General features: G+C 33.1%; 57 protein-coding genes (2 of these 57 running past the window's edge). 36 read left to right on the top strand and 21 right to left on the bottom strand.

Annotation, left to right across the window (positions count from 1 at the left end; genetic code table 11):
- From ACJBCC_RS10110 to ACJBCC_RS09995, 24 genes are all read left to right on the top strand, one after another.
- Nucleotides 1-165, top strand: partial view of a PadR family transcriptional regulator gene (locus tag ACJBCC_RS10110; RefSeq protein ID WP_157364119.1) — the 3' portion only. Its footprint begins 168 nt before the window's first position; only the last 165 of its 333 coding nucleotides appear in the window; its start codon lies beyond the left edge, outside the window; its stop codon occupies nt 163-165.
- 55 nt (nt 166-220) lie between these two features.
- A complete protein-coding gene (locus tag ACJBCC_RS10105; RefSeq protein WP_299098130.1) occupies nt 221-940 on the top strand; it encodes a hypothetical protein in 720 nt (239 codons plus the stop codon).
- Nucleotides 937-1,626, top strand: a complete 690-nt coding sequence (locus ACJBCC_RS10100) for a hypothetical protein (RefSeq protein ID WP_299098128.1) — start codon at nt 937-939, stop codon at nt 1,624-1,626. The genes ACJBCC_RS10105 and ACJBCC_RS10100 overlap by 4 nt, the downstream gene beginning before the upstream one ends.
- Nucleotides 1,627-1,677: 51 nt before the next feature.
- Nucleotides 1,678-3,156, top strand: coding sequence for a DUF5687 family protein (locus ACJBCC_RS10095; RefSeq protein WP_407557104.1), 1,479 nt, complete (start codon nt 1,678-1,680; stop codon nt 3,154-3,156).
- A gap of 12 nt (nt 3,157-3,168) precedes the next feature.
- Entirely contained in the window at nt 3,169-3,891 is a 723-nt protein-coding gene (locus ACJBCC_RS10090) for an ABC transporter ATP-binding protein (RefSeq protein ID WP_299098124.1), read from the top strand.
- A 337-nt stretch (nt 3,892-4,228) separates the two neighbouring features.
- A complete protein-coding gene (locus tag ACJBCC_RS10085; RefSeq protein WP_407557103.1) occupies nt 4,229-6,847 on the top strand; it encodes a tetratricopeptide repeat protein in 2,619 nt (872 codons plus the stop codon).
- A gap of 17 nt (nt 6,848-6,864) precedes the next feature.
- Nucleotides 6,865-7,293, top strand: a complete 429-nt coding sequence (locus ACJBCC_RS10080; protein WP_299098120.1) for a polymer-forming cytoskeletal protein — start codon at nt 6,865-6,867, stop codon at nt 7,291-7,293.
- Nucleotides 7,277-7,495 carry an AtpZ/AtpI family protein gene (locus tag ACJBCC_RS10075; protein WP_299098118.1) on the top strand — a complete coding sequence of 73 codons (219 nt, stop codon included), beginning with the start codon at nt 7,277-7,279 and terminating at the stop codon, nt 7,493-7,495. Before ACJBCC_RS10080 ends, ACJBCC_RS10075 begins: the two co-directional genes overlap by 17 nt.
- On the top strand, nt 7,488-7,880 hold the full coding sequence (locus tag ACJBCC_RS10070; RefSeq protein ID WP_367179551.1) for a DUF6168 family protein: 393 nt from the start codon (nt 7,488-7,490) through the stop codon (nt 7,878-7,880). Before ACJBCC_RS10075 ends, ACJBCC_RS10070 begins: the two co-directional genes overlap by 8 nt.
- Nucleotides 7,881-7,968: 88 nt before the next feature.
- Nucleotides 7,969-9,147 carry a F0F1 ATP synthase subunit A gene (gene atpB, locus ACJBCC_RS10065; RefSeq protein ID WP_299098116.1) on the top strand — a complete coding sequence of 393 codons (1,179 nt, stop codon included), beginning with the start codon at nt 7,969-7,971 and terminating at the stop codon, nt 9,145-9,147.
- A 37-nt stretch (nt 9,148-9,184) separates the two neighbouring features.
- A complete protein-coding gene (gene atpE, locus ACJBCC_RS10060; RefSeq protein WP_013993139.1) occupies nt 9,185-9,373 on the top strand; it encodes an ATP synthase F0 subunit C in 189 nt (62 codons plus the stop codon).
- Nucleotides 9,374-9,472: 99 nt separating this feature from the next.
- Nucleotides 9,473-9,973, top strand: a complete 501-nt coding sequence (locus ACJBCC_RS10055) for a F0F1 ATP synthase subunit B (RefSeq protein ID WP_299098114.1) — start codon at nt 9,473-9,475, stop codon at nt 9,971-9,973.
- Between the two features lie 6 nt (nt 9,974-9,979).
- Nucleotides 9,980-10,516 carry an ATP synthase F1 subunit delta gene (gene atpH, locus ACJBCC_RS10050; RefSeq protein WP_299098112.1) on the top strand — a complete coding sequence of 179 codons (537 nt, stop codon included), beginning with the start codon at nt 9,980-9,982 and terminating at the stop codon, nt 10,514-10,516.
- A gap of 55 nt (nt 10,517-10,571) precedes the next feature.
- The gene (atpA, locus tag ACJBCC_RS10045) at nt 10,572-12,152 is read left to right on the top strand and encodes a F0F1 ATP synthase subunit alpha (protein WP_299098110.1); all 1,581 of its coding nucleotides are present in this window, start codon (nt 10,572-10,574) and stop codon (nt 12,150-12,152) included.
- A gap of 85 nt (nt 12,153-12,237) precedes the next feature.
- Nucleotides 12,238-13,098: an ATP synthase F1 subunit gamma gene (gene atpG / locus ACJBCC_RS10040; RefSeq protein WP_299098108.1), complete on the top strand. Its 861-nt coding sequence runs from the start codon at nt 12,238-12,240 to the stop codon at nt 13,096-13,098.
- 107 nt (nt 13,099-13,205) lie between these two features.
- The gene (locus tag ACJBCC_RS10035; protein WP_407557102.1) at nt 13,206-13,664 is read left to right on the top strand and encodes a hypothetical protein; all 459 of its coding nucleotides are present in this window, start codon (nt 13,206-13,208) and stop codon (nt 13,662-13,664) included.
- A gap of 106 nt (nt 13,665-13,770) precedes the next feature.
- Nucleotides 13,771-14,907 (top strand): hypothetical protein, encoded by a 1,137-nt coding sequence (locus tag ACJBCC_RS10030; RefSeq protein ID WP_407557101.1) that lies wholly within the window; start codon nt 13,771-13,773, stop codon nt 14,905-14,907.
- Between the two features lie 82 nt (nt 14,908-14,989).
- Nucleotides 14,990-16,453, top strand: coding sequence for an oligosaccharide flippase family protein (locus ACJBCC_RS10025; protein WP_299098103.1), 1,464 nt, complete (start codon nt 14,990-14,992; stop codon nt 16,451-16,453).
- 2 nt (nt 16,454-16,455) lie between these two features.
- On the top strand, nt 16,456-16,890 hold the full coding sequence (gene dut / locus ACJBCC_RS10020) for a dUTP diphosphatase (RefSeq protein WP_299098101.1): 435 nt from the start codon (nt 16,456-16,458) through the stop codon (nt 16,888-16,890).
- A gap of 166 nt (nt 16,891-17,056) precedes the next feature.
- Nucleotides 17,057-18,076: a sugar phosphate nucleotidyltransferase gene (locus ACJBCC_RS10015; protein WP_299098099.1), complete on the top strand. Its 1,020-nt coding sequence runs from the start codon at nt 17,057-17,059 to the stop codon at nt 18,074-18,076.
- Nucleotides 18,077-18,165: 89 nt separating this feature from the next.
- Nucleotides 18,166-18,483, top strand: a complete 318-nt coding sequence (locus ACJBCC_RS10010) for an antibiotic biosynthesis monooxygenase (RefSeq protein WP_299098097.1) — start codon at nt 18,166-18,168, stop codon at nt 18,481-18,483.
- Entirely contained in the window at nt 18,476-19,840 is a 1,365-nt protein-coding gene (locus ACJBCC_RS10005; RefSeq protein ID WP_299098095.1) for a lipopolysaccharide assembly protein LapB, read from the top strand. The genes ACJBCC_RS10010 and ACJBCC_RS10005 overlap by 8 nt, the downstream gene beginning before the upstream one ends.
- Nucleotides 19,841-19,848: 8 nt before the next feature.
- Nucleotides 19,849-20,643, top strand: coding sequence for a DUF4292 domain-containing protein (locus ACJBCC_RS10000; protein ID WP_299098093.1), 795 nt, complete (start codon nt 19,849-19,851; stop codon nt 20,641-20,643).
- Between the two features lie 60 nt (nt 20,644-20,703).
- Nucleotides 20,704-21,924 carry a murein hydrolase activator EnvC gene (locus tag ACJBCC_RS09995; protein WP_299098092.1) on the top strand — a complete coding sequence of 407 codons (1,221 nt, stop codon included), beginning with the start codon at nt 20,704-20,706 and terminating at the stop codon, nt 21,922-21,924.
- Here ACJBCC_RS09995 and ACJBCC_RS09990 read toward each other — a convergent pair.
- The 3 genes from ACJBCC_RS09990 to ACJBCC_RS09980 form a co-directional block, all read right to left on the bottom strand.
- Nucleotides 21,921-22,430: an acyl-CoA thioesterase gene (locus ACJBCC_RS09990; protein WP_299098091.1), complete on the bottom strand. Its 510-nt coding sequence runs from the start codon at nt 22,428-22,430 to the stop codon at nt 21,921-21,923. The two genes, ACJBCC_RS09995 and ACJBCC_RS09990, sit on opposite strands and share 4 nt — an antisense overlap.
- A gap of 85 nt (nt 22,431-22,515) precedes the next feature.
- Nucleotides 22,516-23,457 (bottom strand): SPOR domain-containing protein, encoded by a 942-nt coding sequence (locus ACJBCC_RS09985; protein ID WP_299098089.1) that lies wholly within the window; start codon nt 23,455-23,457, stop codon nt 22,516-22,518.
- A 139-nt stretch (nt 23,458-23,596) separates the two neighbouring features.
- Nucleotides 23,597-23,989 (bottom strand): hypothetical protein, encoded by a 393-nt coding sequence (locus ACJBCC_RS09980; protein ID WP_407557100.1) that lies wholly within the window; start codon nt 23,987-23,989, stop codon nt 23,597-23,599.
- A gap of 89 nt (nt 23,990-24,078) precedes the next feature.
- On the opposite strand from ACJBCC_RS09980, the gene dprA reads away from it, so the two are divergent.
- Nucleotides 24,079-25,182: a DNA-processing protein DprA gene (gene dprA / locus ACJBCC_RS09975; RefSeq protein ID WP_299098084.1), complete on the top strand. Its 1,104-nt coding sequence runs from the start codon at nt 24,079-24,081 to the stop codon at nt 25,180-25,182.
- Nucleotides 25,183-25,346: 164 nt separating this feature from the next.
- Here dprA and trpS read toward each other — a convergent pair whose 3' ends face one another.
- Nucleotides 25,347-26,315 carry a tryptophan--tRNA ligase gene (gene trpS / locus ACJBCC_RS09970; RefSeq protein ID WP_299098082.1) on the bottom strand — a complete coding sequence of 323 codons (969 nt, stop codon included), beginning with the start codon at nt 26,313-26,315 and terminating at the stop codon, nt 25,347-25,349.
- 166 nt (nt 26,316-26,481) lie between these two features.
- Here trpS and ACJBCC_RS09965 point away from each other — a divergent pair, with 166 nt between their 5' ends.
- Nucleotides 26,482-27,240 (top strand): lysophospholipid acyltransferase family protein, encoded by a 759-nt coding sequence (locus ACJBCC_RS09965; RefSeq protein ID WP_407557099.1) that lies wholly within the window; start codon nt 26,482-26,484, stop codon nt 27,238-27,240.
- A 64-nt stretch (nt 27,241-27,304) separates the two neighbouring features.
- Here ACJBCC_RS09965 and ACJBCC_RS09960 read toward each other — a convergent pair whose 3' ends face one another.
- The 4 genes from ACJBCC_RS09960 to recA all read right to left on the bottom strand — a co-directional run bounded on the left by ACJBCC_RS09960 (nt 27,305) and on the right by recA (nt 31,020).
- Nucleotides 27,305-28,876, bottom strand: a complete 1,572-nt coding sequence (locus tag ACJBCC_RS09960; protein ID WP_407557098.1) for a hypothetical protein — start codon at nt 28,874-28,876, stop codon at nt 27,305-27,307.
- A gap of 2 nt (nt 28,877-28,878) precedes the next feature.
- Nucleotides 28,879-29,427, bottom strand: a complete 549-nt coding sequence (locus tag ACJBCC_RS09955) for an RNA polymerase sigma factor (protein WP_407557097.1) — start codon at nt 29,425-29,427, stop codon at nt 28,879-28,881.
- 42 nt (nt 29,428-29,469) lie between these two features.
- Complete coding sequence (locus ACJBCC_RS09950; protein ID WP_299098074.1) at nt 29,470-29,913, bottom strand: hypothetical protein; 444 nt, start codon at nt 29,911-29,913, stop codon at nt 29,470-29,472.
- Nucleotides 29,914-30,015: 102 nt separating this feature from the next.
- Nucleotides 30,016-31,020: a recombinase RecA gene (recA, locus tag ACJBCC_RS09945; RefSeq protein WP_299098072.1), complete on the bottom strand. Its 1,005-nt coding sequence runs from the start codon at nt 31,018-31,020 to the stop codon at nt 30,016-30,018.
- Between the two features lie 500 nt (nt 31,021-31,520).
- On the opposite strand from recA, the gene ACJBCC_RS09940 reads away from it, so the two are divergent.
- From ACJBCC_RS09940 to ACJBCC_RS09910, 7 genes are all read left to right on the top strand, one after another.
- On the top strand, nt 31,521-32,594 hold the full coding sequence (locus tag ACJBCC_RS09940) for a rhodanese-related sulfurtransferase (protein ID WP_407557096.1): 1,074 nt from the start codon (nt 31,521-31,523) through the stop codon (nt 32,592-32,594).
- Between the two features lie 159 nt (nt 32,595-32,753).
- Nucleotides 32,754-34,016, top strand: a complete 1,263-nt coding sequence (locus ACJBCC_RS09935; protein WP_407557095.1) for a stage 0 sporulation family protein — start codon at nt 32,754-32,756, stop codon at nt 34,014-34,016.
- Nucleotides 33,994-34,503, top strand: coding sequence for a gliding motility lipoprotein GldH (locus ACJBCC_RS09930; protein WP_407557094.1), 510 nt, complete (start codon nt 33,994-33,996; stop codon nt 34,501-34,503). Before ACJBCC_RS09935 ends, ACJBCC_RS09930 begins: the two co-directional genes overlap by 23 nt.
- A 5-nt stretch (nt 34,504-34,508) precedes the next feature.
- Nucleotides 34,509-36,866: a penicillin-binding protein 1A gene (locus ACJBCC_RS09925; RefSeq protein WP_407557093.1), complete on the top strand. Its 2,358-nt coding sequence runs from the start codon at nt 34,509-34,511 to the stop codon at nt 36,864-36,866.
- A gap of 93 nt (nt 36,867-36,959) precedes the next feature.
- Nucleotides 36,960-37,661: a CoA transferase subunit A gene (locus ACJBCC_RS09920; RefSeq protein ID WP_407557092.1), complete on the top strand. Its 702-nt coding sequence runs from the start codon at nt 36,960-36,962 to the stop codon at nt 37,659-37,661.
- Between the two features lie 2 nt (nt 37,662-37,663).
- A complete protein-coding gene (locus ACJBCC_RS09915) occupies nt 37,664-38,317 on the top strand; it encodes a CoA transferase subunit B (protein ID WP_299098061.1) in 654 nt (217 codons plus the stop codon).
- A 239-nt stretch (nt 38,318-38,556) separates the two neighbouring features.
- Complete coding sequence (locus ACJBCC_RS09910; RefSeq protein ID WP_299098059.1) at nt 38,557-38,682, top strand: hypothetical protein; 126 nt, start codon at nt 38,557-38,559, stop codon at nt 38,680-38,682.
- On the opposite strand, the gene ACJBCC_RS09905 is transcribed toward ACJBCC_RS09910, so the two are convergent.
- A complete protein-coding gene (locus tag ACJBCC_RS09905; protein WP_407557091.1) occupies nt 38,677-40,368 on the bottom strand; it encodes an ABC transporter ATP-binding protein in 1,692 nt (563 codons plus the stop codon). The two genes, ACJBCC_RS09910 and ACJBCC_RS09905, sit on opposite strands and share 6 nt — an antisense overlap.
- 156 nt (nt 40,369-40,524) lie before the next feature.
- Here ACJBCC_RS09905 and ACJBCC_RS09900 point away from each other — a divergent pair, with 156 nt between their 5' ends.
- The gene (locus ACJBCC_RS09900; protein ID WP_299098055.1) at nt 40,525-44,523 is read left to right on the top strand and encodes an immunoglobulin-like domain-containing protein; all 3,999 of its coding nucleotides are present in this window, start codon (nt 40,525-40,527) and stop codon (nt 44,521-44,523) included.
- Between the two features lie 62 nt (nt 44,524-44,585).
- Here the strand turns inward: ACJBCC_RS09900 and ACJBCC_RS09895 are convergent, their stop codons facing one another.
- Genes ACJBCC_RS09895 through ACJBCC_RS09870 form a run of 6 tightly spaced genes read right to left on the bottom strand, consistent with a single transcriptional unit; the run spans nt 44,586 to nt 49,057 of the window.
- Nucleotides 44,586-45,299, bottom strand: coding sequence for a 3'-5' exonuclease (locus ACJBCC_RS09895; RefSeq protein ID WP_299098053.1), 714 nt, complete (start codon nt 45,297-45,299; stop codon nt 44,586-44,588).
- The gene (locus tag ACJBCC_RS09890; protein WP_407557090.1) at nt 45,292-45,768 is read right to left on the bottom strand and encodes a hypothetical protein; all 477 of its coding nucleotides are present in this window, start codon (nt 45,766-45,768) and stop codon (nt 45,292-45,294) included. Before ACJBCC_RS09890 ends, ACJBCC_RS09895 begins: the two co-directional genes overlap by 8 nt.
- An 8-nt stretch (nt 45,769-45,776) precedes the next feature.
- Nucleotides 45,777-46,931 carry a serine hydrolase gene (locus ACJBCC_RS09885; RefSeq protein ID WP_299098049.1) on the bottom strand — a complete coding sequence of 385 codons (1,155 nt, stop codon included), beginning with the start codon at nt 46,929-46,931 and terminating at the stop codon, nt 45,777-45,779.
- Nucleotides 46,932-46,944: 13 nt separating this feature from the next.
- Nucleotides 46,945-47,466, bottom strand: a complete 522-nt coding sequence (locus tag ACJBCC_RS09880) for a PaaI family thioesterase (protein ID WP_299098047.1) — start codon at nt 47,464-47,466, stop codon at nt 46,945-46,947.
- Nucleotides 47,466-47,939 carry a methylated-DNA--[protein]-cysteine S-methyltransferase gene (locus ACJBCC_RS09875; protein ID WP_299098045.1) on the bottom strand — a complete coding sequence of 158 codons (474 nt, stop codon included), beginning with the start codon at nt 47,937-47,939 and terminating at the stop codon, nt 47,466-47,468. The genes ACJBCC_RS09880 and ACJBCC_RS09875 overlap by 1 nt, the downstream gene beginning before the upstream one ends.
- The gene (locus ACJBCC_RS09870) at nt 47,939-49,057 is read right to left on the bottom strand and encodes a CNNM domain-containing protein (protein WP_299098043.1); all 1,119 of its coding nucleotides are present in this window, start codon (nt 49,055-49,057) and stop codon (nt 47,939-47,941) included. Before ACJBCC_RS09870 ends, ACJBCC_RS09875 begins: the two co-directional genes overlap by 1 nt.
- Before the next feature lie 132 nt (nt 49,058-49,189).
- Here ACJBCC_RS09870 and ACJBCC_RS09865 point away from each other — a divergent pair, with 132 nt between their 5' ends.
- Nucleotides 49,190-49,918, top strand: a complete 729-nt coding sequence (locus ACJBCC_RS09865; protein ID WP_299098041.1) for a GLPGLI family protein — start codon at nt 49,190-49,192, stop codon at nt 49,916-49,918.
- Between the two features lie 15 nt (nt 49,919-49,933).
- On the opposite strand, the gene hemB is transcribed toward ACJBCC_RS09865, so the two are convergent.
- Entirely contained in the window at nt 49,934-50,923 is a 990-nt protein-coding gene (gene hemB, locus ACJBCC_RS09860) for a porphobilinogen synthase (RefSeq protein ID WP_299098040.1), read from the bottom strand.
- 108 nt (nt 50,924-51,031) lie between these two features.
- Here hemB and ACJBCC_RS09855 point away from each other — a divergent pair, with 108 nt between their 5' ends.
- The gene (locus tag ACJBCC_RS09855; protein ID WP_299098038.1) at nt 51,032-53,668 is read left to right on the top strand and encodes a DEAD/DEAH box helicase family protein; all 2,637 of its coding nucleotides are present in this window, start codon (nt 51,032-51,034) and stop codon (nt 53,666-53,668) included.
- A gap of 57 nt (nt 53,669-53,725) precedes the next feature.
- Here ACJBCC_RS09855 and ACJBCC_RS09850 read toward each other — a convergent pair whose 3' ends face one another.
- From ACJBCC_RS09850 to ACJBCC_RS09830, 5 genes are all read right to left on the bottom strand, one after another.
- Entirely contained in the window at nt 53,726-54,499 is a 774-nt protein-coding gene (locus ACJBCC_RS09850; protein WP_299098036.1) for a hypothetical protein, read from the bottom strand.
- 11 nt (nt 54,500-54,510) lie between these two features.
- Nucleotides 54,511-54,897, bottom strand: a complete 387-nt coding sequence (locus ACJBCC_RS09845; RefSeq protein WP_299098034.1) for a YchJ family protein — start codon at nt 54,895-54,897, stop codon at nt 54,511-54,513.
- A 57-nt stretch (nt 54,898-54,954) separates the two neighbouring features.
- Nucleotides 54,955-55,875, bottom strand: a complete 921-nt coding sequence (gene hemF, locus ACJBCC_RS09840; RefSeq protein ID WP_407557121.1) for an oxygen-dependent coproporphyrinogen oxidase — start codon at nt 55,873-55,875, stop codon at nt 54,955-54,957.
- A gap of 585 nt (nt 55,876-56,460) precedes the next feature.
- A complete protein-coding gene (locus ACJBCC_RS09835) occupies nt 56,461-57,018 on the bottom strand; it encodes a GNAT family N-acetyltransferase (protein WP_299098032.1) in 558 nt (185 codons plus the stop codon).
- Nucleotides 57,018-57,671, bottom strand: the 3' portion of a protein-coding gene (locus tag ACJBCC_RS09830) for an EI24 domain-containing protein (protein ID WP_299098030.1). 114 nt of this gene lie beyond the right edge of the window; 654 of the gene's 768 nt are visible here — the last part of the coding sequence; its start codon lies off the right edge, out of view; it ends in the stop codon at nt 57,018-57,020. Before ACJBCC_RS09830 ends, ACJBCC_RS09835 begins: the two co-directional genes overlap by 1 nt.

The following is a 57,671-nucleotide window of genomic DNA, read 5'->3' as shown; positions in this document are numbered from 1 at the left end:
GAAGCCGAAGGTTTACTAGATGTTGAAGTCGCAAAAGTAGATAATCGTTTGCGTAAATATTACAAGTTAACGGAAACAGGAACTAAAGAAACCGTGACTAAGCTTGAAGAATTAGCTGAGTATATTAAAACAATGCAAGCCTTGGTAAATCCCAAACTGGCATAATTAAGGTTGACCTCGCGGGTTTTAAAAACCTAGCAGGTCTAAAAGTAAATTAACAGTGAAACTAACAAAACAAGAAATACAATTCATAGACAACTACCTCATTAAAAATGAGGTTAAGTTTTGGGATGTGCGTATAGAATTACTAGACCACATTGTTTCTGCGGTTGAAGATAAAATGACTAACGAAGGTATTTCGTTTAATGAAGCTTTACTAGATGTTCATAGAAGTTTTGGCAACCAATTTATTGAATTTGGAGTTTCAAAAGATAAGATTTTTGAAAAAGGACTTTATCAGAGCAATGCTGGATTTAAGAAGTTTATTAGAAATAAGCAAAAAGAAATAGGAAGAAAAAACAGAAAACGGTATTGGGTTATATTTAGAGAAACGTTCTTTTTACAAAAATTTATATTAGAATATATTGTGTTCATACTTGCTATATTTATCACATATCAGTATAAACCTAAGGCAGCTTTTATGATAGCATTATTAGCTTTAGTAGTGCCAGAATTATTAAAGTTTAAGTACGTATTTAAAAAAGGAGTACGTCATTCCTTAAATGCTAACATGGTAGGTTTACTTAATACTTCATTTTTATGTTTTCAAGGAATGTTTTTAGATTTCTATAAAGATGAGTTTACATATAATGGCATAATTGATTATCGCTATATTATTTGTTTTTATGTTTTAGTTTATCCTTTAGTGAGAGTAAGTTTTAATCTATATAAAGAAGTGCTGAATACTACAAAAGAACGTTACAAGCTTTTAATATCATGAAACTAACCGAATCCCAAATACAAGACCTCTACTCATTTACAAGGCAACATTTTGTAGAACATTACGATTTACAAACCGAACTCGTAGATCATTTAGCCAATGATATTGAAACGCAGTGGCAAGAGCAACCAAAACTCAGTTTTGAAGATGCCAAAAACAAAGCCTTTAAAAAGTTTGGCATTTTTGGTTTTATGGATGCTATCGAGCAGAAAGGTAAGGCTATGAATAAACGCTATAGAGGATATTTGTGGAACGAGTTAAAAAAATGGTTCGAGATTCCGCAGGCATTTGCAACGTTAGGTTTGTTTCTTCTATTTTATTTTTCTTTTACATCATCTTTAGCTGTTGAATTAGCCATTACCTATTATGTTTTAGTAATTATTTGGTCTATAACAAAAAGTATCTTGCTGAATAGACAGTTTAAGCGTAGAAAAAAAGCATCAAATAAAAAATGGCTATTAGAGGAAATGATTTTTAAACAGGCAGGAGGTACGTCGTTAGTTTTTTTGTCTCAGATTTATAACATTCATATAGTGACTGGCGATTTCTTATCTAATCCTTATGTAATTGTATTATTAGCAATGGTATTTACTATTATCGCTTTAGTTTATTACATAAGCTTTGAACTGATTCCAAACAAAGCCGAAAAACTACTAAATGAAACCTATCCAGAATTTAGTTTGTAACAAATTCTTCGTTTTTAATACTTACTACATAAACCAACCCATCATTACATTATGATAAAACACTTTCTCAATCTAGAATGGAAACAATATTTCCGTTCATCTTATTGGCAAAAAAATATGGCCATCAATATCTTAATGGTGTTTTTTGCGCTCTATTTTATTGTAATGTTTTTAGGCTTAGGCTTCGGGCTTCTCCTTATTTTAAAGAAAACGTTTCCTGACCAAGACCCATTTGTAATAGCTAATGGCTATGTGTTTTTCTGGATAATTGGCGACTTAATGATGCGCTTTTTTTTACAAAAGTTGCCTGTAATGAGCGTAAAGCCTTTATTAACGCTTCCTATTAAACGGTCAACGGTTGTTAATTATGTTTTAGGAAAATCGGTAGCTTCCTTTTTTAATTTGTTGCCTCTGTTTGCTATAATTCCATTTAGTATTATGCTCATTATGGATGGTTATGCTACTTCAATGATATTAACATGGCTATTTACCATGATAATTTTGGTGCTGATTTCAAATTTCTTAAACTTTATTATCGAGGCATTTTCTTCAGAAAAAGAATTATCATTTTTACCAATTATTACAGTGGTTGGTGTTTTATTTGGCTTAAATTATTTTGGTGTGCTGCCAATGACTACGCTAATAGGAGACGCACTTTTAGGGATAGCGAATAATCCTATTCTAATATTGGTTCCAATAGCGATTTTAGCTGCTTGCTATGCTTATAACTTTAAAATTTTAAAAAGTAAACTCTTTTTAGATAGTTCTTTAAAATCTAAAGTTGCTGAAGTTAATGCAGCAGATTTATCTTGGACAGAACGTTTTGGAGACGTTGCACCATTTATGAAGCTAGATTTAAAACTCATTTGGAGAAATAAGCGTACCAAATCCATGGCGTTTTTACTATTAATTGGTGTTTTGTACGGTTTGTTCTTTTATCCGCAACCTATATACAGAGAAATGACTTTTATGTTTGCTTTTATCGGAATTTTTTCAACAGGATTTTTCCTTATTAATTTCGGACAATTCATTCCGGCTTGGGATAGTGGTTATTACAAACTGCTAATGAGTCAGAATATTAAATACGAGCAATATTTACGTTCAAAATTCATTTTAATGGTCATTAGTGTAGTGTTACTTTTTGTACTCGGCATTCCTTATGTGTATTTTGGTTATAAAATTTTAATTGCGCATTTCGCTGCAGCTATTTATAATATTGGTGTGAATACTCACGTGATACTTTGGGGAGGATCCTTCAATCGAAAAAAAATAGAATTAGATAAAAAAGCCGCTTTTAATTACCAAGGTACAGGTGCTGTACAATGGCTTATTGGTATTCCGTTAATGTTGGTGCCAATGGCAATGTTTGGCCTAGTAAATTGGTTAGTAGGTTTTGCAGCTGCAGTAGCTTTACTTATCGTTTTAGGATTGGTAGGCATCGTTTTTCATAAAAAACTAATGAAAGCCATTACACATAAATATCTAGATTCAAAATACAAAATGATTAACGCGTTTAGTCAAGACAATTAATACAACACAACCATGATACATACAAAAGACCTTTCAAAAACATATAACGGAACAACCGTTCTTAACATTGAAGAATTAACTATTCCTAAAGGCCAAAGTTTTGGTTTAGTTGGAAATAATGGTGCGGGAAAAACAACCTATTTCAGTCTATTACTAGATTTAATAAAACCTACCACAGGAAACATTACAAGTAATGATGTTGTTGTAGACCAAAGCGAAGACTGGAAACCTTTTACATCATCGTTTATAGATGAAAGTTTTTTAATCGGTTACCTTACACCAGAAGAATACTTCTATTTTATTGGAGAATTAAGAGGGCAAAACAAAGCCGATGTTGATAGCTTAACATCAAAATTTGAAGATTTCTTTAACGGAGAAATTATAGGAAAGAAAAAGTATCTTAGAGATTTAAGCAAAGGAAACCAGAAGAAAGCCGGAATTGTAGCTGCGCTTATTGGTAATCCTGAAGTTATTATCTTAGATGAACCTTTTGCAAACTTGGATCCAACAACTCAAATAAGACTAAAACAAATTATAAAAGATTTAGCCGAAAAACAAGGTGTCACTGTTTTAGTCTCTAGCCACGATTTAATGCATGTTACAGACGTATGCGAAAGAATCGTTGTACTAGAAAAAGGGAATGTCGTAAAAGATTTAGAAACCAATCCTGCAACCTTAAAAGAGTTAGAAGCGCATTTTGCTAATGGAGCAGTGGTTTCTCAGGAGGAGGAGTAAAAGCCCCTTTAATTCCCCAAAGGGGAAAACTGATATATGCACAACTTGCGAGTATTGTACGTTGTGCTTTTTCATAATTACAATTCTATTTTTTAAGTAACAGTGAGCCTCTACGTCCCTCTGCCTTCGCGTGAATTTTATGTTTTCAATAAAATCCCTTAGCAACAAAGCATTCTAATATCTTCTAAAATTCAGCCGCAAATTCAAAAAGATGCTTATTTTTACCACCTAACACACTAAACAGTGCGTTTTTCAGTTATCTATAATACCAATTTAATATTGAATTATGTGCAATAATTTAATGTTAAATGGGTATCAAATTAAATAGAACCAACGTTTGAAAACCTATTACAAATTTATATTACTCCTATCATGTGTAGCTTTGATTGCTCAAAGTTGTTCGCGAAAAAAAGATAAATTCATAAATAAGAAGTTTCATGCTCTTGCAACTAAATATAATGTGCTTTATAATGGTAACATAGCTTTAGAACGCGGAATTGAAGGTGTAAATAATGAATTCACTGAAAACTTTTGGGAGCTTTTGCCTATTGAAAGAATGGCTGTTGCAGAAGATATTTTCCTTCCTGGCCAGATTAAAAATGCAGATTTTGAACGTGCGGAGGAAAAAGCGATCAAAGCGATCCAAGTACATGGAATGAATATTGGAGGTAAAGAAAAAAATCCTCAAATAGATGAAGCCTATTTACTTTTAGGTCAAGCACGTTATTTTGATCAGCGTTTTGTGCCAGCTATGGCAGCTTTTAATAATATTTTAAATAAATATCCTACTAGCGATAAAATTAATCAGGTAAAAATTTGGCGCGAAAAAACAAGCATGCGTTTAGATAATGATGCTGGTGCTATAGAAAAATTAAAACGTTTACTTGAAGAGGAAAAAGGTGTTATCGAAGGTCAAGATTTGGCAGATGCTTCAGCAGCATTAGCTCAGGCTTATCTTAACACAAAATCTAAAGATAGCGCTATTGCTCAATTGGCTATAGCTGCAGAACACACAAAAATTAAAAGAGAAAAAGCACGCTACCATTTTATTAGAGGACAATTGTATAACCAGTTTGGTAAAAAAGATAGTGCTAATATAGAATTTGATGCTATTATAGATATGCATCGCCAAGTACCAAGATCATTTTATATTAATGCTCATTTAGAAAAGTCTTATAATGCAGATGCGTCAAATGTAGATGATGTTGAGTTTCAAGAATATCTTACAGATTTAGAAGAAAATAGAGAGAATAGGCCCTTTTTAGATAAGATATATTATCGTATTGCAGAGTATCATCGTCATAAGATGTCAGATAGCCTTGCTGAGGTTTATTATAATAAATCGCTTAGAAAAACAAAATCAGATAAATATCTTAGATCCCTCAGTTACGAAACTTTAGGTAACATGTATTTTGATAAAAATGTTTACAAAACTGCAGGAGCTTATTATGATTCTACATTGACGGCTATGGTGTTAAATTCTAAACCATATAGAATTATAAAAAAGAAGCGTGAAAATCTTGATGATGTTATATATTATGAAAGCATAGCACAAACTAATGATAGCATCTTAAGGGTTGTAGCTTTACCTAAATCAGAGCAATTAGCAATTTATACACAGCATGCAGAGAACCAAAGGTTAAAAGCATTAGAAGAAAAAAAGGAACGAGAAGAAGCTATAAAAAAACAAAATAATCAACCAACGCCTAGTAATAACAATAGCCAAAGAGCTGAACGTAGCCCTAGAGCGGCAGGAAGTCCTCCAGGAATGATTACTGATACGCAACGAAGATCAGGAAGTAGTAGCTTTTACTTTTATAATACAACAACGGTTTCTTATGGTAAAAGTGAGTTTTTAAAAATTTGGGGAGATCGTAAACTTCAAGATAATTGGAGGCACTCTAGTGAGCGAGCTAGTATAGCAAATTCAACTAAATCAGACAGTTCATCTGTAGATGAGGTTGTAGATGTTCGCTTTAATCCAGAAACGTATTTAGCATCGTTACCAACTAAAAAAGTAGAATTAGACAGTATTGCTAAAGAGCGTAATTTCGCATATTATCAATTAGGAATAATCTATAAGGAAAAATTTAAGGAACTTATTTTAGCAAAAGATAAGCTTGAAAAGCTCCTAGAGAATAATCCTGAAGACCGATTAATTTTACCTTCAAAGTATAATTTATTCCGTATATATACTGAACTTGGATTAAACAGAAGAGCAGAAGAAATGAAACTAGCAATAATTACCGATTATCCAGAGTCGCGTTATGCAGAAATTCTTTTAAATCCACAGTCAGAATTATCTAAGGACGAAAATAGTCCGGAAGCAATATACACAAGGCTTTACAAACAGTTTAATGATGAAGAATACGAGGCTGTTATTGCGGAAGCAGAAGCGCAGATTAAGCGATTAGAAGGCGATGATTTTGTGCCTAAGTTCGAAATTTTAAAAGCATCTGCCAATGGAAGACTTTTTGGTTTTGAAGCTTATAAAAAAGGAATTAATTATATTGCTTTAACCTATGGCAATACAGAAGAAGGGAAAAAGGCGTTAGATATTATAGAAAACGCATTTCCTATATTAGAGAAAAAGGAATTTGTAGTAGATGATACTGCAGATAAATTCAATGTTATTTTTCAGTTCGAAAATAATTCGGGTGAAGATATTGAAGCGTTTATTAAGATTTTAGATGAAGAAGTAGCTAAAATAAAGTACTTTGATCTAACTACATCAAAGGATGTTTATGATGAAAACACTACCTTTGTTGTTGTTCATGGATTAAAAAGTATTGGCGGAGCAAATGGATTTGCTGAATTACTTAAGTCAGAAGAAAAAGACAAGAGAGGTCGACCTATTAAACCTAAAATAACTAGGCCATACTTTGCAATTTCATCACCGAATTACGCCATAATTCAGAGACACAAAAACTTAAATGCGTACTTAAAATTACAGTAATTTAAAACCAAATCAACATGTTTTCACCAGACAAAAAAAAACAAAAACACTCAAGTATGGAAGCAACTACACAACAAAATATCATAGCACAAGGCACTAAAATTGTAGGCGATATTGCAAGTCAAGGACCATTTAGAATAGACGGAACTGTAGAAGGTAACGTAAAAACATCTGGTAAAGTGGTTGTAGGTAAGTCTGGTTACATAAAAGGAACTTTACAAGGCGAAAATGCAGATTTTGAAGGTAAATTTTCTGGTAAACTTATATTATCTGGAACATTATCTCTTAAATCTACAGCTCATATTGAAGGCGAAGTACATATTACAAAATTAGCTGTAGAACCTGGAGCAACATTTAATGCTACTTGTAGTATGAAAGGAACAGTTAAATCATTATCTAACGAAGCTAGTAAGCCACAACTTTCACAAAGTGCCCAAACCAGGTAATAGACCAAGTAAGTATTTAAGATTTACGTCAGTTGCGTTTCAAATGGGAGGCACTATTTTTCTTGGTAATTATTTAGGTCAATGGCTAGACGCCAAGTATGATAGAGATTTTTGGGAAACTACACTAACACTTTTATCTGTTTTTGCTTCAATGTATTTAGTAATTTCTCAGGTCATTAAAGTTTCTAAGGAAGATGATTAAGGCAGTAGCGACTTACATTATTTCTTTTAGCATATTGTTTGCGCTTATTTATGTTTCGCAGAATTATATTCTTAACGCATCAGGTAAAGTTATAAGATTTAGTCTTTGGGATACAAATATGTTTTTTGCTTTATCGTCATTTATAATCTGTATACATTTTCAATTCTTTTCAGGTATAAAAAGCATTCAACCTCAATTAGGATTTATCTATTTGCCGACGTTATTTATAAAAGGTATTTTGTTTTTTCTCATGTTTAAAACTTCAATCTTTGAATTGGAAGCCTTATTAACAGCAGAAAAATTAAATCTTTTAATTCCATTGTTCTTGTTTCTAGGACTAGAGGTGTTTTTTGTCGTTAAAATCATTACTAAAAACGAGACCTAAATATTAAGCATAAAAACGCATTGTTATTTTAATAAATTACGTACTTTTGCACCGAATTTGAAGAGAGTAGATTTTTGATTTTATAACAATGAATATATTTCAACAAAGTTTTAAATTTTTAGCACTAGCATTATTAGTGTTTCTGCCTACATCAATTTTTGCAAATAGCGAAGGAGGAGATGGTGGTCAAGTAGACACAAAGAAAGAAGTTGAAGATTACATTCTTCACCACATTCAAGATTCTCACGATTTTTCTTTGTTTTCTTATACAAGCGATGAAGGAGAAAGAAAACATTTTGGTTTTCCATTACCAGTAATTTTATGGTCTTCTGATGGCTTAAAGACTTTTATGTCTTCTGAGTTTCATCACAATGATGACGGAACTGTTATTGTGGAAAAAGATGGTGTAAAATTCGCAAAGATACATTCCAAAATATATGAATTAGATGCTGGAGCATCTTCAGTTAATTTTGATGCAGATCATCACGCAACAAACGGTCATAAAGTTTTGGATTTTTCAATTACCAAAAGTGTATTTGGTGTATTGGTTATTGGTTTACTAATGTTGTTTTGGTTTTCTAGTTTAGCAAGGCAATACAAGAAAAAGCAAATCCCAACAGGTTTTGGTCGTGTATTAGAGCCATTAGTACTTTACGTTAGAGATGAAATCGCAAGGCCAAACATTGGTGATAAGCATTACAGAAGATTTACAGGTTATTTGTTGACGGTGTTTTTCTTTATCTGGTTTTTAAATTTAGCAGGTCTTACACCTTTAGGTTTTAACGTTACAGGTCAATTAGCTGTTACGGCTTGTTTAGCAATTTTTACACTTGTTATATATACAGTTAGTGGTAACAAAGATTATTGGATGCACATTTTATGGATGCCAGGAGTACCAGTTTTAATTCGTCCGGTTTTAGCGATTATTGAATTAGCAGGAGCTTTAGTTATTAAGCCATTCTCATTATTAGTACGTTTATTCGCAAACATTTCTGCTGGTCACATTGTTGTTATGAGCTTAATTGCTATTATGTTCACCTTAAAGGAAGCTTTAACAGTTCCTGGAGCAATGGGTTTATCATTTGTATTATCATTTTTTATATTACTAATTGAAGTATTAGTTGCGTTTTTACAAGCGTACATATTTACAATGCTTTCAGCTCTATTTATTGGTATGGCTGTTGCAGAACACGATCACGAGCATGAGCACGATGATCATGGACATGAAATTCCTGATGCGCAAGACGTAAGAGGTGATTTCATTTAATAAGAGTTTTTTTAATTTAACTATAAATATTTTTACTATGTACAATTTAATTGGAGCAGGATTAATCGTAATCGGAGCAGGTATTGGACTTGGTCAAATCGGTGGAAAAGCAATGGAAGGTATTGCTCGTCAGCCAGAAGCGACAGGTAAGATTCAAACAGCGATGATTATCATTGCGGCACTTTTAGAAGGTTTAGCATTTGGTGCTTTATTCTTAGGAAAATAAGAACCGAATTAAACTTACAAAAACACTATCCTGTAACGGTTGGTTACAGGACGTGTTTTTAAATTAAAAAAAAGACAAAACACTTAATTACTTAATAATATGGATAAGTTATTAAACGATTTTTCACCAGGATTATTTGTAGTATCAACAATATTATTGTTGGCACTGATCGCTTTAATGGTAAAATTTGCATGGAAACCAATTCTTAACTCATTAAATGAAAGAGAAGAAGGAATCCAAGGTGCTTTAGATGCTGCTGAAAAGGCTAAGCGTGAAATGGCAAATCTGCAGGCAGATAACCAAAAATTATTGCAAGAAGCGCGTTTAGAAAGAGAAACAATGCTAAAGGAAGCTCGCGAACTTAAAAGCAAAATGATTGCAGATGCAGAAGAGGAAGCTAAAACACAGGCTAACAAAATGATCGCTCAGGCACAAGATGCAATTGCTAGCGAAAAGAAGGCTGCTATGGCAGAAATTAAAAGCCATGTAGCAGGTTTATCTTTAGAGATAGCAGAAAAAGTAGTGCGTAACGAATTATCTAATAAAGACAAGCAACTAGAGTTAGTAGAGTCTATGTTAGGTGAAGCAACTTTAAACTAGTAAGACATGTCAGGATCAAGAGCAGCAATTAGATACGCTAAAGCGGTTTTAAGTATAGCAACAGATCAGAAATCTGCAGATGCAGTAAATAGTGATATGAAAACTATCGCTAATGTTATTGCTGAAAATAAAGATTTAAACCAGATGCTTCAAAGTCCTGTTGTAAGATCTTCAGATAAAAAAGCAGTATTAACATCTGTTTTTAAAGATGCAAATACTTCAACTACTAATTTAATAGATACGTTAATAGCTAACAAAAGATTACCTTTATTGAGTGATGTTGCTGTTAGTTATACGCAATTATTTGATCAGCTAAGAGGTAGCCAAGTAGCATCTGTTACAACTGCTGTGCCTTTAACGGATGATTTAAAAACGAAAGTATTAGCAAAGGTTAAAGAACTAACTGGTAAAGAAGCAGAAGTAGAAAATATAGTTGATGAAAGCATTTTAGGTGGTTTCATACTTAGAGTTGGAGATATACAGTATAATGCTAGTATTTCAAACAAACTCGATAAATTAAAAAGAGAATTTACACTAAATTAATATAGTTTTAGATAAGCCCAAAAGGCTAACAGCTAAAAGCTAAAGACTAAAAAAGATGGCAGAAGTAAAACCAGCTGAAATATCAGCAATCTTAAAACAACAACTTTCAGGTTTTGAAGCAAGTGCTTCATTAGACGAAGTAGGAACAGTATTAACTGTAGGTGATGGTATTGTACGTGCTTACGGATTGGCTAACGCGCAATATGGCGAATTAGTAGAATTCGAAGGTGGTGCAGAAGGAATTGTACTAAACCTTGAGGAAGATAACGTAGGTATTGTACTTTTAGGTACTTCAGTAGGCGTAAAAGAAGGGTCTACCGTAAAACGTACTGAACGTATCGCATCTGTAAAAGTAGGTGAAGGTATTGTTGGTCGTGTGGTAGATACTTTAGGTAACCCAATTGATGGTAAAGGACCAATAGCAGGTGATACTTATGAAATGCCTTTAGAGCGTAAAGCACCAGGTGTTATCTATAGAGAACCAGTAACTGAGCCATTACAAACTGGTATTAAGGCAATTGATGCTATGATTCCTGTAGGTAGAGGTCAACGTGAGTTGGTTATTGGTGACCGTCAAACAGGTAAAACAGCTGTTTGTATTGATGCTATCTTAAATCAAAAAGAATTTTACGATGCAGGCGAGCCTGTTTATTGTATATATGTTGCTGTAGGTCAAAAGGCTTCAACAGTAGCTTTAATTGCTAAGACGTTAGAAGAAAAAGGTGCTTTAGCTTATACAACAATAGTAGCTGCAAATGCATCAGATCCTGCTGCAATGCAAGTTTACGCTCCTTTTACAGGTGCTTCTATTGGAGAATATTTTAGAGATACTGGTAGACCAGCGTTAATTGTTTTTGATGATTTATCAAAACAAGCCGTTGCTTACCGTGAGGTATCTTTATTATTAAGACGTCCTCCAGGACGTGAGGCATATCCTGGTGATGTATTTTATTTACACTCAAGATTATTAGAGCGTTCTGCAAAAGTAATTAACGATGATTCTATCGCTAAAGAAATGAACGATTTACCAGAGGTTTTAAAGCCTTTAGTAAAAGGTGGTGGTTCATTAACAGCTTTACCAATTATTGAAACGCAAGCAGGTGACGTTTCTGCATATATCCCAACTAACGTAATTTCTATTACGGATGGTCAGATCTTCTTAGATGGTGATTTATTTAACTCTGGTGTACGTCCAGCAATTAACGTAGGTATTTCTGTATCTCGTGTTGGTGGTAACGCTCAGATTAAATCAATGAAGAAGGTATCTGGTACATTAAAATTAGATCAAGCTCAGTTCCGTGAATTAGAAGCATTTGCTAAGTTTGGTTCGGATTTAGATGCTGTAACTTTAAATGTAATTAATAAAGGTAAACGTAACGTTGAAATCTTAAAGCAAGCGCAAAATGATCCTTTTAAAGTAGAAGATCAAGTTGCAATTATATATGCTGGTTCTAAGAATTTATTAAAGGATGTTCCTGTAGATAAAGTAAAAGAATTTGAACGTGATTATTTAGAGTTCTTAAGAGCGAAGCATAGCGACGTACTTAGTACTTTAAAAGCAGGTAAATTAACTGATGAGGTTATTGATACACTTACAACTGTAGCAAAAGACCTTTCAGGAAAGTATAAAGGATAATAGATCTTGTCATCCTGAACTTGTTTCAGGATCTCAATAGTAATAAAAAGATTCTGATATAAATTCAGAATGACAAAAAGAGATTATGGCGAATTTAAAGGAAATTAGAAACAGAATATCATCGGTATCTTCAACGATGCAGATTACTAGTGCCATGAAAATGGTATCTGCTGCAAAGTTAAAGAAAGCTCAAGATGCTATTACAGCAATGCGACCTTACTCTAATAAGTTAACAGAATTACTTCAGAGTTTAAGTGCAACGTTAGATGCTGATTCTGGAAGTAAATATTCTGAGCAACGTGACGTAAATAAAGTACTTATTGTTGCGGTAACTTCTAATAGAGGTTTAGCTGGTGCATTTAATTCTAATATTATTAAGCAAGTAACAAAACTTGCTAATGAAACTTATGCTAACAAAGACGTATCTTACTTAGCAATAGGAAAGAAAGCTAATGATGCATTCAAAAAAACGAATAAAGTTATTGCAAATAAAAGTGATTTGTTTGATGACTTAACGTTTGACAATGTTGCTGAAATTGCAGAAATGTTAATGGATAAGTTTGTTTCTGGAGAGTTTGATAAGATAGAGGTTGTGTACAATCACTTTAAAAACGCTGCAACTCAAGTTATAATGACAGAGCAATTTTTACCAATTGTACCTGTTGAAAGTGATGACAATGTAAATTTAGATTACGTATTTGAACCTTCAAAGTTAGAAATTGTTGAAGAGTTAATTCCAAAGTCGTTAAAGACACAATTATATAAAGGCATAAGAGATTCTTTTGCTTCTGAGCATGGTGCACGTATGACAGCAATGCATAAAGCAACAGATAACGCTACAGAATTGAGAGATCAACTTAAGTTAACATATAACAAAGCACGTCAAGCTGCGATTACTAATGAGATCTTAGAAATTGTTGGTGGAGCAGAGGCTTTAAACAACTAAAACAGGAGGAGTTTACATAACTTACTTTTTTATAAAATCAAAAACCTAACTTGTTTCGAGTTAGGTTTTTTTTATGCCTTTAATTTTATAAACTATATATTTAAAGAATGAAATCACCTCGATTAGTCATAATAATGCTCTTAGCGTTATTATTATTGGTAACATGCACATCTGTGCCAAAATTTTCAAACGAAGTCTCTAGTGATATCAAATCTACTTATTATCAACATTGGAATAGTGGATTACAAAATGGTAAAAGTGGAACGGATTTATATATCCAATTAATTGAAAATTCAGTCATTTTAGATAGTGTGTTATTTAAAGGGCAAATATCAAAACTAAATCAGACCTCTTATGATAGTTTATCATATGTGGCTCATCTCGGTTTTAAACTTCAGAGCGATAAGGATTTAATTAAATCTTCTTTCGGAAAATTTCAAATTAATGAAGATGAATGTGTAATTAGTTACCATGTTGTGAGTAACAAAAAACGTCGATTTTCTAAAATTTCTAACCTTGAAGAACAGAAAAGTGTTAATTATCCGAGTTCTCCCGTTCAAAATTAACATTATTTACATGTATTCCTACAAATAAATACTGTTTGTCGTATTTATATTGCTTTTTATAGATTTGTTTGTATTTTGCACATCCAAATCTTTAAGCTATTGCAAAATGAAACAACTTAAGAAGGTATTATTTACCATATTGGTGTTCAGTGTTTTATCTACAACCTTTCAGTGTTCAAGTTCAAGGCTAAATACTAAGTCGCAACAAAAAAGCGTGTCATTTAAAGTAAAACCTATTTTTTACCAGGAATGGTACACACATATAGATGAAGAAAATACAGGTATTAATGTTTTTGTTCCAATAGAAAATAAGCCAGAAAATGTAATTATAGACAGTATTTACTTTAATAATTTAAAAGGACAACTCGTCAGAAATTATGGCAGATATACTGCTGTTTTAAAAGATAATTCGCCTGACCATACATTTAATAATCAGGAGAATTCTAATGAATATCCATTTACTTTATCAGAAAACGAATGTGCAATTAGATATATCGAAAATGATAAAATTAAATATCTAAAGGTAGCTAATGTATTAGAAAAGGAACGAGTTCAATATGAAGACGGTCCTCCTTTAGCGTATCAAAGGCGACGCGAAGCTATGATTGTTTCTGGTCACGACACAGATATAAAACCTACACCATCTTTTCAGGCATCTACTACTTTCAAAGTTAAAACAATATCATTTCAAGAATGGTATGCTGGCATAAAGGTAGGAGGCACAGGAATGAATGTTTTTGTGCCAATTGTAAATAAACAAGAGCATATAAAAATTGACAGTGTTTATTTTAGAAATCTTAAAGCAAAACTTGTTGAAAATTATGGAAGATACACAGCAGTTTTAAAAAACAAATCGCCTTATTATACCTTTAAGAAAGCAGAGAAGGATAAAGATTTTCCATTTACTTTAGAAGACAATGAATGTGCTATTAGTTATGTTGAAAATGGTATAGTGAAATATGTAAAGGTGTCTGATTTAGATGAAAAAAGAGGTGTTTATTACGAAAACGGACCTCCTGAAATCTATAAAAGAGAAGCACGAGCAGCGACAGAAGGCATGATTACTATAAAAAATGTTAATGAATTAGAAAACATTTTCAATGAATTAGCAATAACTGAGGTAGCTTTAAGTTATACCAACAATACTATAATTACTTACAATAAAAAGGAGCTCAAACGTTTTAATGAGCCCATAACATCAATTAGAAATAGTAATTATATAGCCGGTTTTAATTTAGAATAGTACCTCAGGTAGTTTCATAACTTCAATTAACTGTACTTTTAAGATAATTTCAATACTTTTGATGCAATTCAAGAGCAATACGTTGAGCGGACTCAAATCACTTTTTAAACAAACATTTATTTACGGTTTAGCGACCGTTTTACCTCGAATGTTAGGTTTTATTTTGGTACCACTTTATACCAATCCAGAGGTGTTGTCTGTTGAAGAATATGGTCGTGTATCTTTCATTTTTGCCTACTTTGTATTGTTTAATGTGGTGTTAGCTTACGGAATGGAAACCGCATTCTTTAGGTTTTTTAACAAAGAGGATGACAAAGAAAAGGTAATAAGCACCTCTGCAATATCATTGATTATTAGCTCTTTTTCCTTAATAGGCATTGCTTTTCTATTAAGACACCAAATTTCTTCATTCATAAATATAGAGCTTAAATATCTCAATTTAGTCTTTGTTATTTTGCTCTTAGATGCTTTGGTTATTATTCCATTTTCCTGGTTAAGAGCTACAGCAAGACCAATGCGTTATGCCGTAATTAAAATATTTAATGTTGCTGTAAATTTAGGTTTGAATATTTTCTTGTTATTGTATTTACAAGGTTTAGCTAAAGGCAATTCATTTTTCAATAGTATTTATATTCCCGAGTTTCAAATTAGTTACATTTTCATTTCTAATGTAATAGCTAGTGGATTAACCTTATTAGTTTTATTGCCTTTCTACACCAAAATAAAATTCTCATTTGATACTGAACTTTGGAAAAAAATGATGCGTTATGCACTGCCAGTACTAATTGCAGGTATTGCATATTCCGTCAATGAAACCTTTGATCGTATTTTATTAGAGTATCTATTACCAGATGACATTGCAGACCAACAAATTGGGATGTATTCAGCCTGTTATAAGCTCGCTTTGTTCATGACTTTGTTTGCAACAGCTTTTCGTTTAGGTATAGAACCCTATTTTTTTAGCCATTCTAATACTAAAAACCCGCAAAAAAATTATGCTAAGATCTTAGAATATTTTGTAGCCTTTGGTTCTGTAATTCTTTTAGTAGTTGTTGTATTTGCGGATCTTTTAAAGCCATACATTATTCTAAGCGAAGCTTATTACGAAGCCATGTGGATTGTACCTTTTATTCTGTTGGCTAACTTTTGTTTAGGTATTTATCACAATCTATCGGTTTGGTATAAAATTACAGATCGCACTAAGTTTGGTGCTTATATTTCAATCTTAGGAGCCTTAGTAACCTTAGTATTAAATTTTATTTTAATTCCTAGAATTGGATTTAAAGGTTCTGCCATTGCAACTGTTTCTGCGTATGCTGTTATGATGTTATTATCATTTTATTTTGGACGAAAATATTATCCAATCCCATATAATCTCAAGAAAATAAGTTTATACCTCGTAATATCTATCGTATTCTCATTTACGTTTTTTTATAACTATCGCGAAAATTATTTGGTAGGAATTGCAATGTTAATTGTATTTTTGGGCTTAGTTATTATGCTTGAAAAGAAAGAGTTAAAACAAGTATTGAACAGACAAAAGTGAACATGAAAATTAAAATAATAAACAAATCTATACACGATTTACCACATTACGAAACTATCGCTTCTGCAGGTATGGATTTACGTGCAAGTATTACCGAAGCTAGAATATTAAAACCTTTAGAGCGTACTATCGTTGGTACAGGTTTATTCATAGAATTGCCAGTTGGTATTGAAGCACAAGTAAGACCAAGAAGTGGACTTGCAGCGAAAAAAGGCATTACAGTTTTAAATGCACCAGGAACGATTGATGCAGATTATAGAGGCGAAATCGGAGTGATATTAGTCAATCTTTCTAATGACGATTTTTTAATTCAAAATGGTGAGCGTATAGCACAATTAGTCATAGCAAAATATGAACGTGCAGAATGGGAACAGGTAGAAATACTTTCTAATACAGATCGCGGAGAAGGCGGTTTTGGGAGTACAGGTACCAAATAATTAAGTCGTACTCAGACAAGAGTCTCAGAATAAAAATGAAGCCTAATTGTTATGATTTAAGAACTAATTAGAATTTAAATAATAATAAAATTAGTAATAATAGAGTTTCCTACTTTAATAGGAAAATAGTTTAATTTAAAAGATACCTGCTTACGCAGGCATAGTTATGAAAATAATAGTACCAATGGCAGGCAGAGGATCTCGCCTAAGACCACATAGTTTAACAGTACCTAAACCATTAATACCAGTTGCAGGTCAACCCATAGTGCATCGTTTAGTAAAAGATATTGCTAAAGTTTTAAAGCAACCTATTGAAGAAATTGCATTTGTTTTGGGCGATCCAGCTTTTTTTGGAGATGACGTTGTCAGCAGCTTACAAGAATTAGCAGAAGGTTTAGGTGCAAAAGCTTCCATCTATAGACAAGACCAACCTTTGGGTACAGGTCATGCTATTATGAGTGCAAAGCCATCGCTCTCTGGACCAGCAGTAATCGCCTATGCAGATACGTTAATTAGAGCTGAATTTGATTTAGATCCTTCAGCAGATAGTGTGATTTGGACCAAATGTGTTGCCAACCCAGAAGCTTATGGCGTTGTAAAATTAAATGACGATCAAAATATTGTAGAGCTTGTAGAAAAGCCAGAATCTTTTGTTAGTGATCAAGCCGTTATAGGCATCTATTACTTTAAAGATGTCGCTGTCTTAAAAGAAAAATTACAAGAAATTTTAGATGAAAACATCATGAATGGTGGCGAATACCAAATCAATGATGGTATTAAACGTATGATGGCAGATGGTAGAGTTTTTAAAACTGGAACCGTTGACGAATGGATGGATTGTGGAAACAAAGCCGTTACCTTAGAAACTAACGCCAAAATGTTAGGCTTTTTAACAGCAGACAACGAAGAACAATTAATTGATGATTCTGTCGTTTTAGAAAACTCAAAAGTAATTGAACCTTGTTATATTGGTAAAGGAACAGTGTTAAAGAATACAACGGTAGGACCTCATGTTTCAATAGGTAAAGATTGTGTTATTGAGAATTCAACCGTTAAAAATAGCTTAATACAAAACCAGAGTACTATCAAAAACGCTAATTTAGATGAAGCAATGATTGGTAATCATGTTAAGTACAATGGTGAGTTTACTAAGATTAGTATAGGAGATTACACAATTATGGAGTAACAAATTTTTGCGAAAGCAGAAATCTCTTTTTTTGGTTGAGTTATCTTTGGAACAACTTTTGAAAGACACCTTATAACTATGATTAAGCAATGATGTATATCGTTTTGTACACTATTAGAATTAAACCCAACCAAGAAGAAAAATTCATTGAAGCTTGGACAGGTTTAACAAAATTGATTTACAAACATGAAGGAAGTTTAGGCTCTCGATTACATAAAAAAGATAACCTAAACTTCTTTGCATATGCACAATGGCCAAATAAATCTACATTTGATAATGCTGGAGGAAATTTACCAGAAGAAGCCAATCATTTTAGAAAAAAAATGAAAGCATCTTGTGAAACGTTTGAAGTCTTAGAAAAATTTGAAATGGTTGAAGACTTGCTAAAACAACAACAAAGTGAATAAGCAATTTATTTTGATATTGGTTTTTATTTTCGGAATGTTAAGCGTTCCGCAGGCAAGCTATGCTCAAGTGGATTTTAATAAAAGACCAGATGATGATCTAGGAAATTATGAAGACGAATTTCAAGAACATTTCTTTGAAGCTTTGAAACAAAAAGGGATTGAAAATTATGATAAAGCAGTAGATGCGCTTCATAAATGTTTAAATCTCGATAGTAAAAAACCAGTTATTTATTTTGAACTTGGTAAAAACTACAACAAACTTAAAAATTTTGGAGCAGCAGAAGATAATCTAAAAAAGGCGATAGAAATGCAGCCAGACAATGTTTGGTTTCTAGATGAGCTTTACGATGTATATTTTCAGCAAGAGGATGTGAAAAATGCTTTAAAAACAATAAAGCAACTCGTAAAATATCATCCAGATTATAAAGAAGATTTAGCATCGCTATATGTTAGAGAAGAGAAATACAAGCAAGCATTAGATATTTTAGATGAGTTAGATGCAGAATTTGGTTTGAGTGAATCTAGAGATGCAATGAGAAATCATATCTACAGCATCACAGGTAATGCAGATGATAGAATTGAAAACTTAGAACAGCGTATAGCCAACAACCCTAACAATGAAGACAACCACTTAAAACTTATTTATAGATATAGCCAGACAGGCGATCGTAAAAATGCTTATAAAGCCGCTCAAAACTTGTTAAAAACAAAACCAGATTCAAAATTTGTGCATTTGGCATTGTATAAGTTCTATCTTCAAGATGGCAAAGTAGAGGACGCAATTGGCTCTGTAAAAACGGTTTTAACAAGTCCTGAGATTAATGCAGACGCTAAAGCTAAAGTGCTTAAGGATTTTGTATCGTTTGTTGGTAGAAATCCTGAATACGAATCTGATTTAATAGACGTGACCTCATTAATAGATGAAAATAAAGATGCGCAAACACATAGTGATTTAGGGTATTATTATTTAAAAGCTGGTGATAAGTTAAAAGCACTCTCTAATTTTAAAGAAGCCTTAAAACAGACGCCAGACGACTTTAAACTAATAAAAGACGCCTTACTACTTCAGTTAGATATTGAAGACTATAAAGCCGTTGCAAATGATGGAGAAGCAGCCTTAGAATTATATCCGGCACAACCTATTTTATATTTGGTGGTTGGCGTGGCACAAAACAAACTTGGCACACCTAAAAAAGCAATTGAAAACTTAGAAATGGGATTAGATTTTTTAATTGATAACCCAAATATGGAAGCCGATTTTTATTCAGAATTAAGTATTGCTTATAAAACGTTAAATAATATTAGTAAATCAGATACGTTTGCTAAAAAAGCAAAAGCCCTAAAATTGCAACAATAAAAATATACATGAAATTTTCTCAGTTCGTTACAAACATAAAATTTACAATTAGTGCTTTATTTATAGTGGTAGCATTCAGTTGTAACTCGGCAAAAAATGTCATTGCTTCAGGTGAGGCTAGTGATAAGCTCTCTGTAAAGCAAGTGATAAAACAGCACGAAAAAAATAGTACAACGTATAAAACCTTAAAAGCAAGAGTTAAAATAGATATAACTCAGAATGATAAAACTCAAGGTGCAGGTTTTACTCTGCGTATGGAGAAAGATAGGGTAATTTGGTTAAGTGAGTCTCTTTTTGGAGTGGCTCGTATGATGATTACACCTGATAAAGTGAAGTTTTATAATAAGATAGATAATGAGTATTTTGATGGCGATTACAAACTATTAAGTGATGTTGTTGGTATTGAATTAGATTTTATGAAAGTGCAGAATATCTTATTAGGTCAGGCGATTTATGACCTAAAAGCAGAACCACATCAGGTTGCTGTAAATGGTAATTCTTATGCAGTGAGTCCTAAAGATCAAAGTGCACTTATGGAATTATTCTATTTAATAAATCCTTCGCATTTTAAGATGGACAGTTTGCAATTGCAACAACAATTAAAAAGACGAATGCTTCAAGTGGATTACGCTTCATATCAAGAAGTGGATGAAGAAATCATTCCTAAAAACATTAGAATTGTTGCCGTTGATGATAGTGATGAGGTGGCAGTTGCTATGGAGTTTAAATCCGTATCTTTGAATGATGAAGTGCGTTTTCCTTTTAAAATTCCTTCTGGTTATAAAGAAATAGTTATAAAATAATGGTTTGTCATCGGGACAGATAGAAGCATGAACAACGAGAAATCTCATATTAATATTTCAATGAAAAAACTAACATATATTGTATTTCTGTTAGGTTTTATATTCTCAACAACGACAGTTTTTGCGCAAAGTAATAAGCAAAAAGAATTAGAGGCACAACGTCAGCAAAAGTTAAAAGAAATTAAGCTGATAAATGCGTTATTATACACTAAAAAGAAAGAGCAGAAATCTGCAATTACACTCATTGAAGACATTAATTATAAGGTGAGCGTTCGTAAAAATTTAATTAGAATAACTAACGAGCAAGCTAATTTACTGACTAGGGAAATTAATAGCAATCAAAATGAAATTTCAAGCTTAAAAACGCAGCTAAAAGAGCTTAAAGATGATTATGCTGCCATGGTAGTAAAATCTTATAAAAGTAAGTCAGAGCAAAGTAAAGTGATGTTCTTATTATCGTCTAGCAACTTTCAGCAAGCGTATAAGCGTCTACAATACATAAAACAGTATTCTAATTACCAAAAGGAACAAGGTGTTGCTATAAAAGCTAAAACTAAAGAGTTAGAGACTTTAAATGTAGAATTAAATAAGCAAAAGAAAGACAAGGAAAAACTAATTGAAGAAAACCGTATTGCTAAACGCGAATTAGAAGGTGAGTTAAAACAACGTGAAGTTTTAATGGCTTCAATTAAATCTGAAATGGGAAAATTCACAGCTCAGATTAAAAAGAAAAAGCAGGAAACCGCACGTTTAGATAAAGAAATTAATCGAATAATTAGAGAAACTATTGCTGCAGCTAATAAGAAATCTGGTAGCACGTCTTCTAAAGGGAAATTTGTAGAGACACCAGAAGCTAAAAAACTGTCAGCGAACTTTGAATCTAACCGAGGAAAGTTAGGTTGGCCTGTTTCTAGAGGTGTTATTAAAGGGAAATTTGGAAAAAGGCGTTCGTTAACAGATAACTCAATTACTCAAAATTATAAGAGTATCTATATTGCCACAGACGCAAATTCAGATGTTAAAGCGGTATTTAATGGTGTCGTTTCTAAAATTCATGTTATGAAACGTGGTAATCCTACCATTTTAGTAAGACATGGAAAATATTTTAGTGTGTATATGAACCTTTCTGAGGTTAATGTAAAGACTGGTGATAAAATCACAACGGGTCAGGTTATTGGTAAGGTGTTCTCTAACAAATCTTCAGGTGAATCATTATTAGGTTTTCGAATATATAAAAATGACCTTGTACTTAATCCAGAACCTTGGTTAGCTAAGTATTAATCAAAAAGGGCTTTAAGCTCAGTAGCGTCTTCTGGCTTTATTTTTCCTGCTAATAATAGGCTCAATTGTTTACGACGCAAAGCGGCATCATAACGTAGTTTTTCTAATTCGGTTTCAGGTACCAATTCAGGTACTTTTACAGGTCTTCCGGTTTCATCTACGGCAACAAACGTATAAATGGCTTCGTTAGCTTTAACACATTCACCAGACTCTCTGTCTTCTATCCAAACGTCCATATAAACTTCCATTGAAGATGAGAATGCTCTAGAAACTTTTGCTTCAATCATTACAACGCTACCTAAGGGCACTGATCTATTAAATGCGACATGATTTACAGAAGCCGTAACAACGATACGTCTAGAGTGTCTCCTAGCAGATATACTAGCAGCTCTGTCCATACGAGCTAATAATTCTCCACCAAATAAATTATTGATAGGATTGGTTTCACTTGGTAACACTAAATCAGTTACAATAGTTTTAGATTGAGACGCAGTTCTAGATTGCATAAGGATATTAAGAATTTGTGCAAAGATAGAGTGATTCTTGCAGGTAGATGTAAGATTAACATTAAATAATGAAAAGCGAGAAGATTTACTTTAAGGTCTTGATTAATAACCAAGCATCGCGATTATGCGCTTTACGAATTTTATATAATTCGCGTTGTGCTTCATCTCTAGAAATATAGCTAGCATAAACAACTTCATGTAAACCATAGCGATTAGTGCCAATTTTACGAGCTTTATAACCTTTTGCTCTAAGTTGATCTACCTTTTTATCAGAATTAGCTTCAACTCTAAACGCACCAGCAACAATGTGGTAATTGCCACTTTGTTTTTCTAAAGAAAGTGTGGCAGCAGGTAAAGGATTACTAATTACAAACGTAGCTTCTTGTACTTTGGCATCGAGTTGCTCATTAGCTTGCTCTTGTGCTAATTGATTGTGATTCTCTATAGAGTTATTGTTATGGTAAGTAACAGCGCTAAAACCGCCAAGTCCTAACAATAGAACAGCAGCTGCAGCATACTTCATCCAGTTACGATTAGATCGCTTTTCTGGGTTTAAAACAATAGGAGAATTAACTTCTATGTCCTCAACATTTGCTAAGTAAATTTCACGATCTACATCAGTAGATGTAAAGTGAGATAGCCCAAATGAATCTGTTAAGTAGTTAATTTGGTGTGATGGATCAAATTCAATTTTCCCATCCGCATTCATTACCAAATCGCCAATGTTTTTAAGTTGAACGGTTTCACCTTCAACTAAAAATGCTTTAATAGATTTTATTTGATTAGAGATTTTATTTAAAGCTTTTAAATATGGTATTTTTTCAACCTCAGCAATATAATTAGCTAACAAACCATCATTTTGTTGCAACTGCTCGTTAAAAGATAATGCCTTTTTTGGAGGGTAAAACGAATTAGTAGTTTCGTGTAATTTCGCTGATTCACGTTGCGTTAAAAATGCCCCAAACTCAGGAACAGTAACACAATCGTAACGGTATAAAAGGTCGCTAATGTAAGTCTCTAATTGCATATTAACGCAAAGTTAAAAATATTTGTTTCTGAACGAAATTTAGTTTGACTTAGTTATTAACATCGAAATTAAAAATTATCTATGTGCTTGATTTGCTATGGTTTCTTGACAAAATATTTACTAAAAGTGAAGTATATTTTTAAAGATTAGCTTGTGGATCATAATTGCTATAATCTGGAGTTTTTGGCAATAGACGTGTGAGTGCTGCACGTCTATAAGTTATATTAAAGTCTCTAAAGAAACTCTTTTTTAAGTTTTCAGAAGAAAATGCAATAAAACCGTCTCTCATCACTTCAATTTTCGCCATGTCAACTTTTAATCCAGCAGGATGATTGCTCAATTTTTCAGTATAATTAAAAGGTTTTAATCTTGGTGATGTATCATTATTGGTAAATGAAAACTCACTTAAATCCATCATTGTTATAGTTGGTTTTATAGCAATAGAGTCCTCAATACTATTGAATTTTGACTTTTGCGCTGTAGCGATAATAGAGGACATTATAAGTAGGATAAATATTGAGCCGGTTTTCATAAATTATTATTGATGATATAAAAATAAGAAAAACCTTCTTTTATCTTGCGAAGTATTTTGTTAAATTGGTAGCTGAAGAATACTAAATAATGACAGACCAGCAACTTATTTATGCTTTAGCCTTGCAACACGTTCCAAAAATTGGCGCGACAACAGCTAAAAAATTAATAAACCATTGTGGTTCTGCAGAAGCCGTTTTAAATGAAAAGAAATCCAAACTTTTAAAAATAGATGGTATTGGTACTATAACTATTCAAGGCCTTTTTGATAGAATTCATCTCGACGAAGCAGAGCGAGAATTAAAGTTTATTAAAGACAATAACATACGTCCACATTACTTCACAGAAGACACCTATCCTGAACGCTTAAAACATTGTATTGATGGACCATTAGTATTATTTCAATCGGGTAATATTAATATTAAGCAACAAAGAATTATAAGTATTGTTGGCGCTAGAAAAATTACAACAAGTGGTATTGCTTTTTGCGAAAAATTGGTAGAAACGTTATCACAATTTAACCCAATAATAGTTTCAGGTTTTGCTTACGGTACAGATATTACAGCACAAAAAGCTGCAGTAAAACATAATTTGCAAACCATAGGTTGTTTGGCTCATGGCTTAAACCAAATATATCCTAAAGTACATAAAAAGTATGTAGCAGATATTGAAAATCACGGTGGTTTTTATTCTGACTTTTGGAGTACAGATAATTTTGATCGCAATAATTTTTTAAAACGAAATAGAATTATTGCAGGATTAAGTGAGGCTACAATCGTTATTGAATCTGCTGAAAAAGGTGGTAGTTTGGTCACTGCAGATATTGCCAATTCTTATAATAGAGAAGTATTTGCTGTACCGGGAAGAACGACAGACAGTCAAAGTATAGGTTGTAATAACTTAATTAAATTTCAGAAGGCACATTTATTATCTAATCCTTTAGATGTGCCTTATATGTTAAATTGGCAATTAGAATCAAATAAAAAACCTATAGTTCAGCAACAGTTATTTGTAGAATTAGAGCCAGATGAAAAAATTATTTATAATTTTCTGAAAGATAACAATAAGGAGTTACTAGATGTTATTGCTCTAAGATGTGAAATGCCAACCTACAAAATAGCTGGAATATTGTTGAATATGGAATTGAAAGGCGTGGTTAGGCCTTTACCAGGTAAGTTGTTTGAGGTTATTTAGAAGAATTTTTATTGTAATCTTTAATTATCTTAAAAACAATAAAAATTAATACGCAAATAGTTAAAATTTTAAACCACAAAGGCCAATTCTCACTAAAAGCTTTATAGAGAATTATAACGAAAAATAAGATAGTTAGTATGTGTTGTTTGAACAGCTTCATTTGTTTAATAACCAACCTTACCTCTAACACGCTTCAAAACACCATCAGCAACTAATTTAGCTTTTGCGGCACCTTTAGCCAAAGCAGCATCAACTTCTTCTAAATTATCCATGTAATATGTGTAGCGCTCTCTTATTTTAGAAAAACGCTCTAAAATTAATTCGTATAAGGCTTGTTTGGCATGACCATAACCATAATTTCCACCTTCATAATTGGTTTTCATTTCACTGATTTGGTCGTCTGAAGCCAATAAACTGAATATTGCAAAACAGTTACATGTTTTCCAGTCCTTAGGATCCTCTAGGGCTGTGCTGTCCGTTTCAATAGACATTATTTTTTTACGTAATTGCTTTTCGGGTAAAAAGATATTGATAAAATTACCTCTACTTTTACTCATCTTTTCGCCATCTGTACCAGGAACAAGCATTCCATTTTCTTGAATTTTTCCTTTTGGTAATACAAATGCTTCACCCATTTTAGCATGAAAACGTGAGGCAACATCACGTGTCATTTCAATATGTTGCAATTGGTCTTTTCCAACAGGAATAACCTCAGCATCATACAATAATATATCGGCAGCCATGAGCATTGGATAAGTAAATAAACCAGAGTTAACATCTTCTAAACGATCTGCTTTATCTTTAAACCCATGAGCTAATGTTAAACGTTGGTACGGAAAAAAACAGCTTAAATACCAAGATAATTCAGTTACTTGAGGAATATCACTTTGTCTGTAAAACACGGTTTTTTCAATATCTAGACCACAAGCTAACCAGGTTGCCGCTACAGAATAGGTATGATTTCTTAATTCCTCAGCATTCTTTATTTGAGTTAAGGTATGAAGATTTGCAATAAATAAAAACGAATCGTTATTAGAATCGTTAGCCATTTCTATTGCTGGTAATATTGCTCCTATTATGTTTCCTAAATGTGGTGTTCCTGTACTTTGTACGCCTGTTAATATTCTTGCCATGTTCACGTCCCACTAATGCAGGAATCTCTTTAATTATTAAACGAAAAAAGCAAAGGTAAATTTTTTAAAAGAACTATAGGAATACATTTAACTTTAAAGGAACATTTTTTCAGCAAAAATCAAAAGTATAAACGAGTTCTTATTTTAAATAGTTAGTTTTGGAGCTATGGCAATTTTTAAATATCCATTTTGGGTTTTATATCGTGTATGGTTTTACATATTAGTGGCTCTACCGATTATTGTGATGTTTCCTATTTTAATTATTTCAATATCAAGAGAGCAATGGTATCCATTGTTTTTTAAATTGGCTCGTATTTGGTCAAAGTTTATATTAATAGGAATGGGCTTTGGGTACAAAATAAAACGAGAAGAAATCCCTGTGCCAAACAAGAGTTATATGTTTGTTGCCAACCACACTTCTATGGCAGATATAATGCTAATGTTAGTAGCTGTAAAAAACCCGTTTGTATTTGTAGGAAAACAAGAATTAGCTAAAATTCCGTTATTTGGTTTCTTTTACAAGCGTACCTGTATTTTAGTAGATCGATCTAGTGCTAAGAGTAGACAAGCCGTATTTCTAAGAGCGCAACGTCGTTTAAAGCAAGGTGTTAGTATTTGTATTTTCCCCGAAGGAGGTGTGCCAGAAGAACATGTGTTATTAGATGTATTTAAAGATGGTGCTTTTAGACTGGCAATTAACCATCAAATACCAATTGTTCCGATTACATTTTACGATAATAAAAAACGATTTTCATATACCTTTTTAAGTGGAAGCCCAGGTAAAATGCGCGCTAAGATTCATAAATTTATTCCAACAACAGGTTTAACTATAACAGATACTAAGCAACTCAACGAAAAAACAAGAAATTTAATTTGGGACGAGCTAAGTTTAAGCACAAAAAAAAGCTACCCTAACCAAGAGTAGCTTTTGTAAGCATTGCATTCATCATAGCTTTTTTTATCTACCAAAAAGGTAGTTTTGCAATAACCTAAAATTTAAAACTTAAGCCTGTGTACACACCAATAAAGAAGGGTTTAAAGTCGCCAGTTGTATTATTAAATGTGTTAATTTGATATTTAAACGTTGGTTCTAAGTTTAGACTCCATTGCTTAGAAAGATTGTAGTCCATGCCTAAACCAAAATTGGCACTAAAACTAGTATCATTTATGTTATTTGCTTCACCGATTAATGTTGAGGTTCCATTAACATCTGCATAAATCTCATTATTATTTAAAATAAAAGTACTAAATCCGCCAATTAAATTAATACCAAATTTTCTGTCCAATAAATTGTATTCTAATTCAATGGGTACTTCTATAAATCCAAACTTCTGATCAATTTTTCCAGCTGTTTTAGTATTAAAAATTTCTGGTACAGAAGATCTATTCATCATCATAGAACTCATTATTGAAACGTGGTCTTGGTTACCATTAAAAGCGATGTTGCTGAACTCTGCTTCTACACCTCTTGCTGCAGTTTCTGCTCCAGTAAAAGCATAAACATCAGAAGTAGACTGATTTAAGTTAACTCTGTTAATACCAGCTCTAATTTTTAATTTTTTAGAAATAGCATAACTACCTGCAATACCATAACTCATATTAATATCGCCTCCTTTGTTATTATCATTAAATTGCTCATCTAATGAAGAACCATTGCCTAACGAATTAAAGTAAACAGGCGCAACATTTGGTGCAACGCTCCACCTGCTTGGTTCATTTTCTTTTTCTTCTTCATCAATACTTTCTTTATTTTCTGCAATAGCATCTTCAATAGATTCCTTTTCAGCTTCCTTCACTAATGTGTTCTCAGAGTCATTATTCTCAGTTTTTGTAGTAGTATTTATAGAAGATTCGGAATTTACTTTTTCCGAAGGATTATCTTCGTAAACAACTTTTTCAGAATTAGAAATTGCCTTTTTGATGGCAGATTTTCTTTCAGTTTCAGATTTTAGTTGTGCCTTATTCTCTGTCTTTATTATTGTGTTTGGAGTCTTCTGGGTAGCAACCTTGTCAGTGTTATCTTTGGCAGTTGTTATTGGTAATTTATTACGCTTTTGAGACGCGGAAGATGATTTTTTAGTCTTGGAATTATTAGCTACACCTTCCATTTGTGAATTCGAATATTCTGGAATTGTGCTTATATTTTGTTTTTGAGACTCTTTTTGAGTATTAATAACGTCTTTTGAATTTGATAACTCTTCTAAATCAGATTTTGAATTGGCAATAGACGAGTTATTTTCGTCATTTACTTTTAATTTATCCTGTTTGGACTTTGTAGAATTATTAATATTAGATTTTGTTTCCTTTTGGTCCGTATTAACAACAGGTAATTCATCTGAGTTATTACTATCAGAATTATAAACAGAAATACCAACAGTTAATAACAGAGCGATAGCAGCTGCTATACCACCAACTTGCCACCATAGTGCAATAACTCTTCTTTTCTTCTTTTTCTTTGGCAGGCTTTCATTTATACGATTCCATACGGCATCGTCAGGTGTTATTTCAAAGTCTTTAAACTTTTCCTGAAAAAGTCTGTCTATGTTCTTATTCTCTTTCATTTTTATAAACTCTGCGCATTTGGGGCTAACGCGTTATAATCTTCAATTTTATCTTTTAAAATCATTCTTGCTCTCGCTAAGTTAGATTTTGATGTTCCTGTTGAAATATTAATTAATTCGCTTATTTCAACATGTGAATAACCATCTAGCACATACAAATTAAATACCAATCTATATCTGTCTGGTAATTCTTGAATAATTTTTAGCAAATATTCAATACTTACGTCATCTTGGTTAATATCTACTGATACATCTTCAATATTACCTTCATTAATAATATCATAAACGCCAACATTATCTCTATAGCGTTGCAACGATGTATTAATTGCAATACGTTTAAGCCAACCTTCGAAAGAACCTTTATTATTATACTGGTCTATTTTTCCAAAAATAGTTATAAATGCATCATGCAAATTATCTTCCGCTTCTGCATAGTTTTTTGAATACTTAAGACAAAGCGAAAATAATTTACTTGCAAACTGCTTGTATAATTGGCTCTGTGCTTTAGCATCTTGACTAATACAATTTTCTATGAGTTGGTTTAAACTCACATGAGTCTAGGAATTAATTAATAATTAGTTACTACCATTAAATTAGTTAGTAGGCGTTCTACCTTCCATGACAGGCACTTCTACCAAATAATATTGATCTTCACCGCTATTTGGATCTTCACCTTGGAAAAATTTAAATATATAGGTTTCATTTCCAGAAACATAGAGATCAAAACTGACTGTAACGAGTTCAGAAACTTCATCACAACTGACTCCATTATTGGCATAGTAAACCGTATTTACTACTGCGACAGTTCTTTCATTTCCATCAATTTCATATATAAAATCGTTGAACGTATGACAAGAATTAGGCTTGATATAGGTCACGAAAATTTCATAGGTTTCACCTTGTACAAAAGATTCTGGCATTTCAACACCATCAATAGGTAAAACCGCTAAGTAAAAGTTGCTTTCTGCACCATCATCAAGGCTACAAGATGTTAATGTAGAAACGAATATTAAAGCTAAAAGGGCAAATTTTTTCATAATTAATTATAGTCAATATCAATATATAGATGCAAAAAGTGTAAAAGGGTTGCGTCTAAAACTAAAAAAATCCTGATTTTTCAGGATTTTTTTAATATTGAATTATTTAGATTCATTTATTAAGGTTCGTACTTTTTCCTCTAATTCATCCATGAGATCCGGATTATCTTGAATTAAAAGTTTAACAGCATCTCTACCTTGTCCTAATTTTGTGTCGCCATAGCTAAACCAAGATCCACTCTTTTTAACAATATCATGTTCAACAGCTAAATCTAAAATTTCTCCTACTTTAGATACACCTGCACCATACATAATGTCAAATTCTGCAAGTCTAAATGGTGGAGCAACTTTGTTTTTTACAACCTTAACTCGGGTTTTGTTACCCATTACATTTCCATTGCTATCTTTTATTTGAGTAGATCGTCTAATATCTAAACGTACAGAAGCATAGAATTTTAAGGCGTTACCACCAGTTGTTGTTTCTGGGTTACCAAACATTACACCAATTTTTTCACGTAATTGGTTAATAAAGATAACCGTACAATTGGTTTTACTAATTGATGCCGTAAGTTTTCTTAAAGCTTGAGACATTAAACGTGCATGTAGTCCCATTTTAGAATCTCCCATTTCACCTTCAATTTCACTTTTAGGTGTTAAGGCAGCTACAGAATCTACTACAACAATATCAATAGCTCCAGATCGTATAAGATTATCAGCAATTTCTAAAGCTTGCTCACCATTATCTGGCTGAGAAATGATTAAATTATCTATATCAACGTTTAATTTTTCAGCATAAAAACGATCAAAGGCATGTTCTGCATCAATAAATGCTGCGATACCTCCAGCTTTTTGTGCTTCAGCAATGGCATGTAACGTTAAGGTAGTTTTACCAGAAGATTCTGGACCGTATATTTCAATAACACGACCTCTTGGGTAACCACCAACGCCTAATGCAATATCTAAACCTAATGAGCCAGATGATATAGCATCTACATCAACTACAGCTTGATCGCTCATTTTCATTACCGTTCCTTTTCCATATGCTTTGTCTAACTTATCTAAAGTTAGTTTTAAAGCTTTTAATTTTGCATCTTTTTCGCTACTCATTTGTTCTTTTATTTCTGAATTAATCCGACTTCAAAAATACCACTTATTTTATTTATTTCATTTCTCGTTTAACAATAACTGTTAAAGAAAATATTTTTTTGCCATTTTTAGACGCAACCCTTTTACACTTTTTGCATCTACCTAATGAAAAAGGAAAAAATTGCTATGATATGCGCTACAAAAACTCTAAATTTATTTTAGAGTTTAGTGGCGGATTGAAAGATGTAAAGTTCAATTAAATTAAGAAAAAGATTAGTACAATATTAGGTGTTTCAATTGTTGTCGATCCCTCAACAACTGTAAAGCCGATGAAGATTAACTTTTTAGGTTAAAATTTTAAGTTAGTAAGTTAATCTAAAAGCACTTTGAGATAATCGAAGTGCTTTTTTTGTGCCTAGTTATGAGGCATCTCACTAAAAGTAATATCTTTGCAGATAATATATCTAAACTCTAGTAAAGATGTATTTTAATTATTCTTTTAACCTTAAAATTAGTATAGCATGCAACTGTACAATAACTTAAGTGCTAAAGAAAGAGCAGAGCTTATTCAACAAGCAGGCAAAGAACGCTTAACTATCTCTTTCTACAAGTACGCCAAAATTAACAATACCGAAATTTTTAGAAACCATCTATTTTTAGCTTGGGACGAATTAGATGTCCTAGGAAGAATCTACGTCGCTAAGGAAGGTATTAACGCACAACTCTCTGTGCCAGCAGATAATTTTGAACCGTTTAAAAATCATTTAGACACCATTTCTTTCTTAGAAAATGTTAGATTAAATATTGCTGTTGAGCATGATAATTTTGCCTTTTTAAAGCTTAAAGTTAAGGTCCGTAATAAAATCGTCGCAGATGGATTAAATGATGCGTCTTTTGACGTAACCAATAAAGGTGTGCATGTCAATGCAGAAAAGTTTAACGAACTCATTGAAGACCCAAACACAGTTTTAGTAGATATGAGAAATCACTACGAAAGCGAAATTGGTCATTTTAAAAATGCAGTCACTCCAGATGTAGATACCTTTAGAGAGTCTTTAGATTTAATTGAAGAAGATTTAAGAGAGCATAAGGAAGATAAAAAGCTTGTAATGTATTGCACAGGTGGAATTCGTTGTGAAAAAGCAAGCGCATATTATAAACATAAAGGATTTAAAAACGTTTTTCAATTAGAAGGTGGTATAATTAATTATGTGCGCCAAATTGAAGCCGAAGGTTTAGAAAACAAATTTCTTGGGAAAAACTTTGTGTTTGATCAACGTCGTTCGGAACGTATTTCAGATGATATTATCGCCAACTGCCATCAATGTGGTAAGCCAGCAGATTTACATACAAACTGTGCTAATGAAGCTTGTCATTTATTGTTTATTCAATGTGATTCATGTAAAGAAGAAATGGAGAATTGTTGCTCTACCAATTGCATGGAAATAAATAGGCTACCGTTTGAAGAGCAGAAAGCATTAAGAAAAGGTCAAGGTAACAGTAATGATATCTTTAAAAAAGGACGTGCAGATCATTTGCCGTTTAAAAAAGACTTGCGTAATATTTTTGAGACTATGCCCTCTAAAAAAGACTAATAAAAGCGACTAATTTAAGTGCTGTTATATTTTTTAGTATTAAACTATAAATCTATGGTATGAGTAAGCTAAATAAATAATATTATCTTTACTCATTAATTATTTACGAATCCGATATCTAGATTTTTATAAAATCTAGATTTAATATATAAAATTTTTATGGCTTGTAACAGTTGCGCAACTGGAGAAGATGGCCAACCAAAAGGATGCAAAAACAATGGAACTTGCGGCACAGATAGCTGCAACAAACTCACTGTTTTTGATTGGTTAGCAAACATGTCGCTTCCAAACGGACAAAAACCGTTTATTGGTGTAGAAGTACGTTTTAAAAACGGAAGAAAACACTATTATAAAAACACAGAAAACCTTACTTTAAGCATTGGAGATATTGTAGCAACACAGGCAAAGTCTGGTCACGATATTGGTATGGTTACGCTTACTGGTGAGTTAGTGAGTGTACAAATGAAGCGTAAAAAAGTTAGATTAGACGACGCTGAAAATGTTTTAAAAATATACCGAAAAGCATCACAGAAAGATATTGATATTTGGTCTGCTTCTAGAGATAAGGAAGAGCCAATGAAGGTAAAAGCGCGTCAGTTCGCGATAGATTTAAATCTGAAGATGAAAATATCAGATATTGAATTTCAAGGTGATGGAAGCAAAGCCACTTTTTATTACACAGCAGAAGAACGCGTAGATTTTAGAGAACTTATTAAAGTTTTTGCACGTGAGTTTAGAACACGTATAGAGATGAAACAAGTTGGTTTTAGGCAAGAGGCTGCAAGGCTTGGTGGCATTGGTTCTTGTGGTAGAGAATTATGTTGCTCAACTTGGTTAACAGATTTTAGATCAGTGAGCACATCTGCAGCACGTTACCAACAATTATCTTTAAATCCATTAAAACTTGCAGGACAATGCGGTAAGCTAAAGTGTTGCCTTAACTATGAGTTAGATGCTTACTTAGATGCTTTAAAAGCATTTCCTAGAAATGATATAAAATTGTATACTGAAAAAGGAAATGCTGTTTGTCAAAAAACGGATATTTTTAAAGGTTTAATGTGGTATGCTTACGAGGGTGAATGGATGAATTGGCATGTGATTACAACAGATCAAGCCAATGAAATTATAGAAAAAAACAAGAGAAAAGAAAAAGTTGCTAGTCTAGAAGAATATGCGGCTGAGCATATAGAAGACACTAAAAATGAGTTTGAGAACGTTGTAGGTCAAGATAGTTTAACACGTTTTGATAGTCCAAAATCAAATAAGAAACGTAAAAAGAATAGGAATAACAGAAAGAATAAGAACCGAAATAACAATAGCAACGGTAATACCAATAATCGTAATAACAGAAATAAATCTCAAAATCGAAACCGTAATCAAAAACCTAAAGCCAAACCAAATGCAAATACTAAAAAGAACTAGTTGGTTATTTTTAGTTGTTGTAAGCTGTATTTTAATTACAAATTGCGACTCTAACGCTGTTTTTGATCAGTACCAACCTGTTCCTAACCAATGGAACAAAGACTCTATTGCGAGTTTCAATTTTAAAGCACCAGATACAACTAGTAATTACAATTTATACGTCAATCTTAGAAATACAGACGATTATAAATTCAGTAATTTATTTTTAATTGTTGAGTTAAATTATCCGAACGGAAAAGCTGTAAAAGATACGCTAGAGTACAAAATGGCCGCACCTAATGGCGAATTATTAGGTACTGGTTTTTCAGATTTAAAAGAAAATAAGCTTTGGTTTAGAGGATTTAAGGAAGCCTTTAAATTTAAAGAAGAAGGAGACTACATTGTAAACATACAACATGCCATGAGAAATAATGGCGAAGTTAATGGTGTAGAAAACTTAAAAGGAATAACAGATATAGGTTTTAGAGTAGAGAAGGCTCAAAAATAATAATTATGGCAAAAAAGAAAACAACATCGTCTAAATCAGAAACATTAGACTTTACAAAATACGTTCGTTGGTTTTGGATTATATTTTTAGGCGGAATTGCGTCTGTTGTGTTATTATTTCTATTAGCATCTTGGGGAGCTTTAGGTGAAATGCCAGATTATACAAGATTAGAAAACCCTGAAACTAATTTGGCTACAGAGATTATTTCATCAGATGAAGAAACATTAGGTAAGTTTTATTTTGATGATAATAGAACTCCTATTGGATATGAAGATTTACCAAAAAACTTAGTTGATGCATTGGTAGCAACAGAAGATATTAGGTTTTATGAGCATTCTGGTATAGATGCAAGAGGAACTCTAAGAGCTATCACAAGTTTAGGAGGAAGTGGTGGAGCAAGTACTATTTCTCAGCAGGTTGCGAGACAACTGTTTGTGGGAGTAAGATCTAGTAATATTTTTGAAGCATTAACTCAAAAAATAAAAGAATGGGTCATTGCTATCCGTTTAGAACGCCAATATACCAAAGAAGAAATTATAGCTATGTATTTTAATATCTATGATTTTGGTAATAATGGTGATGGAATTCGTTCTGCTTCCAATATCTATTTTAATAAAGAACCAAGAGATTTAGAATTAAAAGAATCGGCAATGTTGGTTGGTATGTTTAAGAACTCTTCGTTATATAACCCAATACCATCAAGAAACCCAGTTGGTGTAAAAAACCGACGTAATGTAGTTTTAGCTCAAATGATGAAATATGAGTTTATTTCAGAAGAAGTAAAAGATTCATTGCAGAACACAGAACTTGATTTAGATTTCTCTCCAGAAAATCACCGCGAAGGTATTGCTACATATTTTAGAGAGTACCTGAGAGGGTTCATGAAAGAATGGGCAAACAAAGAAGAGAATAGAAAGCCAGACGGAAGTAAATACGATTTATATAGTGACGGTTTAAAGGTGTTTACAACCATTGACTCACGTATGCAGCAATATGCAGAAGACGCCGTAGCTCAGCATATGCCAAGATTACAAGCTGAGTTTGATAACCAAAACACACCAGACAGAAATAAAACTGCGCCTTTTTTAGAGTTAGATGCATCTGAAGTTAAGAAGTTAATGAATGATGGAATGAAGCGTGGTGAGCGATGGAGAATTCTTAAAAATCAAGGTAAATCTGATAAAGAAATTAGAGCTTCTTTTGAGAAGCCAACAGATATGCGAATTTTTAAATGGGTTGATGGTAAGGCAAGTGAAGTAGATACAATTATGAAACCTATTGACTCTATGCGTTATTACAAATCCTTTTTGCGACCAGGCATGATGTCTATGGATCCTTTAACAGGTCACGTAAAAGCATGGGTTGGAGGTATGAATTATAAACACTTTCAATACGATATGGTTAAGCAAGGTGCTCGCCAAGTAGGTTCTACGTTTAAGCCTTTTGTATACGCTACAGCAATTGACCAATTACAATTTTCGCCCTGTGATTCGTTTCCTAGAACGCAAATAACTATAGAAGCAAATAAATTTGGTAATCCAGAACCTTGGACGGTTAAAAATTCAGACGGAAATTATTCTGGTAAACAAACTTTAAAAGATGCGTTAGCGAGCTCTACAAACACAGTTACTGCACGTTTAATGAATGAAATTGGTCCTCAACCAGTTGTGCAAATGGCAAAAAAGTTAGGAATTACAGCAGAGATTCTACCTGTACCTGCAATTGCGCTAGGAACTCCAGATATAAGTATTTACGAGATGGTTGCTGCATATTCTACATTTGCGAATAAAGGTGTGTATAACAAACCAGTAATGGTTACCAGAATAGAAGACAAAAATGGAACCGTATTGTATCAATTTGCTCCAGAAAGTAAAGATGTGTTAAGTGAGGAAGTGGCTTATGTTACTGTAAATCTTATGGAAGGCGTTACACAAGCTGGTTCTGGTAAACGACTTAGACATAATTCTAGTTGGTTAGCAAAATCTGCAGTTTATAAAGAAATAATGACTGGTTATCCATATGAATTAAAAAACCCAATAGCTGGTAAAACAGGAACAACCCAAAATCAAAGTGATGGCTGGTTTATGGGAATGGTACCAAATTTGGTAACAGGTGTTTGGGTAGGTGCAGAAGATAGAGCAGCTCACTTTAGAACCATTCATTATGGTCAAGGTGCCTCAATGGCATTACCAATTTGGGGTTTATATATGAAAGCTTGTTACGCTGATGAGACTCTAAATGTTTCTGATGGTAGATTTGAAAAACCTTCAAACTTAAAAATTGATATCAATTGTGAAGCTAGAGACGAAGGCGATATTGGAGGAAATGGTAGTCCTGCTGATGAGTTTGATACTGATTTCTAAAAATCTATAATAGTCTCACGCATATTTAATTCCTATATATTATAAAGTAAGTGCTTAGTTTCGTATTTTTAAAAAGCTAAATTTTTAAACAATATGATTAACAAAGAAGTAGATAATATTTCAGAAGCAATGCAAGGTGTCTCTGATAATATGACCTTTATGTTCGGTGGTTTTGGGTTGTCTGGTATTCCAGAAAATGCTATTGCAGAACTTGTAAAACTAAACATAAAAGGTTTAACCTGTATCTCTAATAATGCAGGCGTAGATGACTTTGGTCTGGGCTTGCTATTGCAACAAAAGCAAATAAAAAAAATGATTTCATCTTATGTAGGTGAAAACGATGAATTTGAGCGCCAGATGCTTTCTGGTGAGTTAGATGTAGAATTAATTCCTCAAGGTACCTTAGCAGAACGTTGCAGAGCTGCACAAGCCGGTTTCCCGGCTATTTATACACCAGCTGGTTTTGGTACAGAAGTGGCAGAAGGTAAAGAAACAAGAGATTTTGATGGAAAAATGCATGTATTAGAATATGCATTTAAAGCAGACTTTGCTTTTATTAAAGCATGGAAAGGTGATGCCGCAGGAAATTTAATTTTTAAAGGCACAGCGCGTAATTTTAATCCTAACATGTGTGGCGCTGCTAAAGTAACGGTTGTTGAGGTTGAAGAATTAGTGCCTGTTGGTGCATTAGATCCTAACCAAATTCATATTCCAGGGATTTTTGTACAACGCATTTTTAAAGGTGCACATTTTGAAAAGCGAATAGAGCAACGAACAGTAAGACAAAAAGCATAGTTATGTTAGATAAAAACGGAATAGCGAAACGAATCGCAAAAGAAGTAAAGGATGGCTACTATGTTAATCTCGGAATTGGAATACCAACATTGGTAGCTAATTTTGTTAGAGATGATATTGAAGTAGAGTTTCAAAGTGAGAATGGAGTTTTAGGTATGGGACCTTTTCCGTTTGAAGGTGAAGAAGATGCTGATATCATTAATGCAGGTAAACAAACCATAACGACTTTACCTGGTGCATCATTTTTTGACTCTGCTACGAGTTTTGCAATGATTAGAGGGAAGCACGTAGACTTAACGATTTTAGGAGCCATGGAGGTATCAGAGAATGGTGATATTGCAAACTGGAAAATACCAGGAAAAATGGTAAAAGGAATGGGTGGCGCAATGGATTTAGTAGCAAGTGCAGAAAATATCATTGTAGCAATGATGCATACCAATAGAGCAGGAGCTTCAAAATTGCTGAAAAAATGTTCTTTGCCTTTAACAGGTGTTGGTTGTGTAAAGAAGATAGTAACTAATATGGCTGTTATTGAAGTCACAGAAAAAGGGTTTAAACTTTTAGAACGTGCTCCAGGTATTTCCGTAGATGAAATTAAAGATGCTACTGATGGCGAATTGATAATTGAAGGAAATATTCCTGAAATGGTATTATAAATTTTTTAATTGTAAAAAGAAAGCCACTAAATGTAGTGGCTTTTTTTGTGCGTAAATTCTTCATTAAGTGCGTAAAATGTTAAAAAAAGATGTATTTCAACGATTTATAATGTATTTGAGCAGATTAATTGAAAATAAGTTACATATTGCAGTCCCAAACAAATAAACTGAATTAACCTGATTTTTAACATAAAACGCAATTTACCTTTTTGTCCCAAATCTACCTTGAATTACTGCTTATGAAAACAAAATCAAATCTACCAGAAACAATTTTAAATGAAGATCAAGAATTTTCAGTTTTAGAAGACACTTTGAAGTTAGTCTCAAATGTTTTTAAATTAGCCAAAAAAGTATTCATGCTATAGTCCTTTTGGAATAGCATGAATTAACTTTTTTGTGTACGCTTTTTTTGGTGCAGCATATATCTGATCTGCATCTCCAATTTCTTCAATTTTACCTTTGTTCATTACCAATAATTGGTCTGCCATATATTTTACAACTGCTAAGTCATGCGAAATAAAAATGTAGGTAAATCCAAACTGTGATTTTAAGTTATTTAATAAATTTAAAACCTGTGCTTGTACAGAAACATCTAGAGCAGAAACAGATTCGTCACACACAATAAGTTGAGGTTCTAAAGCAATAGTTCTTGCTATACCAACACGCTGTCGTTGACCACCAGAAAACTCATGAGGATAACGGTCAAAAGCAGAAGCGTCTAGTCCTACTTTTTTCAAAATATCAATTACCTTTTCTTTTCGGTCACTTGTATTAGTACCAATATTATGCACTTTCATTGGCTCTAAAATTGCATTTCCAACTGTGAGTCTAGGGTTTAATGATGCAAAAGGATCTTGAAAAATAATTTGGATATCTTTTCTTAACGTTTGCATTTCAGATCTACTCAAATTAGAGAGATCGCGACCTTTATACAGTATTTTACCCGAAGTGGCTTTGTCTAATTGTAAAATAGCATTCCCTAATGTTGATTTCCCACAGCCAGACTCACCAACCAGTCCAATGGTTTCCCCAGGATATACTTTAAAACTTACGCCATCAACAGCATTAAAAGTTAAATCTTTTGAAAACCATCCTGTTTTTGAGAGGTATGTTTTTTTTACGTCAATTATTTCAAGTAAGGGTTGTTGTGTATATAATTTTTTGTGATTCATTTTTCTGTCGGCATCAGAAATAACAGCAGTGTTAAGGCTATCTTTCATAAAATCTGAGATCGTCGGTAATTGTTTTAATCGAAAATCTGTAGAAGGTCTGGCAGCAATTAATGCTTTTGTATAGTTGTGTTCTGGTGCGTTAAAAATGGTTTTTGTTGTACCTTGTTCAACAATTTTGCCTTGATACATCACGATAACACGGTCTGCTAATTCTGAGACTAAAGACAAATCGTGTGAAATAAATAGCACACTCATTTTAGTTTCGGTTTGCAGGTCTTTTAGTAGTTCTAAAATTTCTTTTTGTACGGTAACGTCTAATGCTGTGGTTGGTTCATCAGCAATGAGTAATTTAGGTTTACAGGCAATTGCCATGGCAATCATAACACGTTGTTTCTGTCCACCAGAAATTTCGTGTGGATAGGCTTTATAGATTCTAGAAGGATTAGGGAGTTTGACTTTTTCAAATAGATTTAAAATTTCATCTTTTATTTCTGAATTCGAAAGCTTAAAGTGCTGTTTTAAAATTTCTTCCACTTGTTGTCCACAGCGCATAGAAGGATTTAAAGAACTCATAGGTTCCTGAAAAATCATCGCTATTTCTTTTCCTCTTATCGCTTGAAATTCTTTCTGTGATAGATGTACCAAATCTTTGTCTTCGAATAAAATAGAACCAGACGTAATTTTTGAAATCTGTTTTGGTAATAAACCCATTAATGCTAATGAAGAAATAGATTTCCCAGAACCAGATTCACCTACAACCGCAACAATCTCATTTTTTAGAATTTTATACGAGATATTCTTAATGATTTCCTTTTCAACTTTATTCTTAAAAAATGAAATATTTAAAGCGTCTACAGAGAGTAAATTTTTAATTGCCATAGGTAAATGTAGTCAATTTCTTCAATAGTGTTGTGGTAAAACCGTAACTATAAAAACTTTGCAGTATTTAATCGAAATCGTTTTCGTTATTTAACATTATTTTAATAATTTCAATGAATTATCAATAAATATTAACTTAAAATAATACTAATTTTTATGAAAAAAAACTATTCTAATGGTGTTTGTTTAGTATTGCTTTTGTTGTGTTTTCTGCCAACATATTCGCAAACAAACCTTCAAAAAGAGCAGATAATTAGTCGTTATGATTTAGAAGTAATTCAAGATTTAAGCGAAAAATTTAATGAACAGGCTAAAACTGAAAAGGCTGAAGCCGTACAAATGGCATTATTAAACGGTTGGCCATTGATTATTAAGAATGAAAATTCATATTTAGAACTTCAGAAAATATCTTCCGAAGGTAAGCCAATCTATTACACTACGTATAATGTGGACGCTGCAGAATCAACGAGAACTAATCATTTAAATTCTGGTGGTTCATTGGGTTTAAATTTGGATGGTCAAAATATGATAGCTCATGTTTGGGATGGTGGATTAGCCCGTGCATCTCACCAAGAATATGATGGAGCAGGAGGTAGTAATAGATTTTCTATTGGTGATGGAACTACAACTTTAAATTACCATTCAGCACACGTAACAGGTACTATTATTGCATCTGGTGTGGTCGCTAATGCTAAAGGTATGGCTCCTCAAGCCAGTGCAGTTGGTTATGAGTGGAACAATGATATATCTGAGGCAACTAGTGCGGCAGGTAACGGAATGCTAATATCTAATCATTCTTATGGATATGCTGCCAGAAATTCGGCAGGTCAACCGCAATTACCAAATTATTATTTTGGTGGTTACATTACCGACTCTAGAGATTGGGATGAAATAATGTTTAATGCGCCTTACTATTTAATGGTTGTGGCAGCAGGAAATGATGGTTCTGATAATTCTGCAAATGGATCACCTTTAGATGGAAATTCTTCATATGATAAACTTTCTGGTCATGCTACTGCTAAAAACAATATGGTAGTTGCTAATGCAAATGATGCAAATATCGATGCAAATGGAAACTTGGTAAGTGTTTCTATAAATTCTAGTAGTAGTGAAGGACCAACTGATGACTATAGAATTAAACCAGATATTACTGGTAATGGAACTGGTGTATATTCTACATATGAGTCTAGTAATACGGCTTATAATAGTATAACAGGTACTTCAATGGCGTCTCCAAATGTGGCTGGTTCGTTGTTATTATTACAACAGCATGCCAATAATGTTAATGGAAGTTATTTAAAAGCATCTACTTTAAAAGGTTTAGCGCTTCACACAGCCGATGATGCTGGATCTAATGGACCAGATGCAATTTATGGTTGGGGATTAATGAATACAAAAAGTGCCGCAGAAGCCATTACTAATAATGGTAACGAATCTAAAATAGAAGAATTAACATTATCTAATGGACAATCTTATCAGATTACTGTTGATTCTGATGGTATTAATGATTTGTATGCATCAATTTCTTGGACAGATAGAGCAGGTACTGCTACAACTGCTACCAATTCTAATTCAGCTGTGTTAGTTAATGATTTAGATATTAGAGTCTCAAAAGGAGTAACAACGTATAGTCCATGGCGTTTAACAGGAGTTTCTACAAATGGCCAAGGTGATAATATTAAGGATCCTTATGAAAGAGTAGATGTTACTAATGCAACAGGAACATATACTATTACCATTACTCACAAAGGGTCGTTAACAGGAGGCAGTCAAAACTATTCGTTAATTGTAACAGGTTTATCTGGTACTCCAATAGTTTGTAGTGCAACCACACCAACAGGATTATCTATTGATGGATTTGGGTCATCTACAGCAACCGTTTCTTGGGATGCTGTGCCAGGAGCGTCATATGATTGTAGATATCGTGAATCAGGTACGTCAGCTTGGACAACATCTTCAGTGTCTGGAACTTCAACTTCCTTATCTGGTTTAACGCCAGAAACATCTTATGAAGTGCAAGTGAGAAGTATCTGTGCCGATAATTCAACGTCGTCATACACAAGTTCTGCAAGTTTTACAACAACCGAAGTGCAACTAAACTATTGTACATCTACAAGTAGTAATGTTAACGATGAATATATTAGTCGTGTACAATTAGGAATTATAGATAATACATCCGGAGCTCAGTTTTATTCAGATTTTACTAATTTATCAACCGTGTTAAATCAAGGAGAGAGTTATTCAATTACAGTAACTCCTACTTGGACAGGAACTACATATGCAGAAGGTTATTCAGTGTGGATAGATTATAATCACGATGGCGATTTTTCAGATTCAGGAGAACAGGTCTGGTCGCAAGCAGCAACACAGACTGCTCCAGTTAGTGGTAGCTTTCTAATTCCTTCAGGAACTTATATAGGAAATACCAGAATGCGCGTTTCTATGAATTATAATGCAGTGCCAACAGAATGTCAATCATTTACTTATGGAGAAGTAGAGGATTACACGGTAAATCTTACAGGAGGAACACCAGATACAACTGCACCAGTTATTACATTAACAGGAGCTTCCACAATTAACTTAGAAGTTGGTGATACTTACAGTGAATTAGGTGCAACTGCAACAGATAATATAGATGGCAATTTAACATCTAGTATTGTCATTACAGGAACGGTAAATACAAATTCTGCAGGTACATATACTAAATATTATAATGTTAGTGATGCTGCAGGTAATGCGGCAACCCAACGCACGAGGACAATTATTGTAACTGAACCAGCAGATACAACAGCACCAGTTATTACGTTAACAGGCGCTTCTACAATTAATTTGGAAGTTGGTGATGCTTACAATGAATTAGGTGCAACAGCAACAGATAATGTAGATGGTAACTTAACTTCTAGTATTGTGATTACAGGAACCGTGAATACCAATTCTGCAGGAACTTATACCAAGTATTATAATGTTAGTGATGCAGCAGGAAATGCAGCAACGCAACGAACACGGTCTATTGTAGTTACAGAACCTTCTACAGGAAGTGGTTGTACAAGTGGAATCTCTTCATTCCCTTACTCTGAAAGTTTTGAAAACACTTTTGGAGCATGGACACAAGCAACAGGTGATGATTTTAATTGGGCAACAAGAAGTGGAACAACACCATCCAGTAATACAGGTCCTTCTAGTGCAGATACAGGTTCTTATTATATTTATATGGAATCTTCATCTCCTAATTATTCAACAAAACGAGCGATTTTAAATTCGCCTTGTTATGATTTATCAGGTGTGTCTCAGGCTACTTTCGGGTTTCAATATCATATGTATGGCGCCTCTTCAATGGGAAGCTTAGCTTTAGAATTGAGTGATGATGATGGTGCGTCATGGACAAGTATCTGGAGCGCATCTGGAAATCAAGGGAATTCTTGGTTATCAGCTAGTGTTAATTTAGCTGCTTACGTTGGTGCTTCAGTACAATTAAGATTTAATGGTGTCACTGGTACTACTTGGCAAGGTGACATGGCAGTAGATGCAGTTAGTTTATCTGCAGGTGGTGGATCTGGTTCAACTTGTGCTGATGTTTCATTATCTATAACATTTGATAATTACCCGGAAGAAACAGCTTGGAGTGTTGTTGATGCCTCAGGTAGTACAGTGGCTTCAGGAGGAACTTATGGTTCTCAGGCAGATGGTTCCACATTAACTATTGATGTTGGATGTTTAGATGTAGGTTGTTATGATTTTGTGATTACAGACACTTATGGAGATGGTATTTGCTGTTCTTATGGTAATGGTTCATATTCATTAACAAATTCTGATACAGGATCTGTATTAGCTTCAGGTGGCTCGTTTACAAGTTCTGAAACTACAAATTTCTGTATAGGAAGTTCTAGTTCTAATTTCGGATTAAATGCAAGTGTAATTGCAGAAAATCCTGCTCAGTATTTTAAAGTACATCCAAACCCTGTTAAAGAATCACTTACTATTGATTTAGTTGGGTACGAAGCGCAGACTTATGAAATATTAAACATGTTAGGGCAAATTGTAGCAAAAGGACGTTACAGTTCTACAATTGATGTATCTAAATTTGAAAATGGTGTTTATATCTTACAATTGAATATTGGAGAAAAGAAACAGTTAAAACGATTTATTAAGGAATAAAATGGTCCTTGATATTTTTTGTTAGTAATGAAAAAGTCCTGATTATTATATCAGGACTTTTTTTATACATGCTTTATTTCGTTCTCATGAAGCAATTCATCTCCTCGTAACCTCAGGAAAATTTGAGCTACAGCGATGGTGTCTTTTTCACAATAGATTATAATACGGTCAATTTCTTTCTCTTTGTAATACACTCTATAAACTTCACTACCATCAATATCATCTTTTGGTGATGGAATGCCTAAAACGTTAGTCATTAGTTTTAAGGATGTGTAGGTTTTATAGTCGCCAAATTTCCAGAGTTCTAAAGTATCTAAATGAGGCACTTCCCATGGTTTCTTTCCAAAGAGATTTAGTTTGTATGGCAATTCTATGTTGTGGATAATCATTCTTCTGGCTATGTACGGAAAATCAAATTCCTTACCATTATGAGCGCAAAGTAAATGTTTGTTTGAGCTAAAATGTGATATTAGTAAATTTTTAAAATCTTTTAAAAGTTTAATTTCATCGCCATAAAAAGAAGTCACTCTAAAGGTTCTAGATTCGCCCTCCATTTTAAAATATCCAACTGAAATACAAACTATTTTACCAAACTCGGCCCAAATACCTGCTCTATCGTAAAATTCTTCAGCGGTAAACTCTTCTTTTCTTTGATAACGCGATTTAGCATCCCAAAGATCTTGTTTAGTTTTGTCTAAATCAGAGAAATTTTCCGTTTCTGGAACAGTTTCAATATCCAAGAATAAAATGTTTTCTAAGTTTAGTTTATTAATCATCTTTAAGTGTATAATTTACAATTAAAATAGCAAATAATAGGCGTTGTAGATAATATACAACTGATGAAATGCTTATAATTAGGTAATTTTCTTTGACGTATTCAGAGTAATTAATCGTTGCTTCACGATAACCTTCAAGCGATGAAATACCGTAAATACCATAAAGCACTTGTAAAACTTGAATAACAAAATAAATACCAATTAGCCAAACTATTAACTTTATCAGATTATCCTTAATTAGCACTTTTTGCTTAGTAATTAATTTTAATATTACGTGCACAGAGATTATAAAAACGGCTAATTGGACTACTTCCTTTACAATTATAACAAGCAAAGGATCTTGATTAATAAAAATTAAAAACTGGTTTATTATTTGACCAATAAAATTGGCTAATTCAGAAGTTAGCAGGATTGAAAACCCACCGACAACTAAAAATAATAGATGTTCTTTTGTTATTAATTTGTTCAAGTTTAGAATTATTTTTCCATCATCTTATAAGCTTCTTCAATGTATAGACTAATGTCATTTGTAAAAACACCAACACCAGCATCTGGCGATTTTTTATGTCCTAATCTAACAATGATTACATTATCTTCTGGTTGCACTATAACGTACTGACCAAGGTGGCCACGCATCATAAAAAAGTCTTTGCCAAATTGTTTTTTTAACCACCATCCATAACCGTATTCTGGGCTTTCAGGAAATCTAGGTTTTATAGACTTAGCAACAAACGTAGAATCTAATATTTGTTTACCGTTCCATTTTCCGTGGTCTTTAAATAACTTGCCATATCTAGCAAAATCTTTAGCGTTGCTTGCAATACAGCAATAAGCTTTTACTAAATCATTATCTTCACTATCTACTTGCCAAAGCGTTTCGTTTTCTGAACCGAGTGGTTTCCAAAAACTAGATTCAAAATAATCATATAGTTTTTTACCACTTGCTTTTTCAATAACCATAGCGAGCATTTGCGTGTCTCCACTCGCATATTTATAGGATTTTCCTGGATCTGTATCCATTTTTAAACCATTCATCACTTTAGCTAAATCATCATCAAAATATGCACGTGTTGTTATGGATAATGGCGAATAGTAGGCCTCGTCCCAATTGGTACCAGAACTCATTGAAGATAAATCGCCAACCGTCATTTTTGCGGCTTTACCATCGCAAAATGCAGGTAAGAAATCGCAAACTGGTTGGTCTATACTTTTTATATATCCATCTTGTATAGCTTTGAACATTAAGCCAGACACATAACTTTTTGCCATAGAGAATGAGTTGGTCTTAGAGTCTTCATTAAAACCATCGTAATATTCTTCAAACCAAACACTGTCATTTTTTATGATGACGTACGCAATAGATTTCCAATCAGTATTGGCTGATTTTAAATCATCTGTGGCTTCTACAGAATTATAGGCTTTATGATTTGGCCAAGGTTGTGGATTATCACTTGCAGCAATCGCTTGATTATCGAATTTTTTGTAATCTTCTAAGTAAGCCGTAGAATGACCTGTTAGATAAATAGTTCGTACTGCTTTTAATAGATAATCTGTGTCTGTTATGTATAATGCAGCAATAACTATAGCAAGTAATATGGCTATAAATTTTAAAGTCTTTTTTAGGAATTTCATATAGAGAGCTTGTTTATTTATTAGTTTTTCGATTGGCTATTTTTTCTTTATAAAACTGTTTATCTGCGATATAAAGTGTTTTATTAAAAGTAGCAATAATATTTTGTTCTGCATCTACAAGATCTATTGTTTTAGAAATATCGGTTTCGTTATTAGAGGCTACAATTTCTTTTATGGCCTCTATTTCTTCAATTTTAAAAACAAATTCGCCATAGATTATTGTTTTGCCTGGTTTTTTATAGCGTGCTTCTACGGCTTTATCCCAAACCACATAATCGTCGCCAAGTAACTGAATTAATTGTATCATATAAATTGGGTCTGTTGCAGATAGCATACTTCCACCGAAAATAGAGCCTGCGTAGTTGCGGTTTTTCCAGTTGGGTTTTATTCTAATTTTTACATAAAGCAAATCGTCACTGACTTCTATAAGTTTTGCAGTTGTACGTCTGTACATTGGTGACCAATTAAAACCATATTTATAAATAGTAGATGTTTTAAAAAAGCGTTTTAAGATTTCCGTACCTTTTTTATACATTAAAATAAAGATTGTTGTTTGTAGTCGCTTTCATGATTAAGCAGCCATTGTTTTCTATATAACCCACTTGCATAACCTGTTAAACTTCCGTCGCTACCAATAACTCTGTGGCAAGGCACAATAATCCAAAGTGGATTTTTACCGTTAGCACTAGCAGCAGCTCTGATGGCTTTTACGTCGCCTAATTGTTTAGATAATTGTAAATAGGAAATCGTTTTGCCAAAAGGTATAGTTTCTAACTGATGCCATACTTTTTTTTGAAAAATGGTACCATCAGGATTCAACTTTAGGTCAAAGGTTTTGCGTTCTTCGTTAAAATATTCTTTAAGCTGTATGACACAATCAAGTAAAACTTCAGGTATAGTGTCTGATATTTCTTTTTTGGTGTCTAATACTGAAACAGAGGTAATGCCATTGTCGTCGCCTACGATTTTGGCATGGCCTAGAGGTGTTTCAATATAGCAAATTTGCATTATTCTACAGGCTTATCGTTATCAATAATGCCTAAACGTTTTGCTCTAGTTTCCCAACTTCGTCTTGCTAATAATTGTAAGTCAGATACATTATCACTTTCGTCCATAATTTCAAGACCAAGTAATGTTTCAATAACATCTTCCATAGTAACTAAACCGCTTACTGTACCATATTCATCTACAACGAGAGCCAGGTGGTTACGGCTTTCAATAAGTTGTTCAAACAAGGTAGGTATTGATAAGTCTCTATTTACGATAATGATACTTCGCTTAATTTCTGATAATAATTTTGAACCATTGCCTAATGCCATTTCTTTAAAAACTTCGGCTTTTAAAACTAAACCAGTAATGTTATCTACATCATTAGTATAAACCGGAATTCTAGAAAAACGAATATTAGAATTGGCATTGAAAAATGCTTCAATGGTCATTTTTTCGTTTTCAGTTTTTACAACTGTTCGAGGCGTCATTACATCTTTAGCTCTAACTTCTTTAAAATTCAGTAAGTTTTTAATGACTTTACTTTCGTTTTCTTCAAAAACACCTTCTTCTTGTGCAATATCTGCCATAGCAACAAAGCCTTCTCTACTTAATACACTTCCATGACCTTTGCCACCTATTAATTTGGTAGTGAGTTGAAGTAACCACAAAATACCTGTCCATTTTAAAGGGAATATTAAAATATTTAGCGCTTTGGTAGTAAAGTTGGCTAACTTTTTCCAGTAGGTTGCACCAATAGTTTTTGGGATAATTTCTGAAGCCACCAAAATAAGAATTGTCATTATAGTTGATACTACACCAACCATAATATCTTCGGTAAACTCAAAACCTAAAAAGGATTGTTTAGTACTACCATAAATCTCAGCATAAGCCACTTTTGCTTGTACACCAACTAAAATAGCACCAACTGTGTGTGCAATGGTATTTAAAGTAAGGATTGCAATAAGAGGACGATCGACGTCTTTTTTTAATTCTTCTAATTCTATAGCATAGGCTTTGCCTTCTTTCTTTTTAAGATTAAGAAAAGTTGGTGTAATACTTAAGAGTACAGCTTCTAGAATAGAACATAGAAATGAAAAGAAGATGGAAATGACAGCGTAAAAAATGAGTAAGCCCATTAATATTTGGAAGTTTTAGATGTACAAAGTTACAAAATGAATACTAATTTAAAGCTAGCTAATTTTATAGTTATTACCAAGTTATATTTAATACATAATAAAGGCGCATTAATAAATTTTGTAAATTGAAGCATGAAAAATTTTATTTTAATAATCTGCTTGATAGGAATCTATGCCTTATCTGCTCAAAATAAAGGAAAAATTACCTACCGAATTGAAGCAATTAAAGATAGCATTGAGAAGCCTTTTGAAAATTTAGAAAACTCAGAAGCCAAAAATATGGCATTACAAATGTTTCAAGATTCTAAACCTGTAGAAGCTTATTTGGTCTTTAATGATAGTGTTTCTATTTATAATGTAGAGCCAAAAATTGATATTCCTGGATGGAATAATAGTAGTGATGGTCTTATCATCACAAAAAGCAAAATCAATATTTCATGGTCATTAGCAGGTGGTAGTTCAGTATATTTTAATGACCTGAGTCGTGATTTTACTATTACTCAAAATGAAATAATGGGTCCAACAGTAAGAGTGATTCAAAAGCCTAAAGAGTGGACAATTACCGAAGAATCTAAAGTTATTGATGGTTACACTTGTTATTTAGCCACCATTGATAAGCTTAATGATAAAAAAGTAAAAGCGTGGTATACAAAGGAAATACCAGTGACACATGGACCAAAAGGATTTAACGGTTTACCAGGTTTAATTTTAGAAATTGAAGATGTAATCTACTTATGGAAAGCCATTAAAATAGATTTTGAAAGCCCTGAAGCTAATGATATCGTAGAACCAGTTGAAGGCGATTTAATGACCAATGAAGAGTTTGTGCAGTTTTGCGGCAACCCATTTGGTAAGGATTAGAATATAAAAAAAAGTTTAACTAATCAATTTCACAACATCCTTAGCAAAATAAGAAGCAATTATATCTGCACCAGCACGCTTAATAGATGTTACTTGTTCCATCATTACAGCATCGTGGTTTAACCAACCTTTTTCTGCAGCTGCTTTTAGCATGGCATATTCGCCAGATACCTGATAAACAGAAATAGGGATGTCAAAAGTATTTTTAATATCTCGTACAATATCAAGGTAACATAAACCTGGTTTAACCATTACAATATCTGCACCTTCATTAATATCCATTTCGGTTTCTCTAAGCGCTTCTTCTCTGTTAGCAAAATCCATTTGATAAGTTTTTTTATCCTTTGGAATATCAACCACATCAACAGGTGCTGAATCTAGAGCATCTCTAAAAGGCCCATAAAAAGCAGAGGCATATTTAGCCGAATAACTCATAATACCAACATCGATGAGGTTAGATTGGTCTAAGGTTTCTCTTATACCAATAATTCTACCATCCATCATATCACTTGGTGCAACAAAATTGGCACCAGCTTCAGCGTGAGACAAACTCATTTCAGCTAAAGCTTCAACGGTTGCGTCGTTTATAATTTTTCCACCTTCCACAATACCATCGTGTCCGTAGGATGAATAAGGGTCTAAAGCCACATCAGTCATAACTAACATGTCTGGACAAACCTCTTTTACCGTTTTAATAGCACGTTGCATTAAACCATTCGGATTCCAAGCTTCAGTACCTTTATTATCTTTTAGTTTGTCATCTACTTTTACAAAAAGTAAAACCGATTTTAAACCTAAATTCCAAAGTGTTTTTACTTCGTCTTTTAATAAATCTAAACTAAAACGATAGTAATTTGGCATCGATGCAATTTCTTCTTTTACACCTTTTCCTTCTACCACAAAAAGTGGCACTAAAAAGTCGTTTGGTGTAATGTAAGTTTCTCTAACCAAACTTCTAATTGCTTCGTTAGTTCTTAGTCTTCGATTTCTTCTAATTGGAAACATGTTGGTGTCTATTTAAAGGCCTGTCAGGTTTTTGAAACCTGACAGGTTTTTACATTAATTATGATTAATTTTATCGTCTTCAAAGTTAATCAATAAAACCATTTTAGAGTGCTCAAATCCCTAGATGATTTAGAATTTATTTTTCCTTGGCGAAGCTACCAAGCCGAACTTTTAAAGCACTTTAATAGTCATATTGCAGATAACCATTTTCATGTTATTGCACCACCAGGTTCTGGGAAAACCATTTTAGGATTAGAAATTGTTAGAAAATTAGGGAAGAAAACCTTGGTTTTAGCACCAACGCTGACCATTAGAAACCAATGGGAAGACCGATTGCAAAACTTTTTTACCGAGAATTGTGATTTTGAAACCTTTTCATTCGATATTAAATCGCCACGCGATGTTACCTTTTCTACTTACCAATCTTTGCACGCTTTTTATAAAACGTTTGAAGACAAAAACGACTATTACCAATTCTTTACAAAGCAAAATATTGAAACTTTAGTTTTAGACGAAGCACATCATTTAAAAAATGCCTGGTGGAATTGCTTAATGGATTTAAAACGCAATTCTGAATTTTACATCGTTGCGCTCACAGCTACACCACCTTACGACAGCAGCAGAGCTGAGGTTTCTAAATATTTTGCACTTTGTGGCGAAGTAGATGATGAAATTGCAGTACCAGATTTGGTGCGTGAAAAGGATTTGAGTCCACATCAAGATTTTGTCTATTTCTCAAAACCTGAAGATTTAGAGATAAATTTTATTGTTGATTTCAGACGAAACATTTCAGATTTTAAAGATGAATTATTAAAAGACGAAACCTTTATAGATTTTTTAATTGACCATCGGTTTTACAAAAACCCAAATTGGCATTTAGATGAACTCTATGCGAATGCCGAATATTTTTCAGCCATTCTCATCTTTCTGAATGCTTGTGGATTTGAAATTGACCATCAAAAATTAGAGGTTTTAGGGTTCGATGAAAAAGAAATGATTCAATTTCCTGAACTCGATTTACATTGGTTAAGCATTTTATTTCAAAACCTATTAGTTTCCGATAGAGAACAATTAATTGAACAAGAAAAGTATGTTTCAACCTTAGAAAAACGATTACGAAAACTTCATGTTTTTGAGCGAAATTCAGTTGATTTTATTGGAGAACAACGACTATATAAATCCCTTTCGAACAGTCCGAGTAAGCTAAAAAGCATCGTAAGCATTGTAAATGCCGAACGTAAGAGTTTAAAACGCGATTTAAGATGCGTGATTCTTACGGATTATATTCGGAAGGAATTCTTAACGGTTAAAGACAATGAAATAGAGCATATTGATAAAATTGGCGTGCTTCCTATTTTTCAATACATAAGGCAGTATTGCGAAAAACCTGAAGATTTAGCAGTGCTTTCTGGTAGTATCGTTATCATTCATCACTCTATTTTAAGACATTTTAAGGCGATTGAAACTTTAGACCATTTTTCGTTTTCGCCATTACAAATAGACGAATCTTTTTTATTGGTAACTTCAAAAGGAAAGCCGGAAAATTCTATTGTAAGCATTATTACTCAACTTTTTGAAGCAGGCTATATTAGAGTTTTGGTTGGTACAAAATCCTTATTAGGCGAAGGTTGGGACGCACCATCCATTAACAGTTTAATTCTGGCCTCATTCATCGGTTCGTTTGTGTCGTCTAACCAAATGCGAGGTAGAGCGATTAGAAAAGATGCCGATTCGCCAAAAAAAACTGGAAACATTTGGCATTTGGCCTGTGTGGACCCTACCGTTTTAGATGGTGGTAAAGAAGTAGATACTTTAAAGCGACGCTTCGAAGCTTTTGTAGGTGTAACCAACAGTACCATTCCGTTTATTTCCAATGGTTTTGAGCGCTTAAATATTCCTGATGAGGTTTCTGTGGAATCTATTGATGCCTTAAATAAATCTACATTAGAAGTGGCGACCAAACGTATTCTAATTACCGAAAAATGGAATAATGCCATCGGAAAAGGCACTAAATTAACCAAAGAAGTTAAGATTATGCATCAAGGCCAACGTCCTTATAAACGCCAAAAGCAAATCTATTATTTTGATGTACTTCGGTTTTTTGTAGTCGAATTGTTAATTACAATTTCGCTTTTTTATGTGGAATTTATAGCAGGCAGTTTCAACCTTATTTTACAACGTGGTGTGCTTTATTTTGTCTATGCATTTATTGCTGCGTTTGTCGCCATGTTTGGTTATAAACTTTGGAAAGCCGTAAAACTCTACATTCGTCATGGTTATTTGTATAAGAAAATCGGGAAAATGGGATTAGCCATCTTAGATACTTTAGATGAATTAGGTTATATCACTTCTGGTAGAGCTAATATTAGCGTGAATTCTTATGTATTAGCAAAAGGCGATGTGGTTTGTAATTTGATTGGTGCCAATGCGTTAGAAAATTCATTATTCGCCAAAGCATTGAGTGAGCTTTTAGAGCCAATTGAATCGCCAAGATATTTAATTATAAAGACGAATTTTTTTAGAAAACAATTAGATGTTGAAAATTTCTACCCAGTTCCGGAATTATTTGGTGATAAAAAAGATAATGCTTTAGTGTTTCAAAAATATTGGAACCAATATTTAGGGCAAAGTAAATTGGTTTTTACACGAAGCGTTGAAGGCAGGAAACTACTTTTAAAAGCAAGATTGTTTCATGTATATAATGCTTTTAAGGAAGTGACTAAAGAAGTTATGGTTTGGAAGTGATGTAAAATAAAATTTCAGACCTGACAGGTTTCAAAAACCTGAAAGGTCTTGATGTAATTATTCCAAATTCCTGATAAATTTATCATTATTGATGTAAACATCATCTTCGCCTTGTTGGTCAAAAGGATTTTCTAAATGCGACTGAATATTATCTAAAGCCACCAAAATAACACTAAACATAATTGGTACAGCATATTGTAACCCGAAGTTATAACTCGTTACATTATGAGCAAAATGTGGACCGTAAATAACAGGTAAAACCACAATAAAAATGTCACTATAGGTGCGTAATGTTCTTGGTGTTCTGTATTGGTAGATGTGTTTTACACGCTCAAAAGAAATCATCATCTTACTTAAAAATTGATTAGACCTTGAAGCTTCGCCAGAAGGTAAGCCATGGGAACGCATGCTTTTTATGAACTTTGATAAATCTTGAAAACTATGATAGACGGCTTTTTCATTTTCCTCTAAGTCTTCAACTGAATTAGAAAACACATGTTTGCAAGACTTTAATAGGTTGCTGAGATGCACTTTCAATTCGTCTTTAAGCTCTTGAGGCGGATTTTCTAACCAATCGGAAACGGCAAAATAAAGTGCTCTTCCGTGTGCTTTAATAGAACCATATTCGTCTAAGGCAACTTCTCTACGTTTGTAAGCACCACCAATTGAAAACACAATAGGGAACACAATGGCTGTACCAATTAATGTTAATGGGAAATCTGCTTTAATATGAAAATGTAAACAAATAGCAGTTGAAGCAATTGCCAAACCAGTGATTACAAATGTTTTTATGTTAATAATTAGAAATACACGTTTAAATAATTTCCACATAATTTAATTTTTTATTGACTTAATCCTAAGTAATACCAACGATTATTTTCTGTTACAAAAGTCGATTTTTCATGAATAACATCCACTTTTCCGTTTTCAAAGAAATAAGCGTTAAAGGTAACAATTCCATTAACATCATTTTTAGTGCCTTCTGAAGTTTCTAGGATTTCGAGTCTAATCCATTGTACAGATTTTGCCCATTTCACAATTGCTTTTTTCTCTTTTATTGGTCGTGTAGATTGGTGATGAGTAGCCATTAAATAATCGCCATTGGCAAGGACAAAAGCGGAATATCTAGAACGCATGAGTTGTTCGGCTGTTTCTGTTTTTCCGTGGTTGAGATGGAAAACTTCACAGCAGTCTTGGTAGGTTTTGGTCGTTCCGCAGTAACAGTTCATTGTTTTTAATTTTGCTCAGACCTGTCAGGTTTTAAAAACCTGACAGGTCTATTTAAATCAAACCCAGTCCACTGGATTTTGCAATACTTTAATCAGTTTTTCTTCTTCGCTTCCAGCTTCAGGATGATGGTCGTAAACCCATTGTACATGTGGTGGTAAACTCATTAAAATACTTTCAATTCGCCCATTAGTTTTTAAACCAAATAACGTGCCTTTATCATGCACCAAATTGAATTCTACATAACGTCCTCTTCTTATTTCTTGCCAGTCGCGTTGCGCTTTTGTGTAGTTTAATTTTTTTCGTTTTTCAACAATCGGCACATAGGCTTCTAAGAAACTATCGCCAACTTCAGTGACAAAGTCGTACCAGTTTTGCATACTCATCTCATCTGTTGCTTTGCAATAATCAAAGAATAAACCTCCTAAACCACGCCCTTCATTTCGGTGTGCGTTATAAAAATACTCATCGCAACGGGCTTTGTATTTGGCATAAAACTCGGGATTATGCTTATCGCAAGCCGTTTTGCAGGTTTGATGGAAGTGTTTGGCATCGTCTTCAAACAGATAATAAGGTGTTAGGTCTTGTCCACCGCCAAACCATTGGTCTACAATATTGCCGTCTTTATCATACATTTCAAAATAGCGCCAATTTGCATGAACGGTTGGCACCATAGGGTTTGTAGGATGCAATACTAAACTTAGTCCGCAAGCAAAGAAATCGGCATCTTCTACACCAAAGTATTTTTGCATAGAGTCTGGTAATTTCCCATGAACACCAGAGATATTGACACCACCTTTTTCAAAAACGTTACCGTTTTCTATAACGCGTGTTCGTCCGCCACCACCTTCTGGGCGTTCCCAAATATCTTCTTGAAACGTGGCTTTGCCGTCTACGGCTTCAAGTTTAGAAGTGATAGTGTCTTGTAATTGGTGAATGTATTTGAAGAATTTGTCTTTGACCTTTAAATCTCCTGTCAGGTTTTCAAAACCTGACAGGTCTTTTTTAGCAGTATCTTGATGCATATAATTAAAGTTTTCTAAGTTTTCGAATAACGAAATTACATCGTCTTTTTTTGAATCGATTATACTTTCACTATTTATTAAAAAACTCTGAAATGATGAGAATTTATAACTGGAAAAATCCGCTGTTATTTTGTGATTTTCGGGATTTTTATGAACGTATATAATTAGGTTTTTAAGATATTCTTCGTCTTTAATCAGTTTTCTTTTAAAAGGACGTTCAAATAAAGTGCCAGTTCTAAAATTCTGTTTATTGAAAGCTTTGCTGTAAGCATTAAATAAATTTGAAAATGCTTGTGAGGCATCGTCATTTTTAATTTCAACTATAAAATGAAAGTGATTATTAAGTAAACAGTAACTTAGAATTGCAATAGAATCAGAAAGATGTTTTTTAACTAAAGTTAAAAAATATGACATATTATCGTCATCTTTAAAAATGTTGGTTCCATTAACTCCTCGGTTATAAATGTGAAAAACATGCCCTTTTTTTAATTTTTCCATAGTCAAATTCTACTTAATTATTATCATTTGGGTTAATACCTGTCAGGTTTTGGAAACCTTACAGGAATCAGAAACTAACTCGTACAACTCCATATCCAAAGGTGTTTCTCCAATTGGTGTAAACTCATTAATCAAGGTTTTTATCCACGTAAAATTATTTTTTAAAGCCACATTTACACTCGCTAAATTGTCTTTATGTGCGATTATTTGAAGTGTTTCTAAGCTTAAATTATTAAAAGCGTATTGAGACAAGTGTTTAATCGCTTTAGAAGTTAGGCCTTTCCCTTCAAATGTATAGCCAATACAATACGCAAATTCGCCTTGCTTGGTTTCCCAATTCAGTTCTTTGAGATAGATTAATCCAGCTAGTTCCCTAGTTTCAGAATGTTTTAATGTGAATAGAAATTCATCTTTGTTTTCAAAGGCTTTCACTTTTGACTCTACAAAATAATTAGATAAGGTCGGATTAAGATTTTGTTCTAAAGTTTTGGGGAAATAGCGTTTTAATCGGTCTTCATTGGCCACACAGAAATTACAAACTTTCCAAGCGTCTCCACTATGGATTGGATTAATTTCGAAACCGTTAAATAGTGCAATCATTATACGACTACTGTATTTTGACTTAAAGTTTTTTCCTGTTCAATTAATTTTACGGTATTAAGCGAAGATGCTGTTACACTCATTGGTAAAACGAGAATAACACCCACCACAGGAATTAATAAAAACAGCATAAAAACGATACCATTTCCTATGGCAATGCCTTTATGTCTTCCAACAAATTTTACGCTTTCTCTGTATTTATAATGACGTTCTAAAGTATAATCCATATTACCAAAACCTGCGTAATAAGCTTGTAACAGAAATAATAAAACGGTTGAAAATATATTAATAATCGGAATAAATTTTAATACCAATAATGGAATTGTAAACAATAGTTCTTTACCTAAATTTCTAATGTTTATTCTAATCCCTCTCCATAGTTGTTCTTGAAACGAGGTTTTTCTATGGTTATGACGTTCTATACCTGTGAGATGGGCTTCAATTTTTTCTGAAACCGGACTCATAAATGGCGCAGAAAATGCCATGATAATATGTTTGTATAAGATAAGCCCAATCGCGATAACAACAATTCCTCCAATAAAAGTAGAAATTGAAGCAAAGGTTTCACTTCCCCAATCCCAAGGCCAAATATTCGCAATAAAACGACCAATATTATCTGACAAACCGTAAGCGGATAATCCTATGATAAATGC

The sequence above is a fragment of the Winogradskyella sp. 4-2091 genome, from assembly GCF_045765065.1.
Classification (GTDB): Bacteria; Bacteroidota; Bacteroidia; order Flavobacteriales; family Flavobacteriaceae; genus Winogradskyella.
Note: the sequence above shows the minus strand (reverse complement) of the source record. Positions and strands in the feature narration are given on the sequence as shown.

Excerpts from the sequence above, each read along its gene's own strand:
- ACJBCC_RS09915 (WP_299098061.1), top strand. The coding sequence starts at position 37,664 with ATGTTAGATAAAAACGGAATAGCGAAACGAATCGCAAAAGAAGTAAAG.
- ACJBCC_RS10030 (WP_407557101.1), top strand. The coding sequence starts at position 13,771 with ATGAAACAACTTAAGAAGGTATTATTTACCATATTGGTGTTCAGTGTT.
- ACJBCC_RS09960 (WP_407557098.1), bottom strand. The coding sequence starts at position 28,876 with ATGAAAGAGAATAAGAACATAGACAGACTTTTTCAGGAAAAGTTTAAA.
- ACJBCC_RS09905 (WP_407557091.1), bottom strand. The coding sequence starts at position 40,368 with ATGGCAATTAAAAATTTACTCTCTGTAGACGCTTTAAATATTTCATTT.
- hemB (WP_299098040.1), bottom strand. The coding sequence starts at position 50,923 with ATGTTTCCAATTAGAAGAAATCGAAGACTAAGAACTAACGAAGCAATT.
- ACJBCC_RS09980 (WP_407557100.1), bottom strand. The coding sequence starts at position 23,989 with ATGAAAACCGGCTCAATATTTATCCTACTTATAATGTCCTCTATTATC.
- ACJBCC_RS10010 (WP_299098097.1), top strand. The coding sequence starts at position 18,166 with ATGATGTATATCGTTTTGTACACTATTAGAATTAAACCCAACCAAGAA.
- dprA (WP_299098084.1), top strand. The coding sequence starts at position 24,079 with ATGACAGACCAGCAACTTATTTATGCTTTAGCCTTGCAACACGTTCCA.
- ACJBCC_RS10000 (WP_299098093.1), top strand. The coding sequence starts at position 19,849 with ATGAAATTTTCTCAGTTCGTTACAAACATAAAATTTACAATTAGTGCT.
- ACJBCC_RS09850 (WP_299098036.1), bottom strand. The coding sequence starts at position 54,499 with ATGTGGAAATTATTTAAACGTGTATTTCTAATTATTAACATAAAAACA.
- ACJBCC_RS10055 (WP_299098114.1), top strand. The coding sequence starts at position 9,473 with ATGGATAAGTTATTAAACGATTTTTCACCAGGATTATTTGTAGTATCA.
- atpG (WP_299098108.1), top strand. The coding sequence starts at position 12,238 with ATGGCGAATTTAAAGGAAATTAGAAACAGAATATCATCGGTATCTTCA.
- ACJBCC_RS09895 (WP_299098053.1), bottom strand. The coding sequence starts at position 45,299 with ATGATTAATAAACTAAACTTAGAAAACATTTTATTCTTGGATATTGAA.
- ACJBCC_RS09875 (WP_299098045.1), bottom strand. The coding sequence starts at position 47,939 with ATGCAAATTTGCTATATTGAAACACCTCTAGGCCATGCCAAAATCGTA.
- recA (WP_299098072.1), bottom strand. The coding sequence starts at position 31,020 with ATGAGTAGCGAAAAAGATGCAAAATTAAAAGCTTTAAAACTAACTTTA.
- ACJBCC_RS09880 (WP_299098047.1), bottom strand. The coding sequence starts at position 47,466 with ATGTATAAAAAAGGTACGGAAATCTTAAAACGCTTTTTTAAAACATCT.
- atpH (WP_299098112.1), top strand. The coding sequence starts at position 9,980 with ATGTCAGGATCAAGAGCAGCAATTAGATACGCTAAAGCGGTTTTAAGT.
- ACJBCC_RS09920 (WP_407557092.1), top strand. The coding sequence starts at position 36,960 with ATGATTAACAAAGAAGTAGATAATATTTCAGAAGCAATGCAAGGTGTC.
- ACJBCC_RS10035 (WP_407557102.1), top strand. The coding sequence starts at position 13,206 with ATGAAATCACCTCGATTAGTCATAATAATGCTCTTAGCGTTATTATTA.
- ACJBCC_RS09995 (WP_299098092.1), top strand. The coding sequence starts at position 20,704 with ATGAAAAAACTAACATATATTGTATTTCTGTTAGGTTTTATATTCTCA.
- ACJBCC_RS09935 (WP_407557095.1), top strand. The coding sequence starts at position 32,754 with ATGGCTTGTAACAGTTGCGCAACTGGAGAAGATGGCCAACCAAAAGGA.
- ACJBCC_RS10090 (WP_299098124.1), top strand. The coding sequence starts at position 3,169 with ATGATACATACAAAAGACCTTTCAAAAACATATAACGGAACAACCGTT.
- atpB (WP_299098116.1), top strand. The coding sequence starts at position 7,969 with ATGAATATATTTCAACAAAGTTTTAAATTTTTAGCACTAGCATTATTA.
- ACJBCC_RS09950 (WP_299098074.1), bottom strand. The coding sequence starts at position 29,913 with ATGAAAAAATTTGCCCTTTTAGCTTTAATATTCGTTTCTACATTAACA.
- ACJBCC_RS09910 (WP_299098059.1), top strand. The coding sequence starts at position 38,557 with ATGAAAACAAAATCAAATCTACCAGAAACAATTTTAAATGAAGATCAA.
- ACJBCC_RS10070 (WP_367179551.1), top strand. The coding sequence starts at position 7,488 with ATGATTAAGGCAGTAGCGACTTACATTATTTCTTTTAGCATATTGTTT.
- ACJBCC_RS09985 (WP_299098089.1), bottom strand. The coding sequence starts at position 23,457 with ATGCAATTAGAGACTTACATTAGCGACCTTTTATACCGTTACGATTGT.
- ACJBCC_RS09900 (WP_299098055.1), top strand. The coding sequence starts at position 40,525 with ATGAAAAAAAACTATTCTAATGGTGTTTGTTTAGTATTGCTTTTGTTG.
- ACJBCC_RS10100 (WP_299098128.1), top strand. The coding sequence starts at position 937 with ATGAAACTAACCGAATCCCAAATACAAGACCTCTACTCATTTACAAGG.
- atpE (WP_013993139.1), top strand. The coding sequence starts at position 9,185 with ATGTACAATTTAATTGGAGCAGGATTAATCGTAATCGGAGCAGGTATT.
- ACJBCC_RS09940 (WP_407557096.1), top strand. The coding sequence starts at position 31,521 with ATGCAACTGTACAATAACTTAAGTGCTAAAGAAAGAGCAGAGCTTATT.
- ACJBCC_RS09925 (WP_407557093.1), top strand. The coding sequence starts at position 34,509 with ATGGCAAAAAAGAAAACAACATCGTCTAAATCAGAAACATTAGACTTT.
- trpS (WP_299098082.1), bottom strand. The coding sequence starts at position 26,315 with ATGGCAAGAATATTAACAGGCGTACAAAGTACAGGAACACCACATTTA.
- ACJBCC_RS09930 (WP_407557094.1), top strand. The coding sequence starts at position 33,994 with ATGCAAATACTAAAAAGAACTAGTTGGTTATTTTTAGTTGTTGTAAGC.
- ACJBCC_RS09870 (WP_299098043.1), bottom strand. The coding sequence starts at position 49,057 with ATGGGCTTACTCATTTTTTACGCTGTCATTTCCATCTTCTTTTCATTT.
- atpA (WP_299098110.1), top strand. The coding sequence starts at position 10,572 with ATGGCAGAAGTAAAACCAGCTGAAATATCAGCAATCTTAAAACAACAA.
- ACJBCC_RS10080 (WP_299098120.1), top strand. The coding sequence starts at position 6,865 with ATGTTTTCACCAGACAAAAAAAAACAAAAACACTCAAGTATGGAAGCA.
- ACJBCC_RS10015 (WP_299098099.1), top strand. The coding sequence starts at position 17,057 with ATGAAAATAATAGTACCAATGGCAGGCAGAGGATCTCGCCTAAGACCA.
- dut (WP_299098101.1), top strand. The coding sequence starts at position 16,456 with ATGAAAATTAAAATAATAAACAAATCTATACACGATTTACCACATTAC.
- ACJBCC_RS09835 (WP_299098032.1), bottom strand. The coding sequence starts at position 57,018 with ATGATTGCACTATTTAACGGTTTCGAAATTAATCCAATCCATAGTGGA.
- ACJBCC_RS09965 (WP_407557099.1), top strand. The coding sequence starts at position 26,482 with ATGGCAATTTTTAAATATCCATTTTGGGTTTTATATCGTGTATGGTTT.
- ACJBCC_RS09845 (WP_299098034.1), bottom strand. The coding sequence starts at position 54,897 with ATGAACTGTTACTGCGGAACGACCAAAACCTACCAAGACTGCTGTGAA.
- ACJBCC_RS10095 (WP_407557104.1), top strand. The coding sequence starts at position 1,678 with ATGATAAAACACTTTCTCAATCTAGAATGGAAACAATATTTCCGTTCA.
- ACJBCC_RS09865 (WP_299098041.1), top strand. The coding sequence starts at position 49,190 with ATGAAAAATTTTATTTTAATAATCTGCTTGATAGGAATCTATGCCTTA.
- ACJBCC_RS09990 (WP_299098091.1), bottom strand. The coding sequence starts at position 22,430 with ATGCAATCTAGAACTGCGTCTCAATCTAAAACTATTGTAACTGATTTA.
- ACJBCC_RS09885 (WP_299098049.1), bottom strand. The coding sequence starts at position 46,931 with ATGAAATTCCTAAAAAAGACTTTAAAATTTATAGCCATATTACTTGCT.